Source organism: Streptomyces geranii (genome assembly GCF_002954775.1).
Classification (GTDB): Bacteria; Actinomycetota; Actinomycetes; order Streptomycetales; family Streptomycetaceae; genus Streptomyces; species Streptomyces geranii.
In genome coordinates this window covers 1-56,871 of the sequence record NZ_PJME01000046.1, presented here as the reverse complement: position 1 = coordinate 56,871, position 56,871 = coordinate 1, and the positions used below count along the sequence as shown (strand labels likewise).

Here is a 56,871-nt window from a genome sequence, read left to right as displayed (position 1 = left end):
GGTCTGCTCGCCGGTGTCGAGTTCGGTGATCCGGTCGTCACGCTCGGGGTAGTAGTTCATGGTGTCGACAACGGTCTTTCCGGCCAGGGCGGCGGCGGGAAGCTGTTCGTAGGCGCCGAACGGGATGGTCGCCACCACCAGGTCGCCGGCGTCGGCGGCCCCGGACATGGTGGCCGCGCGGGCCTGCGGGCCGAGTTCGGCGAGGAGGGCGGCGAGGGTCTCGGGGCCGCGGGAGTTGCTCAGTACGACGTCCAGGCCGGCGGCTACGGCGAGACGGGCGAGCGCGCTGCCGATGTTGCCGGCGCCGATGAGGCCGAGGGTCTTGGGCACGGGTCGATCTCCTTGTGGGGCAGGTGAGTTGGTGTGACTGGGCGGTCAGCGGCCGGAAGTGAGCACCGCGGTGCGTCGGGACCACGCGCCTGTGACGGCGGCGTCCAGCAGGAAGGCGGCGACATCGGCCCGGGAGATCCTGGGCAGGCCGGGTAGGCGGTCGAGCGCGGTGAGGTCGACAGCGTGGGCGTCGCCCGTGGCGGGCTTGTTGGTCAGCAGCACCGGGTAGGCCAGCGTCCAGTCCAGGCCGGAGGCCGTGAGAATCCGCTCCCCGGCGGCCTTGTCGGCGAACGTGGCCTTGCCGCCCGACTTGTAGAGGAGCCGGGCGAACGCGGAGGCCTTGGCCAGGGAATCGCCGACCCCGAATGCCGACATGATCAGTACGCGTTTGGTTCCGCTGTCCTCGGCGGCCCGGACCAGCACGCGTGTGGTGTCGGCGATGAGGTCGTCCGGGTTCTTGGCCTTGCCGAGTCCGAGCGTGCTGACCACGGCGTCGGTGCCGCGCATCGCCTCGGTGAGCGCGCGGGCGTCGCGGACGTTTCCCTTGACCACGGTCAGCCGGTCGACCGGGGTGATCTTGGACGGAGTACGGACGAAGGCGACCACTTCGTGTCCGGCCGCGACGGCCCGATCCACGAACAGGGCGCCGGTGGTGCCGGTGGCGCCGAGGAGAAGAAATTTCATGGGACAACGTCTCCCTTCAGGAGCCCCAACGGCTCATGCTTACGAAAGTACAGTACTTACGAGAAATAAGTACACGGCCCGTTTAGCATGAGCGCATGAGCCGAGGGACCGACCGTGTAGCCGGGATGAGCGTGTTCGATCCGCAGTGCTCGTCGCGTGAGGTGCTGGAGCACGCGACCGGCCGGTGGGGCGCTCTGACCCTCGCCGCCCTGGTCGACGGCCCTCTGCGGTTCGCCGAGGTCAGGCGCAACGTGGCCGGGGTCTCCGACAGAATGCTGTGGCAGACCCTCCAGCGTCTGGAGGACGACGGCCTCGTCGCGCGCACACCGCACCCCACGGTCGCCAGACGGGTCGACTACGAACTCACCGGTCTCGGCCGCCCGATCGCCGAGCGCGTCTGCGACCTGATCGACGCGATCTACGAGCAACTGCCCGGCATCGTCGCCCACCAGCGCGCGAACGGCACTGTCCCGGCGCCACCCGCCCAAGACGCGGCCGGCTGAGGGAGTTTCCGAAGTCCGCCGACGCGAATCGACGCCAGGAGCCGGGCTGCGGTCCCGTACCGCATGCCCATGTCGACGTTCCCCGGCTCCTTGTGGCGGGACGCGTGATTGCAGAGATGCCACACTGAGGAAATGGATCCCAAGCGACAGACCGACGGTCGCAGCGCCGCCAGTGAGCTGGGCTGTTTCCTACGGGCCCGTCGGACCCAGGTGATGCCGGAAGACGTCGGCCTGGCTGTTGGTCCGGGGCCGCGTCGGACGCCAGGTCTTCGTCGCGAGGAGATCGCCACCCTCGCCGGGGTGAGTATCGACTACTACACCCGGCTCGAACGGGGCAAGGAGACGCGGCCCAGCCCGTCCGTCGTCGAGGCGCTCGCCTCCGCCCTGCGGCTGGGCGACACGGAGCGCGCGTACTTCCGCGACCTGGCCGCCTGCACGGCCCGCGGCGGCCATCGGACCGGGCAACCTGACCGAGCCCCGCAGCACCCGGCTGTGGACCGGGGCGTCGAACTCCTCCTCCAGACACTGCGGCCCAACCCCGCTCACGTCGTCAACCGCACCTACGAACTGCTCGCCGCCACCCCGGGTGGCCTGCGCCTGCTGCCCGGTATGGCCGACATCGAGCCGGAGGAGCGCAACGTCGTCCGTTGGCTCGCCCTGCATCCGGGGGCCCGCGTCCTGTACCCGGACGACTGGGAGAACCAGATTCGCGGCTGCGTGGCCAGGTTGCGTGCCCTGGCCGGTACCGACCCCGACATCCCGGGACTCGGCAGCCTCATCGCCGAACTGCGTGACAAGAGCCCGGACTTCGCCAGGCTGTGGGAGCACTACGACGTCCAGGGCCACACCACCGGCACAAAGACCTTTCACCACCCGGAGTTCGGTGTCTTCACGCTCGGATTCCAGGCCCTCGACCTGGACGGGAGCGGCGGTCGCCGCCTGATCTTCTACTACGCCGAGCCGGGCACCCCCGCGTACGACGTGATGGTGCTCCTCGACATGGACCGACCCCGGACCGGGACCGGGGCGGCCACCGACACCTCCATGACCCGCCGACACGGCTCGATCACCGACGCGTAGCCGCTGCTTCACCCCATCAGGGGCCCGCTATGGGCTGTCCTGCCTGTACGGGCCGGGTTGGACCCGGCCGGGTACGGACAAGACCCGCCCGTAACTGCCGTGTGCTGCGTGCCTGGCGGCGGTGGGCACCGTCGGCTTCGACGCCGGCGGTCGGCCACTTGGCGGTGGAAGCCCGGCTCTTGCTGAACTGCCAGGAGAAGACAGCAGAGTTCGCGTGCCGACGAGAGCACTACGACATCAAAGGCCCCACCCGCCCACGCAAGAGTTTCCAGCACTCCGCGTCGGCCAGGTCTCCTCGGCCATCAGCCCCTGGGGGCCGGCAAGTCGTCGGTCAGGAGCCTGTACGTCGTCGGTCCTCGGCAGCCACTTCCGGCTCCGGATGCGCGACGGACTCAGGTGTTGTCAGGTCGAGCAGAAGCATGGCGTCGTGGTCGGGGGTTCCCGGCTCCGCGGTGTAGACACCGAGACGCTGACCGGGGGTGTCGTCGAGGTGCATGCTCTGGCCGCTGAGGGTGAGGATCCCGACCTGGGGGTGATGGAAGGTCTTCTCGTTCTTCTTGCGGCCGACGACGTCGTAGCGCTCCCACAACTTGGCGAAGTCAGGGCTCTTGAGGAGGAGTTCGCCCACCAGGTCGGTGAGGTCGGGGGTGTCCGGACCGATACCGGCCAGCGCGCGCAGCCGGGCGACGCAGCCGCGGACCTGGTAGTCCCAGTCGGGGAAGAGGGTGGGGGCGGTGGGGTGGAGGAAGAGGTAGCGGGCGAGGTTGCGTTGGGTGGCGGGCCAGTCGGCGATGCCCGCGTAGAGGGCGAGGCCGCCGGGGTTCCAGGCGAGCAGGTCCATGCTGTGGCCGATGACATAGGCCGGGCTCGGCCGCAGCGTCTCCAGAATCAGCTTCAGGTGCGGGCTCACCGTTCGGCCGGGCGGTGGCGACGGCTGGGAGGTGTACCTGGCGGCGCGTGTGGCGAGCTCCCGCAGGTGCTGGTGCTCCGCGTCGTCGAGGTGCAGGGCACGGGCGAGGGCGTCGAGGACGGCGGGGCTGGGCCGGGTCTCCTTGCCGCGCTCCAGCCGTACGTAGTAGTCGATGCTGATGCCGGACAGCGTGGCCAGCTCCTCGCGCCGCAGACCGGGGGTGCGGCGCAGCCCGGTCCCCACGCGGAGCCCGACCTGCGCGGGGCTGGTCTGGGTGCGCCGCGCGCGCAGGAACCGGCCCAGCTCCCCGCCGGCGTCCCTGTCCGTGCTCTGCTCGGATGCCATTACTCCAGTTTCACACCCTGCTGACCTGCGTGGCGGGCGTGTGGGGGGCCCTGTCATTACCCCGAACGCCACTCCCCGGCACAGCTCGACCTGCCAGCCGGGCCGGAATGGCGTGATGCTCGATGAACCCGCAACAGGTAAGGACCCCCATGCAGACAGTCACCCTCAACAACGGCGTCGAGATGCCCATCCTCGGCTTCGGTGTCTTCCAGATCCCGGGGGAGCAGACCGAGCGGGCCGTCGCCGACGCCCTGGCCGCCGGTTACCGCCTGCTCGACACGGCCGCCGCGTACGGCAACGAGGAGGCCGTCGGCCAGGCCGTCAGGAGCAGCGGCATCCCGCGCGAGGAACTGTTCGTCACCACCAAGCTGTGGGTCCAGGACGGGCCCGCGCAGGAGAACACGAAACGCGCCTTCGAGACGTCCCTGGCCAAGCTCGGCCTGGAGTATCTCGACCTCTACCTGATGCACCAGCCCTTCGGCGACGTGTACGCCCAGTGGCGTGCCATGGAGGACCTGCACCGCCAGGGCCTCACCAGGGCGATCGGCGTCGCGAACTTCTACCCCGACCGCCTCCTCGACTTGATCATCAACAACGAGGTCACGCCGGCGGTCAACCAGATCGAGACCCACCCCTTCTTCCAGCGCACCGCCGACCAGGAGCTGATGCGCGAGCACGGGGTCCAGATCCAGTCGTGGGGCGGGTTCGCCGAGGGCAAGAACGACATCTTCACCCACCCCGTCCTGAGCGGGATCGGCAAGACGCACGGCAAGTCCGTGGCCCAGGTGGTCCTGCGCTGGCTGACCCAGCGCGACGTCGTCGCGATCCCCAAGTCGGTCCGTCCCGAACGCATGGCCGAGAACATCGACGTCTTCGACTTCGCCCTCACCGACGACCAGATGGCCGCCATCGCCACCCTGGACACAGGCACCTCCCTGTTCTTCGACCACCACGACCCCGCGATGGTCAACTGGCTCAGCGCACGCCGCCTGGAGTCCTGACTCGGCAGCTGGAGACGGCACGGCCACAGCACCGGAACGAAATCGCGCGCGGGTACTCCGCTACGGAGCAGGGCACCCGCGTCGCGTGGGAGGGAACAACCTCCGCGACGTTCCCACGACGGCACTCACCACCTCATGGAGCAGGGCTTCACCATGTCCCAGAAGCAGATGATCACCGACGTACTCATGGTCGGCGCGACCGGCAGTATCGGGCGGCTCGCGGTGAAGGCCGCGCAACGGCACGGTCTGCGCCCACGGGCATTGGTACGTGACGCACAGCGAGGCGAAGAACTGCTCCCCGGCGTCGAACTGGTGCAGGGCGACCTTGAGGATCCAGCCACCCTGCTGAGCGCGGTCGGCGGAGCCGACGCCATCCTCCTCACGCACGGATCCGGCAGCGACACCCGTCGGGACGCCCGTGCGCACGTCGACTACGGCGGCGTACTGAACATCCTGCAAGCCCTCGACGGCGCCAAGCCGCGGGTGGCCCTGATGACCTCCATCTACGCCACGCGCAGCGACATCCCCGGCGCCACGCCGTGGAAACGGCGCTCCGAGCGACTCCTGCGGGCCAGCGGCCTGCCTTACACCATCGTCCGGCCCGGTTGGTTCGACCTGGCCGGTGCGACACAGCGGCGCCTCGTCCTGGAGCAAGGCGGTACGGGCGACGGCGGCGTCGCGCGCGACCAGATCGCCGAGACACTCGTGCGAAGCCTGCTGACGGACACCGCGTTGGGCAAGACGTTCGAACTCATCGCGACCGAGGGGGAGGAGCCGTCCGACTGGGCGGACCTCTTCGGCGCCCTCAAGGCCGACGAATCCGGTTCCGTGGACGGCGTGTTGGACCCGTTCAACCTCCCCGTTGAATCCGAACCACCGGCATTGCGCGCGGATCTCGATGCCGTCCGTTCCCTACGCGGAGCCGGCGGATGACAGCGGGCGGATTCAGTACGAGGACGGGCGAACCCACCACGACACGGCGTCGCACCCTCCTTCGCGGTGTACTTCTGGGAGGAGCCACCATCATGACCGGCGTTCAGATCACAGGCTGTTCCACGTCCCCGTCGAGCGACGACACGCCGGAGGAAGCCGGTGAGCGACCTGCGGCGGCGCCCTCCTCCGGCAAGCGCGTCCTGCTGGCCTACTTCTCGCGGCCGGGGGAGAACTACTTCAACGGCGGGCGTACCAACCTCAAGGTCGGCAACACGGAGGTACTCGCCCGGATGATCAGCGAGCACATCGAGTGCGACGTACACCGCATCGAAGCCGTCGACCCCTACCCCGACGGCTACGACGCCACAGTCGCGCGCAATGTCCGTGAACAGGACGCCGATGCGCGACCGGCCATCGCCAACCCCCTCTCCGAGATCGACCGTTACGACGTCGTGCTCCTGGGCAGCCCCATCTGGAACGTGCGAGCGCCCATGATCATGTCGACCTTCACCGAGAGGTTCGACTTCCAGGGCAAGACGGTCCATCCGGTCACGACGCATGCGATGAGCGGACTGGGGACCACCGAACGCGACTACGCCGCGTCCTGCCCCGGCGCGACCATCGGGGAAGGCTTCGCGGTCCGGGGAGAGGAAGTCCGAAAGGCCGATGCCGACGTCCAGACGTGGCTGCGGCGCATCGGCGCTCTTCGGGGCTGACTCGTTCGCAATCGGCTCCAGCCCGACGGTGTTCTTGGGTTGGCTGAACTGCTCCGGGTCTGATGGAGGGGCCGGGGTGTCCCGAGTTGGGTTGAGTCGAGTTGCTTGATTTCAAGCTGCTGGCGGGGTGCGGAGTTCGTACTCCACCGGGGTGAGCATGCCCAGCGCGGAGTGTCCGCGCTGGGGGCAGCGGGCCCGGGCGCTCACGGGGATTCCGGCGGGCGTCGACAACGAGCAGGCGGCTCAGGAGAGTTGGTGCTCAGTGCCGTCGGCGACGGCGTGGAGCTTGTCGGGGTTGGCCACGTTGTGGATGGTCGAGATGCGGCCTTCCGGGTCGAAGTCGAACGTCAGCGTGGCGATCACGCGGTCCGGGCCGCGGAAGACCACGCCCGGGCCGCCGTTGATGCAGGAGAGTTCTGCCCGCATCTGCCCGGGCTCGATGCCCTGGTAGGTCACGGTGCCGAGCGCGGCGAACCAACGGGCCACGGTCTCCAGGCCGACGACCGGCTTCAGAGCCTGACGGACCTTGCCGCCGCCATCGGTCCACAACGTCACGTCGGGGGAGAGCAGTTCCATGAGGGTGTTGATGTCGCCGCCCGCCGTCGCCGCGAAGAAACGCTCGGCGACGTCGCGTTGGCGGGCGCGGTCCGCGGTGAAACGGGGCCGACGGGCCTGGACGTGCTCACGGGCGCGGTGCGCGGCCTGGCGGACCGCCGGCTCCGAGCGTTCCACCGCCTCCGCGATCTCCGCGTAACTGAAGGCGAAGACCTCCTTCAGCACGAAGACCGCGCGCTCCAGGGGGCTCAGCGTCTCCAGGACGACCAGCAGAGCCATGGAGACCGAGTCCGCCGTGGCGACGCCGTCGGCGGTGTCCGGTCCGGTGAGGATCGGCTCGGGGAGCCAGGGCCCGACGTAGGTCTCGCGCTGGTGGCGGGTCGAACGCAGCCGCTCCATCGCCAGGTTGGAGACGATCCGGGTCAGGTAGGCCTTGGGGTCGGCGACCTGGGAACGGTCGGCCGCCGACCACTTGAGCCAGGCGTCCTGGACCACGTCCTCGGCGTCGGCGGCGGAGCCGAGGATGCGGTAGGCGACGGAGAAGAGCAGGGTGCGGAACTGCTGGAAGGCGAGCTGGTCGAGGCCAGTCTCCTGCGGCTGGGTCACTTGGCGCTCCGAATCCGGGTGTAGCGGCCTCCGCGCGGCCAGAACGCGCCCGAGGCGGGCATCGTCTTCATACGGGCGAAGGTCGGCCACGGCGCGGCGGTGACCGTCTCCTTGTACTTGGCGGCCCGCTTGCCGGTCAGCACGATCCGGCGCGGGCTGTCGTCGGGGTGGGTGAACTGCACGACGGCGTCGTTCCGGCCCAGGCTGACGGGTGTGTGGTAGTAGCCGAAGCGGAAGGGCCTGGGCTCCTTGCCGGCCAGCACCCGCAGGATCGAGAGAGCCGCGTGCACCCCGGAGGGCATACCGCCCTGGCAGGTCCCGTGCATCACGCCATAGCCCTGACGGATCGCCGCCGCGTCGCCCACGGCGTAGACCTCCGGGTGGGAGACCGAGCGCAGCGCGCTGTCGGTGACCACCCGGTCGCGCTCGTCGACGGTCAGGCCCGCGGCGGCAGCCAGCCGTGAGACGCGGGTGCCGCTGGTCCACAGCACCGCGCCCGCCGGGATGCTGGAGCCGTCGGCGAGCTCGACGCTGTCCGGGAGCACCTTGACCACCTCGACGCCGCTGCGCACCCGCACGCCGAGCCGGGCGAGCGCCTCGTCCAGGTAGGCCTTGGCCTTCGGGTGCATGCTCGTGCCCGGCTCGCCCCGGCCCAGCAGCAGCACATCGAGCTGCGGGTACCGTTCGGCGATCTCCGCGGCGGCCTCGACGCCGGTGAGTCCGCTGCCGCCGACGACGACGGTCCCACCGTCGAGCCGGGTCAGCCGGTCGGCGAGGAGTGCGGCGTCCTGCGGGCTGTTGAGGGTGTAGGCGTGGTCGTCCACTCCGGGGACGGCAACGGTGTTCGCGATGCTGCCCAGGCCGTAGACCAGGGTGTCGTAGCGCAGGACCCGGTCGTCGTCGATCCGGACGGTCTTCGTCTCGGCGTCCACGGCGGTGACCCAGCCACGGACGAAGTCGGCCCCGATGCCGTCCAGCAGCTCCGGGATGTTCATCTCGGCCGTCTCCTGGCCGGTGGCGGTCATGTGCAGTCGGAGCCGCTCGGTGAAGGTGTCGTACGGGTTGACCAGCGTCACTCGCAGGTCACCACGCTTCCTGGAGCGGGCCGCGAGCTGGATCACGGCGGAGAGCCCGGCGTAACCGGCGCCCAGGACCAGGACTTCGTGCTGCCGCGCTGCTGTCGCGTTCATCGCTCTGCTGCCTCTTTCGTGTCGGCCGTTCCCGCCCTGCGGACGACCAGCAGACGCAAGCTGCCTTCCCGTTCGTGACATGGGGATGATGTGACCCGCGTCACAGCGCGACCGTGCCTCCACCACCCGACCAGCTCAGCGTCAAGCCCCGACGGATTTCCGGAGTCGATCCCCTAAGAACTCCCAATGAAATGATCTTCCAGATGGTTGGATCACTCCGGGACCGTTGATCCGCAGGGTGCAGAGCGGCTCGGCCAAAGCCATGGGACGTCGACAACGAGCTGTGGGCGGTGCTCCAGCCGCTGCTGCCCATGGTCGAGCGTCTGACCCGGCATCCCGGGCGCAAGCGGCATCCGGAGTGGCTGGTGTTCTGGGGCATCCCGCTCGCCGCCACCCTTACCGGCGGCAACCGCAACGACGTCACCCAGCTGATCCCTCTCCTCCAGGCGGTGCCGCCCGTGCGGGGCGAACGAGGCCGGCCACGGCGCCGTTTTCTTTCATCGTGTATTAGTGGGTAACGTTTCTCATTCATAGGTCAGAATGACCCGGAGGCGGGCGGCCGGGCTTAGCCTGTTGTCGATGGTTGAAGCAGCTGTGAAAGGTCGATTCCCGAACGCTCATGGTCGATTTCGCTTCTTTGGCGATCCCCGTGATCCCCTTCAGCCCCGTCCGTAGACCCGGGACAGGCATTGTCGTGGCCTCGCTGAGCGAGGTGCGTGAGAAGGCTTGCCTGGATCTCGCCACAGCTCCCCACCGGCTTGCCTTCCATCTGGTCATGCTGGTCAGAGAGGGGACCGGAGATCTTGCCATCGACTCCACGTGCTACCCGTGCCGGGCCGGCTCCCTGGTGTGGATCCGGCCGAACCAGGTGATCCAGTTCGCACTCGCGGCGGACATGGAAGCCCGCGTCGTCATGTTCACCGAGACGTTTCCGTTGCACCTGCGTGCGCACATGGGAATGCTCGACGACGTCCTGCGCCCCTCCTGCTGGCAGCTCCGCGATGACGAGCCGACCACTTTCGAGCGGGTGCTGGACCTGCTGTACGAGGAGTCGGAGCGGCCCGACCAAGGTCTCGGTGAGGACATCCTCAAGCATCTGCTGGCGGTCGTCCTGCTGCGCATCGACCAGGTCTGCCGTACTCACCACAGAAGCCAGGCGCGGAACGGCAGCCCCTCCGGCGAGAACGGCGAACTCTTCGTGCGTTTCAGGGACGAGTTGGAGAAGTCCTACCGAACGAGCCGACTCGTGGAGGACTACGCCGCCGCACTCAACTGCACGCCCCGCACCCTTTCCCGGGCCTGTCGCATCGTCGCCGGTGTCTCCACCAAGGAGGTGATCGACGCCCGGGTGACCCTTGAGGCCAAGCGGCTGCTGGTGCACACGGATCTGGCCGTCGGTGCCATCGCCCGCCAACTCGGCTTCACCGAAGTCACGAACTTCGGCAAGTTCTTCGTGCGGCGAGTGAATATGACACCCGGAACCTTTCGGCGCGGTGCCGATCCGCAGAATTAGGGGCAACGCCGGAATTCGTGGCCGGGGCCTTGCCTGGCAGTGCTGTTTTTGGGCGAACCAAAGCCGTATGTCGCGTTCTCCGATGGTTGCCCCCTACGGATATACGCGGGAGCGGGAGCGGGAGCCGGAGTCCGAGCCGCCGGTCAGGCCGATCGCCGGACGTGGATCCGCAGTGAGTCTGAGTCCTCGACGGAGTCCGCCGGTGTCTCCTTGCCGTCGAGGGCGTCGACGACATGGCGGACCAGGCCCCGTGCCATCGCGTCGATGTCGCGGACGACCGTGGTGAGCGGTGGCTGAGCCATCGCCGAACCGGGGATGTCGTCGACCCCGATCACGGCCAGATCATCGGGAGCGCTGAGGCCGAGGGACCGCAGGGCGGCCAGCACCGACTGCGCGACGTCGTCGTTGAACGCGCAGATTCCCGTCACCCCCGGCTCGGCGGCGAGCCAGGCCTTGACCGCCTCGACGGCGGCATCCGGCTCCAGCGGGACGGTCCGTACATCCGGCGCGGGAAGTCCGAGTTCGGCACACACCTGACGGACGCCCTCCAGACGCGGCCGGGCCAGAACGTCGAGTCTCGGGAGGTCGGGGTACGCGTAGCCGAGCCGGAGATGTGCGTCGGCGAGGTAGCGGGCCTGCGCGGCGCCGATGGGTTCCTCGGACACCAGGGGCGGCCGGAGCCCGCGCTCCCTCGAACCGTGCACCGCCAGGACGACCTCGGTGCCGGCGGTCCTCATCGCCTCGGCCTCGGACTCGGGAAAGTCGTACAGAGCCAGCACCGCCGCGGGCGTCACGGTCTTCCAGATCTCGCGCAGGGGGCGGGCCGGCTGGGCCGAGGAGTGCACGAGGAAGGTCAGTTCGTGTTCGGCGAAGGCGTTGGTGAGCTGCTGGATGAGCCGGCCGAGGACGTGCTGGATGGGCCAGTCCGGCAGCAGGCCGAGCACGATGTCCGAGCGCCCGGTCCGCAGGACGCGCGCCGCGGCCGAGGGGGCGTAGCCGAGCCGGGTGGCCGCGTCCCGGACGCGACGGCGGGTCGCCTCGGGGATCGTCTGGTGCGGGTGGTCATTGAGGACGTAGCTCACCGTCGCACGCGAGACTCCCGCCTCCCGGGCCACGTCCCCGCTGGTCACCCTTCTGTCGTTGGGCCTCCCGGCCATGCGTCCCACCCTCTGAAAGAGACCTCTTGCCCAAAGGCCATCGCTGCGGTTACTTTACCCGCACAGTTTACCTACTCGTTTAAGTGATTCGAGTAAGCGATTCGAGTAAGCGAAGACAACCGATCCGATGAGGCCTGCCTGTGATCCGCCACCACGACTTCCAGCACAACGGCCTGACGCTGCGCTCCACGCTGCACATCCCGGACGGACCGCCGGAAAGCCGCTGGCCGACCGTGGTCTTCGTCCACGGCTTCACCTCCAACCGGATCGAACTGCCGAACTTCGTCGCCATGTCGCGGCTGCTGGAGGCCAACGGGATCGCCTCGGTCCGATTCGACCTCTCGGGTCACGGGGAGAGCGACGGGGACTTCTTCGACGTGACCATCACGGGGGAGATCGCCGAGACCCGGGCGGTGCTGCGCACGGTCCGGACCTTCGACTTCGCCGACCCCGAGCGGATCGGCCTGGTCGGGATGAGCATGGGGGGTGTGGTCGCAGGCATCGCGGCAGGTGAGGAGACGGGGATCGGCGCGCTGTGCCTGTGGTCCCCGGCCGCCGTCGCCCCCTTCGAGATCGGCAGCGGCTACCTCAAGGGCCGAGCACTCGCTCCGGAGATCGCGGAGAAGGGCTACGTCGACGCCGACGGACACCGGATGAGCGCCGCACTCGTCAAGGACATCGCCGCCCTCGACGTCTACGGGCGCTCCAGCGCGTACGCCGGTCCGGTGCACATCCTGCACGGCGACAACGACGACATCGCGCCCCTCGAATACGCGCTCCGCTATCTGGACCACTACGACGGCAACGCACAGGTGGAGATCGTCGAGGGCGCGGACCACGGCTGGGGAACCGTGCCGCACCGCACCACCCTGCACCGGTCCACGCTGCGATTCCTCCAAAGGCACCTCCAGCGATGAACACGTCGAGCATCGAGGCCCTTCGCACGACCGATGCCATGACGACGGTCGTCGGTCTGCACACCGAGGACGACTCCGGCCTGATCGCCACCCCGTACTCCGAACCCCGTCTGTCGTGGTCCCTGGCCGGTGACGAGCCCGGCGTCCTGCAGCGCGCCTACGAGATCCAGGTGTCGGCCGGGCCTGCCTTCGGCGAACCGGTGTCCAGCGGAGTGGTCGAGTCCGACCTGGTGACCGACCACCCCTGGCCGGCCGCAGCGCTGAGCAGTCGCGAGGTCCGGTACTGGCGAGTGCGGGTCCGCACCGGCCTCGGCTGGACGGCGTGGAGCGAACCCGCCCGGGTGGAGGCCTCGCTGCTCGACGACGCGCAGTGGACAGCCCGCCCCGTCCACCTGCCCACCGACCGGGGCCGTACCTCCCCCGGCCCCGTGCCGCTGCTCCGCCGGGAGTTCGCGCTCCCGGCGGAGCCGGTGTCCGCACGCCTGTACGTCACCTCCCTCGGCGTCCACCGCACCACGATCAACGGCCTTCCGGTCTCCGACGACCTGCTGGAACCGGGCTGGACCAGCTACCCCAACCGCCTGCTCCACGCCGCCTACGACGTCACCGGCCTGCTCACCCCCGGCCGCAACGCCCTGGCCTCGGCGGTCGGCGACGGCTGGTACCGAGGTCACCTCACCTGGCACAAGAACCGAAACGTCTACGGCGACACCTCGGCCCTGCTCGCCCAGCTCGAAGTCACCCTGTCCGACGGCACGACCCTCACCATCGCCACCGACGAACACTGGAAGGGCGGATACGGAGCCCTGCTCGCGGCGGACCTGTACGACGGCTGCGAACGCGACCTCCGCCATGAGCCTCCCGACTGGCAGCACCCGGGTTTCGACGACCGCGACTGGGAGCAGGCCGCCGTACTGCCGCTGCCCACCGGCCTGACCGGGCGGGCCCACCCGGCCGTCCGCGTCGTACAGGTGATCCGGCCCGAGCTACGGACCCTGCCCGACGGCACGATCGCCGTCGACGCGGGCGAGAACATCACCGGCTGGCTCGCCATCCGCGCGAGCGGCCCACGCGGAGGCACCGTGACCGTCCGCCACGCCGAGGTCCTCGACGGCGACGGCCGCCTGCTGACAAGCATCCTGCGCGGTGCGCGCGCCACCGACCGGTACACCCTGGCCGGTGACACCACGGAGCTGGAGCCGGAGTTCACCTTCCACGGCTTCCGGTACGCCGAGATCGCCGCCACCCCCGGCGTCACCGTCGAGGCGGTCGACGTGCGCGTCGTGGCGAGCGACCTGCGCCGCATCGGCGACTTCCGCTGCTCCGACGAACGCGTCAACACGCTGTACGCCAACGTCGTACGCTCCCAGCGCGGCAACTTCCTGGCCGTGCCCACGGACTGTCCGCAACGCGACGAACGGCTCGGCTGGACCGGCGACCTCATGGCCTTCGCGCCGACCGCGTGCGCCACGTTCGACAGCGGTTCCTTCCTCGACAGCTGGCTCACCGATCTCCGTATCGAACAGCGCGCCGACGGCGCGGTGCCGCTGGTGATTCCCGACGTACCGCTCGGCGATCCGCCGCCGGCCGAGCTGCCGTTCGCCGGTTCCGGCGCGGGCTGGGGTGACGCCGCCACTGTCGTACCGGCCGCGCTCTTCGACGCCTACGGTCGGCGCAGCATGCTGGGCCGTCACTACGCGGCGATGCGCGCCTGGGTCGAGTTCACCGTCGATCACCTGGACGACGACGGGACCTGGAGCGGCAACGCGCAGCTCGGGGACTGGCTCGATCCGGCGGCGCCACCGGAGGACCCGTCGCGGGCCACCACGGACTCGGGCTATGTCGCCACCGCTTTCGTCGCGCACAGCGCCCGTCTGCTCGCCGACGCGGCCCGTGAGCTGGGCTTCGCCGAGGACGCCGAACACTACGCCGACCTGCACCGGCGTACCGCCGAAGCCGCCTGGCGGAAGTGGGGCGACCACGCCCGCACCACCCAGACCGGATGCGCGCTCGCCCTGGAGTTCGACCTCGCGCCCGCCGCCGAGCGCGGCGCGGTGGGCGAGGCCCTCGCCGCGCTGGTGCGCGCCCGCGACGGACGCATCGCGACGGGCTTCCTCGGGACACCGTTCGTCCTGCCCGCGCTCGGCAACTCCGGGCACACGGAGGAGGCGTACCGCCTGCTGCTCAACACCGAGTGCCCGGGCTGGCTCTACCAGGTCGCCCTTGGGGCCACCACCATGTGGGAGCGCTGGGACGCCATCCGGCCCGACGGCACCATCGACGTCGAGAACGCGGGCATGATGCTGTCCTTCAACCACTACGCCTACGGGGCTGTCGCTGCCTGGCTCTACCGATCCGTCGCCGGACTGCGGCCCACCGCACCCGGTTACCGCACCTTCGACATCGCCCCGCAGCCCGGCTCCACGCTCACCTCGGCCGAGGCCTCGATCACCACGCCGTACGGCACCGCCTCGGTCGCCTGGTCGATCAGTGGCCGCACCCTCACCGTGAGGGCTGTCGTGCCACCCGGCACGACCGGACGGTTCAGCGCACCCGAGGGCTGGCGCACCACGGAGGCCGTCGCCCCGCTCGGCTCCGGCAGCCACCTTCTGACCCTGAGTCCGACCACCGGTCCCTGAACGCCGCCTGCTCGGGGAACCGCCCCACCCCCGGTGGCGTATGCCGGGCTACAGACCGCGGCCCGCTGTGTCCTGACGCACAGTGGGCCGCTCCGGTTGCCGACCCGCTACCGCAGGGCCTCGGCGAAGAAGTCGAGTGACCGGTCGACCTCGGCGAGAGCCGGCGTCCGGTTGAGATGGCCGTGCGGCATGCCGACAGCCAGATACGGCTTGACCGTTCCTCCCGAGGCGGCCAGCTGACGGGCCAGTAGCTCGCCCGACGGGCGGAGATCGTCGTACTCGGAGAGCAGCAGGTGAACGGGCGGCAGGCCGTGCAGGGCAGCCGCGCCGGGGAGTGCGTCGCGCGGTAGATCGGTGAGGCGGCCGACGTAGTTCTCGACCATGAACTCGATGCCGGCCGGCGAGAAGCGCATCGTCGGCGGGAACCCGGCCATTTCGGCGGCCGTGGCGCCGTCCAGGGCCGGGACGGGGAAGTGCGCGAACGGGTAGGCCAGCAGGAGGAGATCGGCGGGCCGCAGCGCCGTGTCCCGGTCGCGGAGGGCCGAGGCCAGCGCCAGGGCCGCGCCGGCGCTCGCTCCGCCGAGGGCGACCAGTCCGGCGTCGGCGGCCACATCGGTCCTGAACCAGCGCCACGCGGCATGGACGTCGTCCAGCGGGACCGGGTAGTGGACGTCCTCCGTGGCCAGCCGGTAGCCGACGGAGACCACCACCGCCGAGGCCCGCGCCGCCAGTTCGGCCGCGACGACGTGCGCCTCGGGCATGTCGAGGTCGCCGCCGAGGAAGCCACCGCCGTGCACCCACAGGACGGCCGAAGCGCCGGGGCCCGGCGGAGTGTACGTCCGGACCGGCACCGGTCCGTGCGGTCCTGGGATCGTCGTGTTCGCAATTGCGACGTCGGGCTGGTTCCATTTCGCCGGATCCCGCGCGAACTCGCCGAACCGGGTCAGGGCGTCCGGGTCCGCGAGATCGTCGAACGTCAGGCCGGCGATGAGATGCAGTCGCTCGGCGAGGTAGGGGTCGAGGGGCATGGGACAGCCTCCGTGAAGCAAGGGTGACGCGGGCCGGCGTACGGGCCGCCGTGGCGGGGTGGGCGGGCCCTCACGCCGACTCGCGGACCTCCAGCCGGATCCGCGGCTCGACCGGGCTCGCGGAGGCCTCCGGGCCGTCCAGCGCGCGCATCACCGTGTCCGCGTACAACTCGGCGACAGCCGGGAGGTCCTCGACGACGGTGGTCAGCGGCGGGCAGGCCAGCGCCGCGGCGGGGCTGTCGTCGACACCGATCACCGCCATGTCCCGGGGGGCTTCGAGGCCGAGCTTTCGCAGACCGGCGAGCACGGTCATGGCGAACTCGTCGTTGAAGGCGCAGATGCCGGTCACGGGGGGATCGGCGGCGAGCCAGGTCCGGATGGTGCTCGCCGCCGCGTCCGGTGTCAGCGGGATGGTCCGGACGTCGGGTTCCGGCAGGCCCAGTTCGGCGCAGACGCTCCGGACGCCGTCTAGGCGCGGCCTGGCGAAGACGGCGACGCGCTCGTCGTCGGGGTAGACGTAGCCGAGTCGCCGGTGGGAGGCGGCCAGGTGGCGGGCCTGCGCGGCGCCTATCGCGTTCGCGCTGGTGATGCTCGCCTCCGCGCCGAGTCCGCTGGAGTCGTACAGGGCGACGATCACCTCGATGCCCGCCGACCGCATGGCCGCCGCGTCGGAGTCGGTGAACGGCTCGAAGGCCAGTACGGCGGCAGGGGTGAGCGCCTTCCAGATGTCGCTCAGCGAGCGGGCGCCCCGGACGCTGGAGTGGACGACGAAGGTGAGATTGCGCTTCGCGAACGCAAGCGTCAGTTCCTGGATGAGGTTCCCGACGGCGTGCCCGAGGGGCCAGTCGGGCAGCAGACCCAGTACGACGTCCGAGCGCCCGTAGCGAAGCGTCCGCGCCGCGGGGGAGGGGGCGTAGCCGAGCTTCGCCGCGGCGGCCAGCACGCGCTGGCGAGTCGCGTCGGTGATCTTCTGGTGTGCCGTGTTGTTGAGGACGAAGCTCACCGTCGCCCGCGACACGCCCGCGTCACGGGCCACGTCGGCGCTGGTCACCCTCCTGCTTCGCGGTGCCATCCACAACCACCTTCCGGGAACCTCTTGCGCAACGCAGGAGACACAGTTAATTTACGGGCACTCACTATAACGTGTTAACGACACGTTATAGCTACTCTGAACAGCCACGATGCGAGGTGGTGCGATGAGGCGCCTGCCGACTCATCGAGTCGCCGACATTGAAGCAGACGGCCTGCGTCGCGCACGAGACGGAGAGACCCTCCGGCACGACGGCCGACCGGTCCCGGGCCTGTGCCCGACCACCACATCAGCAGCGACCTCCCCGTGAGCCGTCCCTCCTGAGCCGTCCCGATCTCCTTCCTCGCCCACTTCCCCTGGCACCCCGAAGACGCACCCCGAAGACGCACCTCAAAGACGGAGACCCTCGATGAAGAGAAGAACCGCACTCCAGGCCTCGATCGGCGTCGTGGCGACGCTCGCGCTCGCCGCCTGCGGCGGCGGAGACACCGGCGCAGCGACTGCCGGCCCGGCGAACCTGACCATCGCCCTGAACTCCGCGCCCAACAGCCTGGACCCGGCCCAGGTCGCGGTCGGGCCCTTCCTGAACTACATGGACCCCGCCTACGCCTCGCTGCTCACCCGCAAGGCCGACGGCACCCTGGTGGGCGACCTCGCCGACAAGTGGGGCTATGTCGGCAGCGGGAACACCAAGTTCCAGATCGTCCTGCGCAAGGGCGTGAAGTTCGCCGACGGCACCCCGATCACCGCCACCGACGTCGTGAACTCGATCAAGTACTTCCAGAAGGGCAGCGGCCCCGGCGGCTCCTACTACCGCCCCCTGACCTTCGCCACGCCGGACACCTCGACCGTGGTGATCACCAGCCCGACGCCGAATCCCGACATGGGGACCCTGTTCACGCCCGCCTTCATGGGCGGAGCCGTCATCAGCCCGGCGGGCCTGAAGGACCCGAAGAAGCTGGCCTCCGAGACCTTCGGCGCCGGACCGTACGTCTACAGCGCCCAGCAGTCGGTCTCGGGCGACCACTACGTCTACGTACCGAACAAGAACTTCTACGACCAGTCCGCCATCCACTTCAAGAAGATCACCGTCAAGGTGATGCCGAACGTGAACTCGCAGGCGCAGGCCCTGAAGTCCGGCCAGATCGACCTGATGTACGGCACCCCGGACGTGGCGCCGACCATCACCGGGACCAAGTCGCTCGCCACGCTCAAGAGCCCCACCACCTGGGCGGGCCTGTTCCTCCTCGACCGCGCCGGCACCGTCGTGAAGGGCCTCGGCGATGTGCGCGTCCGGCAGGCGCTGAACTTCGCCATCGACCGGGCCGCGATCACGAAGGCGGTCTACGGCGACTTCGGGGCGCCGGTGTCCCAGCCGGCGATGCCCGGTTACGACGGCTACAGCCCCGACGCCGAGAAGGTGTACCCCTACGACCCGGCCAAGGCCAAGCAGCTGCTTGCGGCGGCGGGATACGCGAAGGGACTGACCATCCCGGTGAACTACGGGTCGTTCGACCCCTCGACGGCCAAGATGGTCCAGGCCGTGCAGGACCAGCTCTCCAAGGTGGGCGTCACCCTGACGCTGCGGGCCGCCGCCAACTTCGGCGGCTGGATCAACGACCTGCTGACCAAGAAGTACGCGGCCACCGTGCTCTCGCCCGGCCAGGGCGGCGGCGAGAACTTCTACGCGCAGCAGCCGGGGTTCACCAAGACGGGCATCATGAACGTCTTCGGCGTGGACGACCCGGACGTCGACGCCGCCTACGACAGGCTCGCCAAGTCGGACCCCGCGTCCAGCGGCGCGGCGGCGAAGGCCCTCACCGACGTGATCGTGCGCAACGCCCTCGCGCTGCCGGTGTCCGGCATCGACACGATCGCCATGTACAACACCAAGCTGCACGGGGTTCGGTTCGGAGTGGGCACCGCCCAGCTGACCCCGAACACCACGTGGACCACCCGCTGACGAGGACCGATGTCTTCCATCATTCTCCGCAGGCTGGCGCTGTCCGTCCCGCTCCTGGTGGTCGTCTCGGCGATCACCTCGCTCCTGGAGTCGTTCGTGCCGGGTGACCCGGCACGAACGCTCCTGGGGATCAACGCGACACCGGAGCAGTACGAAGCGCTGCGAGCCGCACTCCATCTCGACAAGCCGTTCGTCGAGCAGTACTGGCTGTATCTGACCGGCATCCTGCACGGCGACTTCGGCAACTCGCTGTTCAGCGGCGAATCCGTCCTGGCGGTGATCGGGCAGCGGCTGCCGGTCACGCTGACGCTGGTGATCGGGGCCACCCTGCTGTCGACCCTGGTCGGCGTACTGCTCGGCGTGTACAGCGCCACGCGGGGCCGGTTCAGCCGCCGGCTGATCGACGTGGTGTCCCTGCTGGGCAGCGCCCTGCCCAACTTCTGGCTCGCGCTGATGCTCATGTCCCTGTTCGCCGTCAGGTTCCAGCTCTTCCCCGCCACCGGATACACGCCCTTCGCCCAGTCACCGGGGCAGTGGGCGGCCGGGCTCGTACTGCCCGTGGTCTCGCTGTCCATCGGGGGAGTGGCCCTGATCTCCAAGGTCACCCGCGACGCGATGCTGTCCACGCTGGCCCGCGACCACATCAGGACCCTGCGGGCCTCCGGTGTCCGGCCCGCGTCGATCATCTGGAAGCACGCCCTGCGCGGCTGCGGAATGCCGGTGGCGACCGCGGTGGGCCTCTCGGCGATCGCGTTCATCCCCGGCTCGATCCTCGTCGAGAACGTCTTCACCCTGCCCGGTCTGGGCACGACGGTCGTGGACGCGACCAACCAGCACGATCTGCCGGTCGTTCAGGGGGCGGCGATCACCTTCACGGTGCTGGTGATCGCGGTGAACCTGCTCGTCGACGTCGTCTACAGCCTCCTGAACCCGAAGGTGCGTGCGGCATGACCGCTACAGATCCGCTCGTGAGCGTGCGCCCACGGAAGCGGGCCAACCCCCTCGCGGGCATCTGGCGCCGCCCGCTCACCGCGGTGGCGCTCGCCGTGGTCCTGACGGTCACCGTCGCCGTGATCCTCGCCCCGCTGCTGGCACCGCACCCACCCTTGGCGCAGGACCTGCTCCACGCGCGCTCCGGTCCGTCGGGAAGCCACCCGCTGGGCACCGACGACCTCGGCCGCGACGTGCTGAGCCGGCTCCTCTACGGCGGCCGGCCGGCCCTCCTGGGGACGGCTGTGGCCGTGGGCGTCTACATCGTCCTGGGCATGACGCTCGGCATCCTCGCCGGCTATCTGCGCGGCTGGACCGACCGGGTCATCGTGGCCGTGATGGACGTCATGCTCTCCGTCCCCATCGTCATCCTCATGCTCGCGGTCCTGGCGATCTTCAGTCAGAGCAACGTGGCCGCCATGCTCACCCTCGGCGTCCTCTCGTCCGCGGGCCTGGCGCGGATCATCCGCAGCGCGTGCATCGGCCTGCGGGAGGAACTCTTCGTGGACGCCGCCAAGGTCTCCGGGCTCGGCCCGGTACGGATCATGGCGCGGCACATCTTCCCCGGCCTGGTGGGGCAGTTGCTGGTCCAGGTGTGCCTCTTCTCCGGTATCGCCCTCATGGTGCAGACCGGCCTCGGCTTCCTCGGCCTGGCCACCCCGCCGCCCGCCCCCAGCTGGGGCGGCATGGTCGGAGAGGCCTCACAGGTCATCCAGCAGAGCCCCGGCCTGCTGGTCGTCACCGGCGGCCTGATCGGCCTCATGTCCCTCTCCTTCGGCCTGCTCGGCGACGGGCTGCGCGACCTCGACCAGGACCGGCGGCGAGGGATCAGCGCCGGGGCGCGGAAACCGGGTCGCGTGCCGATCGCCAAGGAGACCGCCGAAACCCCGGACACGGCGCCGGACACGGGCGTGCTCGCCGTACGCGACTACTCCATCGCCTTCGCCACCGCCCAGGGCCCGCGTACGGTCGTCGACTCCGTCGGCTTCACGGTGCACCCCGGTGAGATCTTCGGGCTCGTGGGCGAGTCGGGCAGCGGCAAGACGGTGACCGGCCTGTCGCTGCTCGGACTCCTCGCCCCCGGCGGGACGGTGACGGGCGGCTCGGCCTGGCTGGCCGGGACCCGGATCACCGGACTGCCCGAGCGCGAACTCCAGCGCATCCGCGGCAAGGAGATCGCCCTGGTCTCCCAGGAACCCATGGTGGCCCTCGACCCGTACTTCACCATCGGCTCCCAACTCGGCGAGGTCGTCCGCCGCACCGGCGGGGTGACAGGCGGTAAGGACGCCGTACGGCAACGCGTACGGGAGCTGCTGACCAGCGTCCACCTGCGCGACCCGGACGACGTTGCCCGTAGGTACCCGCACGAGCTGTCCGGCGGCATGGTGCAGCGCGTCGTCATCGCCATGGCACTGGCCGGCTCCCCGAAGGTGCTGATCGCCGACGAACCCACCACGGCACTCGACGTCACCGTGCAGGCCGGAATCCTCGACCTGCTCAGGTCACTTCGCGACGAACGCGGCATGGCGATCGTCCTGATCACCCACGACCTGGGCGTGGTGGCCGACGTCTGCGACCGGGCGATCGTGATGGAGAAGGGCCGGATCGTGGAGGAAGGCCCGGTCGAGGACATCTTCTACCGGCCCCGGCACCCGTACACGAAGAAACTCATCGCCAGCACACCCAGCATCGCCACGACCGAGGGCAGGATCGCGTGACCGGCACCCCCGTACTCCAGGTCGACGGCCTCGCGGTCCGCTATCCGTCCCGCGGCCTGCGCAAGCCCCCCATCACGGTCATCGAGGACGTGTCGTTCGAGGTCGGCCAGGCCGAGACGGTCGCCCTCGTGGGCGAGTCCGGCTCGGGCAAGACGACCATCGGCAGAGCCGTCCTGGGACTGACCCCGGTGAGCGGCGGGCGCGTACTGCTCGACGGGCGGGATATCACCCACCTCACGGGCCGCGCCCGCCGGGCCCTGTCCACCGACATCCAGGCGATCTTCCAGAACCCGTACGGCTCCCTCAACCCGGCCCTCCCCGTGGGCCGAACCCTGGCCGAGCCCCTGCTCGCCGACTCGACCCGCGCGCGCAGCGAGGTCCGCGACCACATCGCCGACCTGCTCCGCCGCGTCGGCCTGCCCGAGGACGCGGCCGACCGGTACCCGGCCCAGTTCAGCGGAGGCCAGCGCCAGCGCATCGCCATCGCCCGGGCCGTCGCCAGACAACCCCGGCTGATCATCTGCGACGAACCGACCAGCGCCCTCGACGTCACCACCCAGGCCGCCGCCCTCGACCTGCTCTCCGAACTCCAGCAGTCCCTCGGCTGCGCGTACCTGTTCATCACGCACGACCTCGCCGTCGTCAAGGAGTTCGCCGCGCGCACCCTGGTGCTGCAGCACGGGCGGATCGTGGAAGAGGGAAGCAGCACCGACGTCTGCGACCGGCCCAAGCACGAGTACACCCAGCGACTGGTGGCGTCCGCCCCTGTACCCGACCCAGTCCTCCAACGCAGCCGCCGACAAAGGCGACTCGAACTGGAAGCGACGTCATGAGGCACCGGACGCGCAGTACACGTTGACGAACGGTCCACCTGGTGAGGGCCGACCGGGCAAGGTGTGCGTGGACATCCCGGCTGAGGTCACGTTCGGCCTTCGCTAGCGACGGTCGGCGGGGCAGACGCCGTCCTGGGCGGCGGTCCAGGAGACGAAGAGGCGCAGGGTTTCTTCGGAGGGCGAGCCGGGTTCGGCGGTGTGGACGAGCAGAGTGAGACCGGGTTCGTCGCCCGTGCTTGAGCCGTGCCAGGCGAGGGGTAGGTCGCCCACGATCAGGTGGTGGAACCGGTTTTACGCCGGTGCCGTGGCAGCGGACGTTGTGGGAGCCCCAGCGGATCCGGAAGGCGTCGCTGAGGGTGGACAGCTCGCCCACCAGGTCGTGGAGGTACTTGCCGCGCGGGTTGCGACCGACCTCGGGACGATGAACTTCGGCAGGCCACCGCAGACGTCTGCGGTGGCCTGCAACCGCACGGACACCCCTGTCGTGCTGTCCGTGCGGTTGTACGACGAGGTGGTGGAACGACTCGACCGCATCCGGCCTGTGCCGGATGCGGTCGAGTCACTCGCGTCCTGGATCGCCGACGCCCGGATCTAACCCCGTCAGCCGGTCATGGCGTCGCGTACGAGGGCTGTGTCGACGAACTGTTCGAAGCGGACGATGAGTCCGCCGCGTACGACGAAGTGGTGCGCGACACGGACGGCGATCGGCTTCCCGGTCGCTTTGTTGGTCGCGGTGTAGCGGGCCAGGACGACGACGTTCTCACCGTCGACGACGTAGGTGTCGTCGTGGGCGGTCCAGCCGTCCCAGTCCTGGCCGAGCTTCTCCATGACGTTGGCGGTGACGCCGTCGGGGGTGCGGTAGGTGCCGGCCAGCGGGAAGCCGGCCATCTCCGTCCACTCCACGTCGGGGGCGAGGGTGGCCCGCAGGGCCTCCAGGTCACCTGCCGCTGAGGCCAGGTACTGGCGGCGTACGACGTCGGCGGGCGCGGTGGAAGTGGCGTAGTCGAACTCGGCCATGGTCAGCCCCACTTCATCTCGCCCTTGGCGACCTTCGCGCCGATCTGGGCGGCGATCAGCATGCCGTTGTCCGGGTAGCGCTTGACCAGTGCCTCGGTGAGCGCGGCGCCGTCGGCCGCCTTGCCCAGCTCCGCCTCGAAGGTGAGGAGGTATTCGCGGGTGGCGGAGATGGCGGTCGCGTCGGCGGCCGTGTCGGGCAGCCGGTGGCCGGGGACGACCAGCTCCGGCTGCAGGGCGGCCATTTCGTCGAGGAGGTCGATCCAGGCGGCGCGGTCGCCGGGGGTGGGGGTGTCGGCGACCCAGACGTGCTCCTGCTGGAAGAGGAGGACGCCGCCGAGGAGGGCCCGGCTCTCGGCCTGCCACAGGTAGTGGCGGTCGGGCAGTGCGGCCGGGCCGCCCTTCAGCTCGAAGCGGTGGCCCTCCAGGGTGAGGTCGCCGGTGAGGGGCGTGAGGTCGACCAGGCGGGTGGGGAGGTTGGCGCCGAGCGCGGCCCACGCCTTGAGCTTGCCCTCGTAGGAGTGCGCGATGTGGTCGATGACGAGCGGGGTGGCGACGAAGGTCGCGTCGGGGAACGCGTCGGCGAGGACTTCGGCGCCGAAGTAGAAGTCGGGGTCGGCGTGGCTGACGAAGACGGTGGTGAGCGTCTTGCCGGAGTCGAGGATCTCGGCGGCGAGGCGGTGGCCGTCGGCGCGGGTGAAGGCGGCGTCGACCAGCAGGGCTTCGGTCTCGCCGGTGACCAGGGTGGCGGTCTTGTTCTTGCTGCCGGCCGGGAAGTCCAGGTCGAGGATCTTGAAGGAGAGGGTGCTCATCGAAGACTCCTTGGGGGTGAGCTGAGCGCGGGGGAGGGGCGGGGACGGGGAGGTTCAGGGGGTGCGGAGGGCCGTGAGCCGCCGGTCGACCTCGTCGGCGGTGGCGTGGCCCCGGGCCAGGACGATGACTTGGTCGCCGTCGACTGCGAGAAGGGTGGGGAATCCGGTGACGCCCAGTGAGGCCGTCCGGCGGAAGTCGGCTTCGGCCGCCACCCGGGCCTCGGGTCCTTCGAACGCGGCGACCACGGCGTCGGCGTCCAGCCCGGCCCGCTCGGCGACCTTCCGGTAGGTGGTGCGGTCGGAGAGGCTGAGGCCGTCGACGTAGAAGGCGTGCTGCAGGGCGACGGCCAGTTCCGCCGCGCGGGACGGCGCGGCCTCGCGCAGGGCGGCGACACCGCGCGCGGCGGCCTTCGAGTCCATGACGAACGAGCCGTCGGCTATCAGCCGGTCGTACGCCTCGCCGAACTCGGCGCCGGTCAGCTCGGCGATCTGGGCGTTCGCGCCCTGGACGTACCCGAACTCACCGATCGGCACCCGGCGCGACCCGGTGAACAATCCGCCGGAGACCACCTCGACCGGAACGTCAGGGTGGCGGGAGACGATCTCGGCCAGGGCTCCGGAGAATCCGTGCGACCAGCCGCAGTAGGCGTCGAAGACGTAGACGAGCTTCATCGAAAACCTCGGCAGAGGGGTGGCGCTCGCCGACTGCGAGCGGTTCATCTGACAGAACAGTAACTGACGTGTCAGATATTTCTGGTCGCTTGTGAGCTGGGACACACCGGCGCGGTCGGCGTCATTACATCAGCGTTGCCGTCGGCCCGCAGGTCAGGGCAGGCGGGGCAGCAGATCCCGGGCCGTGTGGCTGAGGATGCGGAGATCCTCCGCGAACCGCTTCCGGTCGGCTGCGGGCAAGGGGTCCACGAGATACCGCTTGATGTTCTCCAGATGGACCCGGGACGCCCGTACGACCGTCTCCTCGCCCTGTGCGGTCAGGCGGACCAGCCGTCCGCGCCGGTCGTCCGGGTCCTCCGCGCGCTCGACCAGCCCGGCCGCCGCCATGCGGTCCACCAGCCGGGTTGCCCCGCCCGTCGTCAGGACCTGCTCCTGGGCGACGGCCCGCATGGAGAGTCCCGGCTCGCCCGCCCGCCCGAGGATCAGCAGCACCTCGAACATCAGATGACTGATGCCGCACTCCACCTCCAGCGCCCGGCCCAGGATGTACTCCAGCCGGTTCGCCGCCCCCTGCAGCCGGCCGAACGCCAGGATGAGTTCGTGGTCCGCGGCCTGCTTCGCCGTCGTGATCTCCGTCTGCTCGCCCACGGTCGCGCCGCCCCTCAAGTCGTCCGGATGCCACCGTACCGATCTTGCCCGAAGGGGTGACGCGACCGTTTGCGGGGTTGTTACGCGCCGGGGTGCAGGCCGAGCCAGCCGGGGGTCGGGTCGCCCTTGACCTCGCCGAAGTACAGGGCGAAGGTCTGCTTCCAGCGCTCGACCGCGGCTCGGTCGGCCATGAAGCGGGGGAAGCCGTCCACGTTGGCGTTCGGGTACTCCCAGATCGGCTTCAGGCCGGCCGGCGGAGTGACGTCGGTGCGGACGGACCAGCCGTTGAAGGAGCCGTTCTGCATCTCCTTCGACAACTGCCAGTTGAGGAAGAGTTTGGCGGCCGTGGAGTTCTTCGCCTCCTTGAGGACGGCCGTCCGCTGGCCCCAGGCCATGAACGGGTGTCCGGCGCCGATCGCGAACGTCACCGGTGTCGTGCTGACCGCGGACCCCGCGGTACCGACGCCGATCGTCTTCTGCCCGCCGAAGACCGCGTCGCCCGGGGAGTTGCTGCCCCGCGCGAACTGCACGTCCTGGGCGGCGAACTTGGCCACCCACTCCCAGCCGTACTTCCGGGCGTACAGGGTGTAGAGGAAGAGGACCGCGTCGTCGTCGTGCGGGTAGGCCGAGGCGATCTTGCCCTTCCACTTCGGGTCGACCAGGTCGCGCGGGGTGAGCGGCGTCTTCGCGCCGACCGTCGCGGTGTCGTACATGAAGCTGAAGGCGATGGCGCCGGTGGCCACCCACGCGCCCTGCGGATCCTTGAACCTGTCGTAGACCTTGGAGAACCCGGCGGGCTTGTAGTGCAGCAGGCGGCCCTGGTCCTTCCAGCGGTCGAAGTCGTGCAGGGTCTGGAACTGGACGACGTCCGGGACGAGGGTGTCGGTGGCGAACTGGTTGTCGACGCGGACGTCGTGGTACTTGCTGTAGTCGACGATCAGCGTCAGGTCGATGTCCGGGAAGCGGGCCTTGAAGGCCGCCTTCGTCCCGTCCTGCTGGGTGGGGGTGTCGCCGCCGGCGTAGACGACGAGCTTGCCGCCCTCCGCGAGCGCGGCCCGGTACAACTCGTCGAGCGTACGGGTCTCCTCGCGCCCGCCCGAGTGGCGGGAACCCGCCGGCACGGCCGCGGCCGGAACCGCCGAGGCGGCGGACGCGCCGATGCCGAGGGCGGCACCGGTGGCCAGAACATGGCGTCTGCTGAGAATGGGCACGGTGAGGCGACCTCTCTGGGGGGAGTGATGAAGCCCGGTGCCTGGCTCGGCCATGGTCCGTCGGGCGCCCTCATCATTGCCCGGCAGGCGAGGAATAGGCAACGTTTCTCAAGGCCTCGATCCGATGTTCAATCGAACGGTTGAATGCCTCCTACGTCGTTCGGTGCCCCTGCTCATTCCGCAGGTCGCGTCGTGGACCGGCGCGGCACGAGCGTGGGGGAGAGGGTGACCTTGGTCGACGGGCGGCCCCGGTCGGCTATCCGTTCCAGCAGCAGTCGTACGGCGTTCCTGCCCATCTCGCGGCCGGCCTGGTCGACGCTGGTGAGGGAGACGGGGCCGAACGCGGCGAACGTCGTGTTGTCGTAGCCGGCCACCGAGAGGTCGTCGGGAACGGACAGTCCGGCTTCGGCGACCGCTTCGAGCACGCCCATGGCGACGACGTCCGCTCCGGCGAAGACCGCCGTGGGGCGATCGGCGGCGGGGAGGGCCAGCAACTGCCGCGTTCCCTCGTAACCGCCCTGCTGGGTATAGCTGGTGGCGACCACGTTGATCCACTCCTCCAGCCCGTGGGCCCGCATGGCCAGCCGATAGCCGTTGGCGCGGTGGGCGTTGGGCATCTCCATGAGGCGTGTGGGGTCCGTCTCGTGGTGGTCGATGTGGGCGATCCGGCGATGCCCGAGACCGGCGAGGTGGGCGACGACCTGGGCGGCTCCCGCCATGTCGTCGTCGGTCACCGTGTCGTACGCGGGGGAGGTCCCGTGTCTGCCGACGACGACGGTCGGCACCGCGGTGCCGACATGGTCCAGGTGGGCGCGCGGTGACACGGGGGCGACCAGGACGAGGCCGTCCATCCCGCGGTCGAGCATCGCCTCGGTGACGCGGGCCTCCTCCTTCTCCCCGTTGCAGCCGGGCCCCAGGAGAACCTGGTACTCGGTGTCCTTCAGCGAGGCGGTGATGCCGTCGAGGATCTCGGGGAAGAACGGGTTGCGGATGTCGGGCAGCATCACGCCGATGGTGTACGTCTGCCCGCGCAGCCCCCGGGCCCCCGCGTGCGGCCGGAAACCCAGCTCGTCGATCGCGCGGCGCACCTTTTCCTGCATTTCCGGGCTTGCCCCGTAGGCGTTGCGCAGCACCTTGGACACGGAGGTGACGGACACCTGAGCGTGCCGCGCGACGTCGACGATGGTGATCCTGCGGCGTGTTGCTGGCGGCTCCATCCGGTCCTTGCCTTTCGGGGAGTCGTTGGGCAGCCGAGTGTAGGGCGGATTCCGCAGCTCAGGGGGCGGTCCGGAGCGGGCGAGGTGTCTTTCCCGTAACGCGCCCGCAGTGTGTGCGCAACGTCTTGACGTCATGCGGGAGGGCTCCCTATGGTCTGGCCACGCCCTTTAGGAAACGTTACTCAAGACATCTCGGGCTTCCTGTCCGGTGCCGGACTCGGCGCCGTTCCGGGGCGGAACGGGATGCGGAGCCACGGCGGCTCCCCTGTCGGGAGGCGGAATCCGAGGTCCGCTCCGACAGACGTATTGAATCGTTTCAAGAGAGGAGGTTCGCAGGTGACCGTCACCCCGCACAAGCAACTTCCGGACGTCGACCGGCCTCCCGGCGCGGAACCGGCTCCGCGAGGTCGGCGCGAGCGGACCACCCCGCCGTGGTGGTTCGCCCTTCCCGCGATGCTGCTGTTCGCCTTTGTCGTCCTGGTGCCGAGCGTGCGGGGTGTGTACTACGCCTTCACGGACTGGGACGGTCTGTCGCCCGACTTCTCCTTCGTCGGTCTGGACAACTTCTCCGAGATGTTCCGCGACGAGGACGCGAGGCAGGCCGTCTGGCACACCCTGCTGATCGCCGTCTCCATCACGGTCGTACAGAACGCGGTGGGGCTGCTGCTGGCCCTGGGCGTCAACTCGGCCATCAAGTCCCGCAACGTGCTGCGGGTCTTCCTGTTCGCCCCGGCCGTGATCACCCCGATCGTCACCGCCTACCTCTGGCGGAATCTCCTGGGCCCGGACGGAGCGGTCAACAGCCTGCTCGGCGCGGTGGGGCTGAAGGGCCTGCAGCAGGACTGGCTGGGCGATCCGGATCTGGCCCTGTGGTCGGTGGTCGGGGTGATCGTGTGGCAGTTCGCCGGCTACTCCATGGTGATCTTCCTCGCCGGACTGCAGTCGGTCCCCAAGGAGGTCCACGAGGCGGCGTCCATGGACGGCGCAGGCCCCGTACGGCGCTTCTGGTCGGTGACCCGGCCGCTGCTCGCCCCCGCCCTCACCATCAACCTGATGCTGTCGATCATCGGCGGGATCAAACTCTTCGACCAGGTGTTCGCGCTGACCGGCGGCGGGCCCGGACACGCCACCGACACCATCTCGACGCTGATCTACAAGGACGCCTTCACCCTCGGCGAGTTCGGCTACAGCATCGCGCTCGCGGTCGTCCTCACGATCATCGTGGCCGTCGTCTCGACCGGACAGTACCTGGCGCTGTCCCGCAACGAGAGAGCATCGTCATGAACCGCTACCGCCCCCGCACCCTCGCGCTGGAACTGGCGATGATCGCCGCCGCCCTGTTCATGGCCTTCCCGGTGTACGTCCTGGTCAACCTGGCGGTGCGGCCACCGTCGGACACCTCCTCGCCGCTCAGCCCGACGAGTTCGCCCACGCTGGACAACTTCACGCAGGCCTGGCAGAAGGGCGGCCTCGGCGGGGCACTGGGCAACAGCGTGCTGGTGACGGTGTGCAGTGTCGTCGTCGTACTCACCGTGTCGTCGCTCGCGGCGTACCCGCTGGCCCGCGTCGCGACCAACTGGTCCCGGAGGGCGTATCTGACCTTCCTCCTCGGCCTGGTCCTGCCCTTCCAGCTCGCCTCCCTTCCTCTGTACCAGACCCTGCGCGACCTGGACCTGCTCGGCACCCCCTGGGCGCTGGTCCTGTTCTACTCGGGCCTGCAGGTGCCGTTCACCGTCTTCCTCTATGTCGGTTTCCTGCGTGCCCTGCCGCGTGACTTCGAGGACGCCGCGATGATCGACGGCTGCACCCCGCTGCAGGGTTTCCGGTACGTGGTCCTGCCCATGCTCAAGCCGGTCACGGTGACCGTCCTGGTCCTCAACGCGGTCGCCATCTGGAACGACTTCTTCACCCCACTGCTGTACCTCAGCGGCAGCGACCGGCAGACCCTGCCGGTCGCGATCTCGGGCTTCGTCGGCCAGTACGTCACCGACTGGAACCTCATCTTCGCCGCACTGGTGATCAGCATCCTGCCCGTCCTGCTCGTCTACTTCCTGCTGCAGCGCAGCATCATCAACGGCTTCGCGGGAGGGCTGCGCGGATGAAGGCCGACAACACCCGACCGACCCTCACACACCGTGGCACTTTCCCCGAGGGGGGCATCATGAAGACACGTACACTCCCGGTCCTGATCGCGGCGGCGACCTCCGTGGCCGTGCTCGCCGCGTGCAGCGGCGGCACCAACGCGGGCTCCGACAGCCCGGGCGGCGGCGGTGGTGGTTCGCAGACACTGACGCTCGCGTCGCAGGACCAGGGCTCCATCGAGGACGTCGTCAAGGCGTTCGAGAAGGCCAACCCGGGCGTCAAGGTCAAGTACACCGTCAGCGGCGCCGACCAGTACCAGCCGCAGATCCGCACCCAGCTCGCCTCGGGCACGGCACCCGACGTGATGTCGGTCTGGCCCGGCAACGGCAACCCGGCGGCCACCTACGTGCTCGCGAAGCCCGGCTATCTGCGCGACCTCTCGGACCAGCCCTGGGTGAACAAGCTGCCCGCCTCGGTCAAGAGCCTGACCGAGTACGACGGCAAGTCCTACACGGCGCTGTTCGGACTCAACGGCATCGGCGCCGTCTACAACCAGGAGGCCCTGACGAAGGCCGGCCTCACCCCGCCGGACACCTGGACGCAGCTGCTGGACTTCTGCAAGGCCGCGAAGGCCAAGGGAACCCCGGCCTTCGCGCTCGGCAACCAGGACAACTGGGTCACCCAGCTGGTGCTCTACTCGCTGGTCGCCACGACCGTCTACGGCGACGACCCCGACTTCGACAAGCAGATGCAGGCCGGCCAGGCCACCTTCGCGAAGTCGCCGTGGACCACGGCCCTGGACAAGTACCTGACGATGGAGAAGACCGGCTGCTTCCAGAAGAACCCTCTGGGCACCAGCTACGAGGCGAGCCAGACACTCGCCGCCACCGGCAAGACCCTCGGCATCGTGCAGGGCAACTGGGTGATCGCCCTGCTCAAGGAGAAGAACCCGAAGGGCACGTTCACGCTCAAGGCACTGCCCGCCACCGACGACCCGGCCAAGACCCTCATCCCGGCCGCGGCGGGCGCCGGCTACGCCGTCAACGCCAAGGCGAAGAACCCGGAACTGGCCCTGAAGTTCGTGAACTTCGTGATGTCGCCCGAGGGCATGAACACCTTCGTGAAGAAGCAGGGAAGCCTGCCCACCCTGTCCGACACGGGCCTGGCGGCCGACCCGTCGCTCGCCGAACTGACCAAGTTCATCGGGTCGGACCGCACGGTGCCGTTCATGGACCAGCTCTGGCCCAACCCGAAGGTCCAGGCGACCATGCTCAGCGGTCTCCAGGAGATCTTCAGCGGGCAGTCCACGCCCGGGAAGCTCCTCGACGAGATGGACGCCGAGTACAAGTCGGGGAACTGACCGACGCGCCCCGGATCGCCGCCGGCCGCCATCAGCGGACGGCGGCAATTTCCGGCCCGTGTTTGAAACGTTCAAAGCAAGGCCGTACGAATCGGAGGAATGGCATGTCCGACATCCCGAGCGGGGCGCTCAGCCGGAGACAGGTGGTCGGCACCGTGGCCGCATCGGCGGCGGGCCTGGCCGTGCCCGTGCTCCCTGCGCAGGCCGCCCACGCCGGCGAGGCGAGCGGCGGATGGACGGCGAGGGTCACCGGACTGGCCGTCGACGGCCGGGAGGACAGCCCGCTCGGCGTCGACGACCCCGCCCCGCGACTGAGTTGGCGGGTGACGGGAGCGGACCCGGGCTGGATCCAGGCCGCCTACCGGATTCGCGCCGCGCGCACCGAGGACGATGTCGAGCGGGGCCGCCGACTGCTCTGGGACAGCGGCAAGGTTCATTCCTCGGCCCAGACCGACATCGCATGGCACGGTCCCGCACCGGCCTCGCGCGACCGGGTGGTCTGGCAGGTGCGGGCGTGGAGCAGCGACGGCGACGCGACCCCCTGGAGCTGCCCGGCCTCCTGGGAGATGGGTCTCCTCAAGCCCTCCGAATGGGGCGAGGCCCGCTGGATCGAGCACCCGGGCCGCACCGTCGACCAGCCGTTGCCCGTGTTCGCCAGAGCTTTTCGGGTGGACGGGCGCGGCGGAAAGGTCGCCAGGGCGAGGCTGTACCTGTCGGGCGTGGGACTCCATGTGGCCCGGCTCAACGGCGAGCCCGTCACCGGCGAGGTGCTCGCCCCGGGCAACTCCAACTACCAGCTCTCCACCGAGTACCGGGCCTACGACGTCACCCACCTCGTCCGCCCCGGCGACAACACCCTGGGAGTCGAACTGGGCCACGGCACGGCCCTCGTGACCCGGTCCGTCACGAATCCCGCGACCGGCCGCACGGCTCCGTACAGCTGGTGGCAGAGCCAGTTCAAGGGCACCGGCGCCCTCGCCGCGCCCGCCGCCCAGGGTGCCACCGTCGTCAAGGTGAGCAGCGTGGCGAACTACCACGTCGGCGGCACCGTCAACATCGACACAGGCGACGGCGGCGGGCGGCTGGAGTCCCGCGCCATCACCTCGATCGGCACCTCGGGCGCCGACGGCACCGGCATCACCTTCGAACCCGGGCTCTCCCACAGGCACGAGAGCGGCGCCGCCGTCACCGGCTCCGGCAACTCCCTCGCGAGCACCGATCCGAGCGCGGGCGCCGCCGTGACCCCACGGCTCATCGCCCGCCTGGAACTGACCAAGGCCGACGGTACGGTCGAGACGGTCGTCAGCGACCGCTCGTGGCGCACGGCGCTCGGCCCGACCACCACCGCCAACTGGTACTCGGGCTCCGACTACGACGCCCGGCGCGAACAGTCCGCCTGGACCGCCCCCGGCGCGGACCTCGGCGCGTCGGCGAAACGGCGCGACGGTACGGCCATGGGCTGGGCCGGAGCGGGGATCGCGCCGCCGCCCAACCTGACCACCGAGCTGGTCTGGCGCGTGGCCGAGCCGCTCAAGGTCGTCGACAGGCTCCGCCCGGTCGGCATCACACAGCCCCGACCCGGCGTGTGGGTCTTCGACTTCGGCCAGAACTTCGCCGGCTGGCCACAGCTCGAACTCGACGGCCCGCTCCCGGCCGGCACCACCGTCAGACTGACTCCCGCCGAGTCGCTGAACGCCGACGGCACCGTCAACCAGGCGTCGATCATGGGCGGTGGCGCGGCACGCGGCACCGACGTGTTCGCCTCGTACACGACCTACGGCGACCGGAAGGGCGAGCGCTGGCACCCGCAGTTCCACTACTTCGGCATGCAGTGGGTCCAGGTCACCGGCCTGCCCGAGGGCTACGCCGTGAGCCGGGACACGGTGACGGGTCTCCAGATCCACGCCGACGTGCCGGACGCAGGCTCCGTGCGCACCTCCGACGAGCGGATCAACCGCGTTCACCGCATGGCCCGTTACTCGACCATGAGCAACGTCATGTCGACCTTCACGGACTGCCCAGGCCGCGAGAAGCTCGCCTACCCCGCCGACTACGTCCAGCCCTTCGGCTCCATCCACCGCACCTTCGGCTACGCGGCCTACCTGCGGACCATGCAACGCCACCTGGCCGAGGGCCAGTCCAGGGCCGGCGCGGACATCGGCAACGTGGCGCTCAAGGCCCCGGTGTACGACTGGGGGTACACCGGCCGGTTCGGCGACGAGATCAACTGGGGAAACGGCATCGTCCTCGTGCCCTGGCTGCTGTACGAGACGTACGGCGACACCCAGACGATGAGCCGCTACTACCCGCAGATGCAGGCCTTCCTCACCTACATACGAACGCGGAAGGCCGGCACCGGCGCGGACGCCTACCTCGTCAACGCGGCCCTCGCCGACTGGATCGCCAGCGAGAACACCTCGGGCCGCATCACCGGAACCTGGGGCTACCACCAGATCGCCGACCGCATGGCGAGGATGGCGGCCCTGCTCGGCCGCGACGCCGACGCGGCGGAGTACCGGAGCCTCGCGGCCAACATCAAGGACGCGTTCAACGACGCCTTCTACAACACGGCGCTCGCCCGCTACACCGCCGAGGGCGACCGGGGCACGGCCGGGGCGACCCAGGCCGCGCAGGCGCTCGCGCTGGACGAGGGCCTGGTCCCGGACGGCGAACGGGGGGAGGTCGTCGACGCGCTCGTCGAACTCGTCCACGCCCACCGGCCGTTCGGGGGCGGCCCGCACTTCAGCGGCGGCACCATCGGCCTCGCCCCGATCGTCCGGGCCCTGCACGAGGGCGGCCGTGACGACGTCCTGTGGGAGGTCCTCCAGGAGGACACCCGCCCGAGCTACGGCTACTTCATGGCACCCACCACCGCCAATCCCGGCGGCCTGACGACCATCCCCGAACAGTGGGACATGGGCAACTCCAAGAACCACATGATCCTGCTGCAGATCGAGGAGTGGTTCCACAGCGGCCTGGTCGGCATCCGCCAGGCACGCGGCAAGGCCGGCTACCGCGAGCTGGTGATCGACCCCCGCCCGGTCGGCGACCTCACCCGTGCCGAGGGCAGTTACCGCACACCGTACGGCGTGGTCCGTGCGCGGTGGACCCGGGCCGACGGCAGGTTCCGGCTGCGCGTGGAGCTTCCCGCCAACACCACGGCGGAGATCCGGCTGCCCACCGGCGGCGGTGCCACCCATGTCGTGGGCTCCGGGCAGCACACGTTCACCACGCACGATCCCCTGACCGCCCGACGAACCGAAGGGACCGAGGCGTGAGCCACGAGGTGCACAACGCGGACGATGCCGACCGCGACGTCAGCGGGGAAACCCCACCCCCCGGACATGGAACACCATTTCGCCGCCGGACCGTGCTGGCGGCAACAGCCGTCGCCTTGTCGACAGGAGCAAGTGCCATGGCAGACGGAACGAGCGCGGCGGCGGCAGGATCTCCCCGCCCGCACGGAGCCCCCGTGGGCGGGCTGACCGTGGAGCACCGCACCGATCCCCTCGGCGTGGACGCGGCCCGCCCGCGCTTCGGGTGGCGGACCAGGTCCGCCACCCGGGGCTGGAGCCAGGGGGCGTACCAGATCCTCGTCGCGAGTTCCCCGGACCGACTGACGGGCGCCCGCGCGGACGTCTGGAACAGCGGGCGTGTCCGCTCCGCCGACTCGGTGGCGGTGCGCTGTGCGGGCAAGTCCCTTGCCCCGTCGACCCGTTACTACTGGACTGTCACCGTGTGGGACGCCGAGGGGCACATCGCGGGTACCGCTCCCGCCGCGCACTTCGAGACCGGCCTCCTGAGCACCGACGGTGTGACCGGGTGGGACGGGGCCCAGTGGATCGGGATGAAGGGAAAGACGCCCGACTCGGCCGGTGCACCGATGCTTCGCAAGCAGGCGACTCTGAGGAAGCGGGTCAGCGAGGCCCGGCTGTACGTCTCGGCCCTCGGCGTGTACGAGGCCTTCGTCAGCGGCCGTCGGGTGACCGTGCCCCAGGACGGCGGGACCACGACCGAACTGCTGCCCCCGGGCTCGACGAACTACGACGCGCGCGTCAACTACATGACGTACGACGTCACCGACCTGGTCACGCGGAAGCCGGACGTCACCCTCGCGGTCGTCCTGGGCAACGGCTGGTACAACGGCCGTATCTCCGAGGGCAGTACGTACTATTCGGCGGACGGCAACGCCCTGGCGGTCAAGGCCAAGCTGCTGATCCGGTACGCCGACGGCACGTCGAAGACGGTCGTCACCAGCCCGGACGGCGGCTGGAAGGCAACGGACACCGGTCCCTACCGCGCCGACGACATCTACGACGGCCAGACCTACGACGCCCGCCGGGAACTGCCGGGCTGGACGGCACCCGGATTCGACGACTCCGGCTGGTCGGACGTGGAGCGCGTCGCCTTCGACGAACGGTTCCCGGAGGCCCGGCTTCTCGCCTACCCGGGCGAGACCGCGCGCTTCATGCACCGCTGGGACCGGCAACCGCAGTCGATCACGGTCGCCACGGGAGTGACCGGACAGGACGGCAGCCCCCACGGCAGGGGACGCATCGTCGTGGACCCCGCCCGGACGGTGACCGACCCGGCGAAGGCGGCCACCGCCCCGGTCACGATCGGCGTGGGCGAGACCGCCGTCTTCGACCTGGGCCAGAACATGGTCGGCGTGGCCCGCTACAGCCTGCGCGGCCCGGCCGGAGCCAGGGTCGAGTTCCGGTTCGGCGAGATGCTCAACGACGACAGCGCCGGCGCGGACGGCCCCGAGGGCTCCCTCTACCGGGCCAACCTCCGCAGCGCCAAGGCCACCAGCGCCTACCTCCTCAAGGGCGACCCGCAGGGGGAGACCCACCAGGACTCCCTCACTTTCTACGGCTTCCGGTACGTCTCCGTCACCGCGTCGGAGACCGTCACCATCACCCGGCTCACGGGCAGGGTCGCCACGTCCGCGATCCGCGAGACCGGGACCGTCACCACCGACGATCCCGACATCAACCAGCTGGCGAGCAACATCCGTTGGGGCCAGCGAGGCAACTACTTCTGGGTGCCCACCGACTGCCCCCAGCGCGACGAACGCCTCGGCTGGACCGGCGACACCCAGGTCTTCGCCACGACCGGCCTCTACAACGCGGACGCCGGTGTCTTCCTCAGCCACTTCCAGGACACCGTCGTCGGCTCCCAGACCATCTACGGGACGGACAAGGCGCAGTTCACCGGCGTCGCCCCGACGGGACGGTACAACTTCCCCGGCGGCGGCAGCGGTTGGGCCGACGCCGGGGTCATCGTGCCGTGGACCGTGTGGCAGATGACCGGGGACGCGACCGTCGTCGAGGACAACTGGCCAGCGATGAACCGCTACTTGGACTGGATTCAGGACCAGACCGGCGACACCTGTGCCGGCCAGGGCTCCCTCACCGGTGACTGGCTGGGACCGCAGAAGACCAGCGCCCAGCTGATGAGCGACGTCTACTACGGCTACAGCACCCGCCTGATGGCACAGATGGCCCGCGCGACTGGCAAGGCGGCGGAGGCAGCGGCGTACGAGCGGCTCTTCGCACGCATCAGGCAGGCGTTCATCACCAAGTACCTGAGCACGGAGAACAACACGGTCACCGTCAGGTCCAGCCTCGGCGACGCCTCCCCGATCGAACCGGGATCCGACCCGAACCAGAAGACGGAGGACAACAGCCAGACAGCGCTGCTCTGGGTCCTCAAACTCGGCTTCTACGAGACGCAGGCACAGCGCCGGGCACTCGTCGGTCATCTCGCCGACAACATCGGCAACGACGACGCCTACAAGGCCGCGCACCCGGACAGCATCCGGGTCCGGTACGCCGAGAACACCCTGTCCGTCGGCTTCCTCGGCGTCAACGTCCTCGCCCCCCTGCTCACCGACGAGGGCCGCGCGGACCTGGCGTACAAGCTGCTGCACCAGGACGCGCTGCCGTCCTGGCTGTTCTCGGTGAGGAACGGCGCGACGACGGTCTGGGAGCGCTGGAACTCGTACTCGGAGGAGGACGGGTTCGGGCCGGTCGGCATGAACTCGTTCAACCACTACGCCTACGGCGCGATCATGGAGTGGATGTACGCCTACATGGGCGGCATCGCCCGCGACCCGGAGAGCCCCGGCTTCAAGCACTTCCTGCTCCAGCCCCACCTCGATCCCACGGGCGGGATCACCCGGGTCTCGGCGGCGTACGAGTCGCCGTTCGGGGAGATCAGGAGCGAGTGGCGGGTCGAGGACGCGGGCAGGTTCCTCGTCTACGACGTGGTGGTACCGGCGAACAGCGAGGCGACCCTGCGCATTCCGGCCGTGTCGGCCGATTCGGTCCGCGAAGGACGTGCCCCGTTGGCGCGTGCCGAGGGCGTGAGCGCCGTCGGTCACGCCGACGGCGTGTACACCTGTCGGTTGACTTCCGGCCGGTACCGCGTGACCGCCCGGCTGAAGTGAGCGCTCGGCAAACGCAGGACCGATCACGAAGCGCGTCCGGCGTACGGCGAAGCCGTGAACCCGGCAGTTCGCCGCTGCGCCGGGCGATCTCACGGACGTCGGCGGCGCCGCCGTACTCGGCGAAGACGGTGCCGGCCGCCTCCATGATCGCGGCGCGATCGCGCTCGGAGTCGGCGCGGCGGCCACGCTGGGCGGGCTGTCCGGGGGCGGGGGCGGACTGTTCGGCGAGGGCCATCCGTTCCGATACGCCACCTACGACACGTTCATCAGCCGTATCCTCCCCGTCCTGGAACAGGTCGACCGGGAGATCTCCTTCGACGGACTGCGCTGGGTCCTCGACCACGCCGAGGACATCACGCCCCGCAACATCGACCGGTACGGACGGCACCCGGCTGGCGAACTACAACCCCTGGGTCTCCCTGAGCTGGATGGTCACCGGCAGGACGGTCGGCGGCGGCACGCGGATCCTGGGCGAGGGGAGGCGTCTCGACCGCGTGGAGGCTCTGCGCCGCTACACCGTGGGCGGGGCGTGGTTCTCGCACGTGGTTCTCGCACGAGTAGGACACGAAGGGCTCGCTGGAACCCGGCCGGTTCGCCTACCTCGCCGTGCTGTCCGAGGACTACTTCAGCGTCCCCGAGGACGAGATCTCCGCGCTGGAGTCCGTCCTGACTCTGACGGGCGGACGCGTCGTGCACGCCTCCGGACCTTACGCGAGCACCTGGATCCGCCACGGACGCCGGTGACGCCCACCCGGTCTCCCGTCGCCGACGAACGCCTCCTCCCGTCATGAGCCGCGCCCGGCGCTACCGGGGCGGTGGACAACGGCGGTTCCGAGGCGGCCTGCGGCTGCGCCTGAGCCGTGACGGATCCGGGGTGGATCCGGGGTGGGCTACGTCAGCTCGACTCCACCCCCACCGTCAGCGCCCCGGCGTATCCGGCCGAGGGCGAGCTGCCCAGGGCGGTCAGGGTGAGCAGACCGGACGCGGCGCCGCCGCCGTCGTAGATGGAGTCCTGGGTGAGCGTGGTGCGGGTGACCGTGTTGCTGCGGTAGGGGGCGATCGCCGCGACCGCCCGTGTGACGGACTCGGCGAAGTAGAGCTGGCCGGTGAAGAGTTCCCGGCCGCCGGTGAACGAGCCGTCGGGGGTGAGGCGGACGTTGACGTGGACCTTGAGGTGGATGTGGATGCACCGGCCCCGGTACCAGCCCGGGTAGACGGTGGTGATCCGTGCGACGCCGTTGGTGTCGGTGAGGACGCCGCCGCGCAGGAAGGTGCCGTTGTCGGGTTCGTTGTGGCCGTTCTCGCCGACGAATCCGGAGTACTCGCCGAGCACGTCGGCGTGCCAGACCTCCACCAGGGCGTTGTTCAGCGGGGCGCAGGTGTCGTCGTCGACGACGGTGAGGGTCAGCTGGAACGGGATGCCGGTCTTGTTCTCCCGGATGTCGGCGCAGACGTACTGCCCGTCGAGGTAGTAGGGGCCTTCGGTCATCTCCCTTGTGAGGGTGCAGACGGCCGCGGCGGCCACCGGGACGGTGTTCCCGGTGGCCGTGTCGGCTGTGGGGGCTTCAGATGTGACGGTGGCGCCCACGGCCAGGGCGGCGGCTGTGGCGCCGGAGGCGATCAGGACGCCGCGGCGGCCGATCGAGGTTGCCTGGGAGGGCTCTGAAGTGTCTGTCATGTACGCGACAATATAACGGAATCTGTGGGTCCGCTGTGGGTTCCGGGAAGTGAGTCGTTGTCAAGTCCCTTCTGGGGCAAGTGAGTTGGGGGTTGACTTCAGGCCGAGGTGACGCGGGAGTTGACCCGCCGCATCCAGTCCCGGTCGGTGTGCCACATGGGGTGGTGCGGGGCCGCGTTGGAGGTCAGGACGACGCCCCGGAAGCCGGCGGCGAGGCAGCGGTCGACCACGAACTCCGCGATGTCCTTGCCGACCGCGTCCTCCTCGAAGCGGGTGAAGAGGGGGGTGTAGCCGACGACGCCCTCGCCGAGGACGGCGGGGATGCCGCGGCGCTTGGCGAACTCGGCGACGGCGTCGACCCACCCGGCCAGCGTGTCCCGCATGCTCTGCCGGTGCGCCGGATAGTTCTCGTAGAGCCACAGGTCCCAGCGGTCGGGGTCCACCCAGTCGAGGGCGTAGAACAGCTCGCGCGGAATGCCCGTGGCGGCCAGCCGCCAGGGTTCGTCCGGCTGGTAGTCGGCGAAGTCGGGCGCGTCGGGGAGCAGCATGGCGGCCAGCACGGGGGTGGGCCAGGCTGCCGTCTCGGGCGCCGCCTCGGTGCCGTGGCCGAGTCCCGCCGCCTCGTAGAGGGCGCCGAGGACGCCGTACACGTAGAAGTGGAAGTGCGCGATCTGCGCACCCTCGGGCAGGTCGTCGATCTCGCTCGGCCAGGGCTCGCCCAGCGAGTAGGTGGCGGGGATGTCGGGGTGGCGGGCCTGCAGCAGCTTCACCGCGCGATCGAGAGGGCCGTGCAGGTAGGCGTAGTGGGTGACGCCGTCGCGTGGCACCAGGGAGCAGTTGTCGACCTCGTTGTGCACCTCGACGTAGGCGACCTGGCCGGTCAGTCCGCGTTCGGCGAGGAAGTCCAGCAGTGCGGCGAGCGACTCGGCCACCGCCTCGGCGCGCTCGGGCCCCGGGACCTCGGCCAGGGCGCGGTGCCAGGCGTCGGTGTCGGCGAAGCTGGGGGACTGCTGGTACTCCCAGGAGGAGACGATCACCTTGCAGTCGTGGCGGGCGGCGGCCTCGAACAGTTCCACGAGTCGTCGGCGGCCGTCCAGGAGGTAGCCGCCGTGGACGTCGTACCAGCGGGTGCGCTGGCCGAACTCCGCGCCCAGGCCGCGGACCTCGATGGAGTCGGGGTCGGGGACGCGTCCCGAGAACAGCAGGAAGGGCATGGCGCAGATGCGCACGGTGTTGAAGCCTCGGTCCACCGCCTCGGCGAAGGCGCGGTCGATGTCGGCAAACGGCTCACCGGGTCCCGCCTGGGTGTACCAGCTGAAGTCCCAGAGGGTGATGGCCATCGCCTGCTGCTGTGTCGTCGGCTGCTGTGTCGTCATAGGGGCACGGTAGCTCAATTCATTAATTATGAATAATGCTTGACAGGTGTGGCGGGACTGCTCAGGCTCAGGTGCCATGACCGAATCCAGCCACCCGTCCCGACGCACCGTCGTCACGGCACTCGGCGCGGCGGCCTTCGTCGCCCTGCCTGCCTGGCCGGCGACCGCGCGGGCCGCAGACGGCACCGCCGCTGCCGCCGCGAACGGCCCGGTGCTCGACACCCACCCCGCCACCGAGCCCTCCGGCACCCATGTGCGCGCCGTAGGCGGCACCAACGTCGTCTTCCAGTACGGCGCGGTGCTCCCCGCCTTCGACGGCTGGCGCACCCAAGAGCGCACCCGCGACTACCTGTCCCTGGACAAGCGGTGGCGCTTCCGTTTCGATCCCGCCGACCAGGGGCTCGACAAGGGGTGGCAGTCCCCGCACCATGACGACCGGTCATGGGGCCACATCGACGTGCCGTCGGCCTGGGACCTGCTGGACACCCCCGGCTTCGGCTCGGAGAGCACCCCCTTCGGCAAGGGCACGGCGTTCGCCGACGGCTACGCCTGGTACCGCACCACCATCGACGTGCCCGCGTCCTGGCGGGCCAGGCACGTCCGCATCGCCTTCCTGGCCGTCGGCTACAGCGCCGAGGTCTGGCTCGACGGCACACACCTCGGCAAGCACGAGGGCGCCAACTCGCCCTTCGCCCTTCCGGTGGCGGGCGCGCTCCGGCCCGGAAGGCGCCAGACGCTCGCCGTACGGGTCTTCCGCCGCGCGAGCTACACCGACTACCTGGCCGCCACCCCGACGCCGGTCACCGACGACCACGAACTCCCGTACAAGCCCGTCGACTACTGGCCCTACGCCGGGCTGACCCGCTCGGCCTGGATCGAGGCCGTCCCTCAGGTCACCATCGCCAAACTGCTCGCCGTCGGCGCGAACGGGCGACTCGAGGCACGCGCGGTCGTCGAGAACCACAGTGCCTCCGACTTCGAGGGCCGGCTCACGCTGGACCCCGGCCGGGAGAGTGGCGGTAAGCCCGTGGTGGTCACGGCCCGGATCGCGGCCCGCTCGGCAGGCGTCGTACGCGTCTCGGTCCCGATCCCGCACGCCCCGCGCTGGAGCCCGGCCTCGCCGCGCACGCTCACCGCCCGCGCCACCCTGACCGCCGGGAGGCAGGCGGGCCCGCGGGTGGACACGCTGTCCACCGTGTACGGCGTACGTGAACTGGCCATCAGCAACGCGCAGTTGCGGCTCAACGGCAAGCCGCTGTTCCTCAAGGGCCTCAACTGGCACGAGGAGACGGCCGCGCACGGCAGGGCGATGAAACCCGCCGAGTACGACCGGGAACTCGGCCACCTCACGAAACTCGGCGCCAACTTCGTCCGCAACTGCGTCTACAACCGCCACCCGTACGTCTACGACTGGGCGGACGAGCACGGCGTACTGGTGATGGACGACATCGACACGATGTGGCTCAACACCGCCCAGGAGAAGCTCCAGACCGAGCGCTACGGCCTCGCCCGCGCCCTGGCCCTGACGATGGCGTGGAACCAGCACAACCACCCCTCGGTGATCCTCTGGGGGCTGCAGAACGAGTCGGAGATCGACGCCGCCGGCGCTCCGGTCTACCGGGCCTGGCTCGCCGATCTCAAGGCGGCCGTGAAGTCGGTCGACCTCACCGCCCGTCCGGTGACGTGGGCGTCCAACACCAGCAACGACCCCGCCTTCGACCTCGCCGACGTGATCGGGTTCAACGAGTACTTCGGCTACTTCTACGGCAAGGACGCCGACCTCGGCCCCACGCTCGACGCGGTGCACGCGAAGTACCCCGACAAGCCGATCCTGATCACCGAGAACGGCACCTGGTCCGTGGCCGGCACCCACGGCCCCGACACCACGCAGGGTACGGAGGAGTGGCAGGCGGCGAGCTTCAGCGCCCACTGGGCGCAGGTGACCGCGCGCAGCGCGTTCGTCGCCGGGTTCACCTACTGGGTGCTCAAGGACTACAAGGAGCGCGCCGGGTACAACCAGGACTACAACGGGATCTCCGTGATGGGTCTGGTGACGTTCGCGGAGGAGCGGCCCAAGGTGGTCTACGACGTCTTCCGGAAGGCGGCCCTGCCGGGCGGCAGGTGAGCGGCAACGGCTGAAGCGCTGAAAGGCTGAAGGGGGGAGGGGCATTTTGCCCCTCCCCCCTTCAGCCTTTGAACTCTCAGCCCTTGACGCTGCCCTCGGTCAGACCGCTGCGCCAGAAGCGCTGCAGGGCGACCATCGCGATCATCAGAGGCACGACGGAGACGAAGGCACCGCCGACGGTCAGCTGGTAGAGCTGTGGCTGGCGGTCGGCGAAGGACTGCCACGACGTCAGGCCGAGGGTGATGGGGTACAGCTTGGAGTCGGACAGCATGACCAGCGGCAGGAAGTAGTTGTTCCAGATGCCGACGAACTGGAACAGGAAGATCGTCACCAGCGCGGGGGTCATGATGCGCAGAGCGACGGCCCTGAAGATGCGGACCTCGCTCGCGCCGTCGATGCGGGCCGCCTCCAGCAGTTCGTCCGGGATGGACGCCGCGGCGTAGATCCGGCACAGGTACACGCCGAAGGGGCTGACGAAGCTCGGCAGCAGTACGGCCCAGTAGGTGTTGGCGAGGCCGGCCTGGCTGAACAGCAGGTACATGGGCAGGGCCAGTGCCGTGGCGGGGATCAGGACGCCACCCAGCACGATGTTGAAGATCGTGTCGCGGCCGGCGAAGGAGAACTTGGCCAGCGCGTAGCCGGACATCGCGGCCAGCAGCGTCGCCACGGCCGCGCCGACGCCCGCGTACAGCAGGCTGTTGGCGGCCCAGCGCAGGTAGATCGCGTCGTCGTAGGTGACCACCTGGCGGATGTTGCTCAGGAACTGGGGATTGGAGAACCACAGCCCGAAACTGCCGAACAGGTCACCGGTGGACTTGGTCGACGCCACGGCCAGCCAGTACACCGGGAGCAGGAAGTACCCGGCGGCTGCCACCAGCAGGCCGGTGACGACGATACGACTGCGGGTGGTGACCCCGGTGATGCCGCCGCGCGGCGTTGAGCTGCTGGCGGAGGGCGGTGTCTCTTCCCTCGGCCGGATCTCGCGGGCCGGTGTCTGGAGACTCACGTGTTCCCGCCTTTCCTGTTGATCAGCCGCAGGAATCCGAAGGACAGCACGAACGCGGCGAGGGCGAGCAGCACCGCCTCGGCGGCGGCGAGGTGGTAGTTGTCGTTGGTGAACGCCTCGTTGTAGGCGCTGAGGTTGGGCGTGTAGGAGCTGTCGATACTCGACGAGACGGGCTTGAGCACCAGCGGTTCCGCGAAGAGTTGCAGCGTGCCGATGATGGTGAAGACCGTGGTGAGGATCAGCGCCGGGCGCAGCATCGGCAGTTTGACGTGCCGGACCGTCTGCCACGCGCTGGCGCCGTCGATGCGGGCGGCCTCGTACAACTCGGCGGGGATGGTGCGCAACTGGGCGACGAGAACAAGGACGTTGTAGCCGGCGAACTCCCAGGTGACGATGTTCGCGATGGACCACAGGACCGTGCTTCCGCCCAGCAGGTCGACCGACACCCCCAGGTGGCGCATGCCGTCCACGAGAGGGCTGACGCCCGGTACGTACAGGAAGCCCCACAGGATGGACGCGATGACGCCCGGAACGCCGTAGGGCAGGAAGAAGGAGGCGCGGAAGAACCGCACGCCCCTGGCCGACGCGCTGTCAAGGAGCAGTGCGAGACCGGCGGCCAGCACGACCATCACCGGCACCTGGACGGCCGCGAACAGCAGTACGCGGCCGACGCTGCGGACGAAGGCGTGGTCGGACAGGGCGTCGGAGTAGTTGCGCAGCCCCGCGAAGACGGTGTGGCTGCCGCCGAGGCCGAGAGAGCCGGTGTGCTCGACGTCCATGACGCTCTGGTAGACGGCGTAGCCGATGGGGAGGGCGAAGGTCAGCAGGAACAGCAGGAGGAAGGGCGCGACAAAGGCGAACGGCGCCAGGTTTCTGCGGCGGCGGGGTGCTCGGGTAGCCATCAGGGTTCTTTCTGGAGCCCGGAGGGGAGATCGGCAACGGCTGTGTCGCGCCCTCCGGAGACGGTCACTGGCCGGTGGAAACCTTCAGACCCTTCTTCTGCAGGTCCTCGACGGTCTGCTTCTGGGCCTGCTTGACCGCGGAGACGAACGTGCCCTTGCCGGCCAGGGCGGCCTGGAAGCCGTCGTTGAGGTGCTGGTAGGTGGCGTCGATCGTGGGAATCCACTTCCACGAGTTGTCGATGCTCTTGTCCGCCTGGGCGAAGACCTCGTTGTACTTCTGGCCGCCGAAGAACGGCGACGGCTTGTCCAGCGAGGAGCCCTTGTACCCGTCGGCCGAAGCCGGCCAGCCGTAGCCGCCCTGCAGCAGCAGGTCGACGCTCGCGGGGTCGGTGTTGAGCCACTCGGCGAACTTCAGGGCCTCGGGGATGTGCTTGGCACCCTTGAGGACGGCGGTGGAGGAACCGCCCCAGTTCGCGGACACGTTGGCGCCCTTCGTCCACTGCGGCATGGGCGCGACCGCCCATTTGCCGGTGGTCTGGGGGGCGTTGCCGCTGATGATGGCGTCACCCCACTGGGCGCTGACCCACGACGTGATGCCACCGGTCTGCAGGTCCTTGTACCAGCCGTTGGCGAAGTCGGGTTCGGTCTTGATGACCTTCTTGGTGCGCAGGTCGTCCCAGAAGGCGGCGACCTTGAGGGTCTCCGGGGAGTCGATGTCCACCGTCCAGGTGTCGCCGTTCACGCCGAACCACTTGGCGCCGGCCTGCCAGGCGAGGGCGGTGAACCAGGCGGAGTTGCCGGCCGGGAAGGTGCTGATGTAGGCCTTCGGGTCGGCGTCGTTGATCTTCTGCGCGGCCTGGGCGAACTCCGCCCAGGTGGCGGGCGGCGTGATGCCCCACTTCTTGAACAGGTCGGCGCGGTAGAACAGGCCCATCGGGCCGGACGCCTGGGGGATCGCGTAGACCTTCGAGTCGAAGACCCCCTGCTGCCACTGCCAGTCCACGAACTTCGAGCGGTCCTTGTCCGCGCCGTACTCGGACAGGTTCACCAGGCCGTTCTCCAGCAGGAACGAGGGGATCTCCTGGTACTCCACCTGGGCCAGGTCGGGCGCGTTGCCGCTCTTGAGGGCGGCGCGCATCTTGGCGTAGCCGCCGCTGCTGCCCGCCGGGATCTTCTCCAGCTTGACGCGGATGTCCGGGTGCGTGGCGTTCCACTTGTCGACAGCCTTGTCGACGCCGGGAACCCACGACCAGAAGCGCAGGTCGACCTTCTGGCCGGGCTTGGCCGGTTGCTGGACCGCGGGATCCTTCGAATCGGTCGAACCCCCGCAGGCGGAGATCAGCAGGGACGCGGCGGCAAGGGTGGCTACGAGTGCGCCCCGGCTTCTGCGGCGGGGTGTGGTGCGGCTCATGGGAGGAGGTCCTTCCTAGCTTCGTACTGGAGGTGCCTGGTGCATGCGGGTCAGTGTCGGAGCGGCGCCGCCATGCCGTCAAGATATATTCATAATTAATTGAAACAGCTATGGTGAGTGCAGACAGCAGGCAGGGCAGCAGCCAGCAGGCACCAAGAGGGGAGACGCACGCGATGACGGAGTGCCGCAGGATGACGGGGCGGGTGGCGCTGATCACCGGCGCCGCGCACGGAATCGGCGCCGCCACGGCCCGCAGGCTCGCGGACGAGGGCGCGACCGTCGTGGTCACCGACGTCGACGACGCTGCGGGCAAGGCGGTCGCCGACGCCATCGCGGACAGCGGGGGACACGCGGAGTACGTGCGGTGCGACGTGACCTCGGCCGCCGACTGGGAGAACCTGGCCCGGCACGTCGCCGAGCGCCACGGCCGCCTCGACGTGCTGCACAGCAACGCCTTCGCCCAGGTCAACAAGCCCGCCCACGAGTTGAGCGAGGCCGAGTGGGACGGTCAGATGGCCGTACTGCTCAAGCCGGCCTGGCGGGCCATGAAGACCTTCGCGGGCATGCTGCGCGAGGCCGGCGGCTCCGTCGTCCTCACCTCCTCGGTGCACGCGGTCATCGGCCTGCCGGGCCATGCCGCGTACGCCGCCGCGAAGGGCGCGCTGTGCTCGCTGGGACGACAACTCGCCGTCGAGTACGGTCCTGACATCCGGGTCAACACGGTGTTGCCCGGCCCCATCCTCACCGCCGCGTGGGACGGCATCCCGGAGTCCGACCGGGCCCGCAGCGTGGCGGCCACGGCGGCGAAGCGGTTCGGTCGCCCGGAGGAGGTGGCTGCCGCCGTCGCTTTCCTGGCATCGGCGGACGCCGCCTACGTGACCGGGGCGAGCCTGGTCGTGGACGGCGGATGGAGCGTCATGAAGGAGTCCTCGTGAACGGCGCGCACAGCGCCGCGGGGACCGAGCGGAAACGGAGCACGTGGTGACCCAACCCCCCAGAGGGCTGCACGGTCAGGCAGTGGAGGAGCTGGGCAGACGCATCATCCGCGGCGACTACCCTCCGGGCTCCGTGGTGGACCCGGTCGGATTCGAGACGGAACTCGGCGTCAGCAAGACCGTCGTGCGCGAGGCGCTGCGCGTGCTGGCCTCCAAGGGGCTGCTCGAGTCGAGGCAGAAACGCGGTACGACCATCCGGCCGCGCGCCGACTGGAACCTGCTCGACAGCGACCTGCTGCGCTGGCAGGGCAGCAGCGCTCCGACCGAGGGCTTCCTGGAGGATCTCGCCGAGGTCCGCGCCATCGTCGAGCCCGCCGGAGCCCGGTTCGCCGCGACCCGCCGTACGCCCGCCGACCTGGACGCCATGCGGCAGGCGCTCGAAGCGATGGCAGCCGCCGGGACCGATGCCGACGCCATGGTCGAGGCCGATCTCGCCTTCCACCGCGCCCTGTTGGACGCCGCGCACAACGAACTGCTCAGCCGCATGGAGGTCGTCATCGAGGCCGGCCTGCGCGTACGCGACCGCATCGTGCACGGCGCCCAGCACTTCTCCGACTCCATCCCCGTGCACCAGGACCTGCTGGACGCGGTGGAAGCGGGCGACCCGGACGCCGCCGTCGCCGCCGTCGAGTCGCTCCTGGCCCAGGCGTCCGACGACCTGGCGGCCGTACGGGCGGACCGCGACGAAACCGCGAACGACCCGCTTCCGAAGGAAGTTCCTTGAAGATAACCGGACTTGAGACGTTCCTGGTGGCCCCGCGCTGGCTGTTCCTGCGCGTCGCCACCGACGAGGGGATCACCGGCTGGGGCGAACCCGTCGTCGAGGGCCGCGCCGAGACCGTACGCGCCGCGGTCCACGAACTCGCCGACTACCTGGTGGGCCGGGACCCGCTGCGCATCGAGGACCACTGGCAGGTACTCACCAAGGGCGGCTTCTACCGGGGCGGCCCCATCCTCTCCAGCGCGGTCGCCGGCATCGACCAGGCCCTCTGGGACATCGCGGGCAAGACCTACGGCGTCCCCGTCCACCGCCTCCTCGGCGGCCCGGTACGCGACCGCGTCCGCATGTACGCCTGGATCGGCGGCGACCGCCCCAGTGACGTCGCGGAGTTGGCCGAGGAACAGATGAAGGCGGGCTTCACCGCAGTCAAGATGAACGCCTCGGCCGAACTCGCCCCGATCGACACCCCCGCCCGCACCGCCGAGGTCGTCGAACGCGTCGCGGCCGTCCGCGAAGTGCTCGGCGACGAACGGGACATCGCCGTCGACTTCCACGGCCGCGCCTCCACCGCCATGGCACGCCGCCTGCTGTCCCGACTGGAGCCGCTGCACCCGCTGTTCGTCGAGGAACCCGTAGCGCCGGAGCACTCGGCCAACCTGCGCGGCCTGGTGGAGTCCACCAGCATCCCCCTCGCCACTGGCGAACGCCTCTACTCCCGCTGGGACTTCCGCGAGGTACTGGCCAGCGGCATCGCCGTCGCCCAGCCCGACCTGTCGCACGCCGGCGGCATCTCCGAGGTCCGCCGCATCTCGGCCATGGCCGAGACGTACGACGTCACCATGGCCCCGCACTGCCCCCTCGGCCCGATCGCCCTCGCCGCGAGCCTCCAGATCGCCTTCTCCGTACCGAACTTCCTCATCCAGGAACAGAGCATGGGCATCCACTACAACCAGCGGGCCGACCTGCTGGAGTACGTGATGGACCCCGAACCCTTCCGCTTCCGGGACGGCTACGCCGTCGCGAGCACCGCTCCCGGGCTCGGCGTCGACATCGACGAGAAGGCGGTACGCCGCGCCGCCGAGGTCGGACACCGCTGGCGCAACCCTGTCTGGCGGGGCGCCGACGGGGCGTTCACCGAATGGTGACCGCCGCCCGTGAACCGAACACCCAAGGAAGGCCCGCTCCTGTGAACCTGGTGGAATCGCTCCGCGCCCACCGCCTGCTGGCGATCGTCCGGGGCAAGGACCCCGACGCGGCCCTGAACACCGTACGCACCCTCGCCGAGGAGGGCATCGCGGCCGTCGAGGTCTCGCTGACCACCACGGACGCCCTGACCGTCATCCGGCGGGCCCGCGCCGAACTCGGCCCCGACGCACTCCTCGGCGCCGGCACCGTCCGCTCGGCCGCAGACGCCGAACGCGCCGTGGAGGCCGGTGTGTCGTACCTGGTCACTCCCGCCGTGGTCGAGGGCCTCACGGCGTTCGGCGTCCCGGTGCTGATGGGTGCCCTGACCCCGACCGAGATCGAGACCGCCCTCGCCCAGGGCGCTGACGCCATCAAGCTCTTCCCCGGTTCGCTGGGCGGCCCCGGCTATCTACGGGCGCTGCGCGACCCGTTCCCCGAGGTGCCCTTCGTGCCGGTCGGCGGGGTCGACGCGCGGGCGGCCCGCGACTATCTGGACCGGGGCGCCCTCGCCGTCGGCGTCGGCTCACCCCTGATCGGGGACGCGGCGGACGGCGGCGACCTGGAGCAACTGCGCGTTCGCGCGGCCGAGTTCCGCAAGGTGGCGGCGGAGGAGTCGCAGTGACGGCACCGCCCGCGCCGGACGTGGTGACCTTCGGGGAGACGATGGCGGCGCTACGGGCCCGGGGCGCACTGCGGCTCGGCGGCGACCTCGGACTGTCCGTCGCCGGGGCCGAGTCCAACGTCGCGATCGGACTGGCCCGGCTGGGGCACCGGGTGCGCTGGGCTGGCCGCGTCGGTGCGGACGAACTCGGCGCACTGGTCCTGCGCACGCTGCGCGCCGAGGGAGTCGACACGGAATACGCCGTCACCGACGACACCGGCCGACCCACGGGACTGCTCCTGACCGAACCGCGCCTGGGCACCCTCACCCGCGTCAACTACTACCGCACCGGTTCGGCGGGTTCGGCCCTCACCCCGGCCGACGTCCTGCCCGCACTGACTCCCGGGACCCGCATCCTGCACCTGACCGGCATCACCCCGGCACTCGGCGGGTCGGCCGCCGAATCAGTCCTGGCCGCCGCCACGGCAGCCCGCGCGGCAGGCATCACCGTATGCCTCGACGTCAACCACCGCTCCCGGCTGTGGACTTCGGACCAGGCGCGCGAGGCCCTCCGCCCGCTGCTGGCGCACATCGACCTGCTCATCGCCTCCGAGGACGAGCTGCCGCTGGTGCAGGAAGCAGCGCCCGGTGGGGGCGAGTCCGAGACCGTGCGGAGCTTGCTGGCGGCAGGCGTTGCGGAGGTCGTCGTCAAGCGGGGCGCTCGGGGCGCGACCGTCTTCACCGCCGACGGACCAACCGACCGCGCCGCGCGAGAAGTTGACGCGGTAGATCTGGTCGGGGCGGGCGACGCCTTCGTGGCCGGATACCTGTCCGGACTCCTCGACGGCGCGGACGTCCCCGCCCGACTGCACCGGGCCGTCACGACGGCGGCTTTCGCCGTCGCGACCCGGGGCGACTGGGAGGGCCTGCCGACCCGGGACGAACTCGGCCTGCTCGACCGGCCCGAGGGCACGACCATCCGCTGACTCAGGAGACGGAACATGACACCAACGGCAGCGGCGACGCGCGTCGTCGTGGACGGAGGGTACGAACTCGCCGAGGGAGGCCGCTGGTTCGACGGCCGCTATGTGTACGTCGACATCCTCAGCGGCCGGCTCTTCGAACTGCGCGAAGACACCGGCGGGGTACTGCGCGAACTGGCCCGACTGGACGTGCCGTTGGGCGCCGTCGCACCGGTGGCCGATCAGCCGGGCGCATGGATCGCCGCCGCGGGCACCGGCATTGTGCTGATCGCCGCCGACGGCACACTGGAGTGGCTGGACCGCCCCGAGGACCGTACGCCGGTTCCCAGCCGGATGAACGACGGCGTCGCCGATCCCGCCGGCCGCTTCTGGGCGGGCAGCATGGCGTACGACGGCACTGCTGGCGCGGGCTCGCTTTACCGAACGGACGCCGATGGCACGGTCGTACGCGTCCTCGACGGCCTGACCATCGCCAACGGCCCGGCGTTCACCCCCGACGGCACGACGATGTATTTCGCCGACACGGCCGCCGGCACCATTTTCCGCTGCCGGGTAGACCTCGTCTCGGGCGACCTCTCCAGCGATCTGGAGACCTTCGCCCGACTACGCGACGAGGACGGCAGCCCCGACGGAATGACCGTCGACGACGAGGGCTGCCTGTGGGTCGCGATGTGGGGCACGGGCGCGGTGCGCCGGTACCACCCCGACGGCCGCCTACTGCAAACCCTGACTGTGCCGGCCCCGCACCCCACGTCGGTGTGCCTGCACCCTGACTACGGCCGCCTCTTCGTCACCACGGCCAGGTACGGGGTGAGGTCCCCGACCGCGGCTTCCGGCGCGGTGCTCACTGTCTCCGTACCGGTCAGGGGGGTGCGAGCCTGCTCCTGGCGGGGAGGGCGCTGAAGCAGACGTTTGATCACGCACACACGGACGTGCTCGGGACATCCGCGCTGCTCGCCGACTCACCATCGACGAACAGGTGTAAGGGTGTTGCCGAACGGGGCCCGCTCCTCCCAGCCATGACCCGTGTCGGTGATGGCGCCGGCGGAGTCGCGGATTTCCTCAGGTACCGGTTCGGGTCTGCCGGTCCCCGACGGCGTGGTGCAGCCGGCCTCGGGCCGCGACCAGCTCGACGGCGCGCAGAGCCGCGACGCTCTCCAGCGGGTCGTCGCCGACGACCACGACGTCGGCATCGAGCCCGGGTGCCAGGCGGCCGGTGCGTTCGCGCAGGCCGATCGCGCTCGCGGTGTCCGCCGTGGCGAGAGCCAGGATCCGGTCCCGGGAGAACCCGAGGTGTTCGAACAGTTCCAGACTCCCGGCGAAATCGTCGAACGGGGCATCGGGGATGCCAGCGTCGGTGCCTGTGATCAGCCGGACACCCTGCTCGTCGAGCCAACGGACGCGACCGAGGAGGCGGCCGGCGATCCTCTCGCCGTACTTGGTGGCGTAGTTGCGCCAGTCCGCGCTGATGGCCGCGCATACGTGGACGCCCTGCTGGGCCATCGTGCGGGCGGTTTCGACCGGCTCGTCGAAACCGCGGCCGTTCGCCCAGGTGCAGTGCTCAATGGTGTCCACCCCGGCGGCCACCGACGCCTCGATGCCCGCGGTGCCGTGGGCATGCGCGGCCACTGCCTTGCCCGCGCGCCGGGCCTCGTCGATCGCCGCGCCGAGTTCCGCCTCGGTGAACTGGGACTCCCACATGGCGGATCCACCCGGCGTGAGATGGCCACCGGTGACCATGACCTTGATGAGGTCCGCGCCCTGCCGGACGTTGTGCCTGACCAGGTCCCGGATGGCCTGCTCGCCTCCCACCTGGCCGCCGAAGAACCAGCAGTGCCCGCCCGGAAGGGTGAGCGGAGCGGTGGCGGTGAGCATGCGCGGGCCCGCGACGTCCCCGGCCGCGATGGAGTCACGCAGCCGTACGGCGAGCCCACCGCGGTCCCCGAGATCGCGGACCGTCGTGACCCCCGTGCGCAGCAGTTGATGAGCCCGGTCGGTCATCGCGGAGAGGAGTTCGGAGTCGTCCGACCTCTTCAGCGTTTCCACCGGGTCCGGTCCCGCGTCGAACGCGAGGTGGACGTGGGCGTCGATGAGTCCGGGGGGACGGACAGCCTTTTGTACGGGGGAGCTGACACCGCTTGTTGCTCAGAGCGGGGAACGCCCGGTTTCCCCGGAGGGCATTGTTGCTGAGTTCTGGCAACGCCCGGGGGCTTGTGGCCGGAGCTCTGGAAGTGACCGTGGCCCCGGGGACACGGCTGGATGCCTACAAGCCGTTGATCGACCAGATGCTGCGGGTTGACCTGGACGCCCCGCGCAAGCAGCGGCACACCGTCAAGCGGATCTTCGACCGGCTGGTCGACGAGCACGCGGCGGAGGGGGTCACCTATCCGAGGGTCCGGGCCTATGTCGCCGAGAGGCGTCCGCAGACCAAAGCCGAGGCGGGCCGCGGACCGGTGAACGCGTTCATTCCGCAGACCCACCGGCCCGGGGCGGAGGCGGAGGTCGACTTCGGGGACATGAAGGTACGCCTGGCCGGCGAGCTGGTCACCTGCTACCTGTTCGCGATGCGCCTGTGCTGGTCGGGCAAGGCGGTGCACCGCGTCTTCGCCTCCTGCGGTCAGGAGGCGTTCCTGGAGGGCCACGTCCAGGCTCTATGCGTGCTGGGCGGCGTCCCGACGGGCAAGGTCCGCTACGACTGTGAGGATGATCAGGTGCCGCTTCGAGCGGTGGCCTGACGCGCTACGACTGGCCTCGTGCCCTGAGTGTTGATCTGTCGACCACCGCCCGGAGTGGCACCAGTCCAGGCCGACGCCGCGGAGGAGATCCTGCTCGGCGTGGACCCCCACAAGGACGTCCACGCCGCAGCCGTATTCACCGTCCTCGGCGTCATCCTGGACGGCCGCACCTTTCCAGCTGCCACCGAGAGCTATCGCCAACTCGCCGCCTGAGTCCGCTCGTTCGGCATGTTGCGACGAGCCGGAAGGGAGTGCACTGGCTCCTACGGCGCCGCGCTGCCCCGCCGCCTCAGTGCCGAAAGCATCGTCTCCTTGAGCGGCGGTCGTGTGGGCGGTCGAACACGGTCGCCGCGATGTGCAGGTGCCGACTGGTGGGACGGCTACCGGCGGCCTGCGGCGAAACGACCGACCGTCGGCCGTGAGCGGGCTCCAACAGGCCGATCCTGTACAGCGGCCGACGATCCGGGCCGCCGATGTCGGAACCCCGTACCCCATGAGCCGCGAGCGCATCGCGCAGTACACCGGATCGTTCTCTGGTCCCCCCTCGGTCCGGATGGCGGCCGGCCGCCGCGCTCGACCGGCCGTCACAGGAATGCTCAGAAAGTGAGGACCACCCGGCCTCGGAGGCCGCCCGCGGCCAGCAGCCGATGCGCCTCGGCGGCCTGCTCCACCGGAAGAGTCCTCGCCACCCTGAGAGTGATCTCCCCTGCCTCGACCTGGCGACGGAGACGGTCGAGCTTGGCCTGCTCCCGGGCGTAGGTGAACACGACGATCGGCTCGAAGACGACCTCCCGTTCGCCGGGGCCGTCGAATCCGCGCAGACTGACCACCCGGCCGCCGTCGCGGACAGCCCGGGCGGTGAGCGCACCGAACCCGGCTCCGTCGATGAGACCGTCGACCCCTTCCGGGACCTCCCCGCGCACCCGGTCCGGATACTCGGCACCGCGACGGAGCACGAGGTCGGCGCCCAGTTCCTTGATCAAGGCCTCGTCCTGCCCGGCGGCGTCGGCCACCACCCTCAGCCCGTCCGCCTTGGCGAGCTGAACGGCGTAGCCGCCCACCGCGCCGGCCGCTCCGGTGATCGCGACGGTCTGGCCGGGTTCCAGGCCGAGGGTGTCCAGGGCCAGACGGGCGGTCAGACCGTTCATCGGGAGGGACGCGGCCTGTGCGTCGGTCGTGCCTTCGGGAGCGCGGACGACGGATTCAGTCGGGACCACGACCTGCTCGGCATAGGCGCCGCCGGCTCCGCTCGCGAGCACGATCGCCGTCACCCGGTCGCCGACGTCCAGATCGGTGTCCGTGTCCGGGCCGATCTCGTCGACCACGCCCGCGGCCTCCATACCGGGAACGAAGGGCATCGGGGTGTCGGGGCGCCCGGCGAAGCCGCCGCGCTGGAGAGCGTCCACCGCGTTGACAGTGGCGGCGTGCACCCGGATGCGAATCTGGCCCGGGCCTGTCTCGGGGACCGGCAGCTCCAGGACCTGGAGTACCTCCGGCCCACCGAATTCCGTGAAACCTACAGCTCTCATGGGTGTTTTCCCTTGTTGCTCGGCAAACCGTCGTTTGAGGTCTCCGACGCTCCCGCCTCGGGCGCACCGGGAAAAGGGGAAGGTTGTTGGCCGGGATCCGCGCAGTGGGGGGATGAATCCTTCCCCCTGTGACACCGTCATCCGGTGCACGGACGCCGATGTCGATGTCGATGTCGCAGGGGTCCCAGCGTCCACACGTCGGTACGGCCCTTCGTCACCCGACCGTGCCCGACGCCGTCGGTTTCCTGTCGGCGACCCAGGAGGCGAGGAGGCGGAGTCCGTCGTGGGTGGGGGTGCCGGGTGGGGCGGTCCAGACGATCATGTGCTGGTCGGGATCTACGGCGCAGGTGAGGGTGTCCCAGTCGAGGGTGAGGTCGCCGACGGCGGTGTGGCACAGCTTCTTGGTGCCTCGGAGGCGTGCGGCGACGTCGTGTTCGGTCCACCGCTGGCGGAATTGTGTGTCCCGGGCGGAGAGTTCGTGGACCAGCGCGGTGAGTTTCTGGTCGCCGGGGTAGCGGGCGCTTTCCATGCGTAGCTGGGCGATGGCCAGGCGGGTGACTTCTTCCCAGTCGGCGTACAGTTCGCGCATCCAGGGCTCGGTGAAGAGCAGGCGGACGAAGACGCGTTCGGGTTCGGGGTAGGTGCCGAAGTCGGTCCAGAGGGCGGCGGCGAGTTGGTTCCAGCCGAGGATGTCGGTGCGTCGGCCGATGACGAAGGCGGGGGAGGTGGTGAGGTCGTCGAGCAGGTGCTGGAGTTGTGGATCCAGGCGCTGGCGTTGGTCGGGTGTGGAGGGTCGTGCGCTCTGTTTCGCGGCGAGCTCGAAGAGGTAGGTGCGCTGGTCGTCGTTGAGGCGCAGAACCTGGGCGATTTCGTCGAGGAGGGGCGCTGAGGCCTGGAGACGGCCTTGTTCGATGCGCGTGTAGTACTCGGTGCTGATGGCTGCGAGGAGGGCTACTTCCTCTCGGCGCAGGCCGGAAACCCGTCGTCGTTGTCCCCCTCGGAGGCCGACATCGGAGGGACTGAGCTCGGCCCGGCGGGCCTTGAGGAACTCACCCAGCTCGTTGAGCTGCGGGTTGCGCTGCATGGTCTACGGCCTCGCACGGGGTATCTGCTTCTTTTTGGGGTTGGGGCGACCTGGCGGCCCGGTGGGCTGTGAGCGGGTACCGGGCCGCTGCGCGGCTCTGTGACCCGGAATGTCAGCCGAGCGCCTTTACGAGTTCCCTGGCCAACGGGACCGCCGAGCCCGGGTTCTGGCCGGTGAAGAGCGTGCGGTCGACTTCGATGTGCGGGGTGAAGGGCTCGGTCTCCTGGTAGTGGGCGCCGAGTTCGTTGACGAGGCGGTCCTGGAGGAGCCATTTTGCGCGGTCGGCGAGGCCGTTCTGCTTCTCTTCGGCGTTGGAGAGGCCGGTCAGGCGGTAGCCGGTGTAGGGGGAGGTTCCGTCGGGGCCGATGGTGGCGAGGAGTGCGGCGGGTCCGTGGCAGACGAGGGAGACGGGTTTGCCGGAGGCGAGCCATT

At 69.9% G+C, this 56,871-nt stretch carries 50 protein-coding genes and 4 pseudogenes (1 of these 54 only partly in view); 30 read left to right on the top strand and 24 right to left on the bottom strand.

Translation table 11 applies throughout. The annotated features are described in order from the left end of the window. Nucleotides 1–330, bottom strand: the beginning of a protein-coding gene (locus tag CW359_RS35305) for an NADPH-dependent F420 reductase (protein WP_105974300.1). The gene continues 417 nt to the left of window position 1, outside the view; 330 of the gene's 747 nt are visible here — the first part of the coding sequence; it begins with the start codon at nt 328–330; its stop codon lies beyond the left edge, outside the window. A 45-nt stretch (nt 331–375) separates the two neighbouring features. Then, nucleotides 376–1,014, bottom strand: a complete 639-nt coding sequence (locus CW359_RS35300) for an NAD(P)-dependent oxidoreductase (RefSeq protein ID WP_105974299.1) — start codon at nt 1,012–1,014, stop codon at nt 376–378. 95 nt (nt 1,015–1,109) lie between these two features. Here CW359_RS35300 and CW359_RS35295 point away from each other — a divergent pair, with 95 nt between their 5' ends. Continuing rightward, complete coding sequence (locus CW359_RS35295) at nt 1,110–1,517, top strand: winged helix-turn-helix transcriptional regulator (protein ID WP_105974298.1); 408 nt, start codon at nt 1,110–1,112, stop codon at nt 1,515–1,517. A 132-nt stretch (nt 1,518–1,649) separates the two neighbouring features. Then, nucleotides 1,650–2,597: a helix-turn-helix transcriptional regulator gene (locus tag CW359_RS35290; RefSeq protein WP_105974297.1), complete on the top strand. Its 948-nt coding sequence runs from the start codon at nt 1,650–1,652 to the stop codon at nt 2,595–2,597. A gap of 331 nt (nt 2,598–2,928) precedes the next feature. Here the strand turns inward: CW359_RS35290 and CW359_RS35285 are convergent, their stop codons facing one another. Further along, complete coding sequence (locus CW359_RS35285; protein ID WP_105974296.1) at nt 2,929–3,852, bottom strand: helix-turn-helix transcriptional regulator; 924 nt, start codon at nt 3,850–3,852, stop codon at nt 2,929–2,931. Nucleotides 3,853–4,001: 149 nt separating this feature from the next. On the opposite strand from CW359_RS35285, the gene CW359_RS35280 reads away from it, so the two are divergent. The 3 genes from CW359_RS35280 (at nt 4,002) to CW359_RS35270 (ending at nt 6,502) form a co-directional block, all read left to right on the top strand. Further along, nucleotides 4,002–4,853: an aldo/keto reductase gene (locus CW359_RS35280; protein ID WP_105974295.1), complete on the top strand. Its 852-nt coding sequence runs from the start codon at nt 4,002–4,004 to the stop codon at nt 4,851–4,853. A 153-nt stretch (nt 4,854–5,006) separates the two neighbouring features. Further along, nucleotides 5,007–5,786, top strand: a complete 780-nt coding sequence (locus CW359_RS35275; protein WP_198655508.1) for an SDR family oxidoreductase — start codon at nt 5,007–5,009, stop codon at nt 5,784–5,786. 92 nt (nt 5,787–5,878) lie between these two features. Beyond that, nucleotides 5,879–6,502 carry a flavodoxin gene (locus CW359_RS35270; RefSeq protein WP_105974294.1) on the top strand — a complete coding sequence of 208 codons (624 nt, stop codon included), beginning with the start codon at nt 5,879–5,881 and terminating at the stop codon, nt 6,500–6,502. A gap of 243 nt (nt 6,503–6,745) precedes the next feature. Here CW359_RS35270 and CW359_RS35265 read toward each other — a convergent pair whose 3' ends face one another. Together CW359_RS35265 and CW359_RS35260 are read right to left on the bottom strand one after the other, a co-directional pair. Beyond that, the gene (locus tag CW359_RS35265) at nt 6,746–7,663 is read right to left on the bottom strand and encodes an RNA polymerase sigma-70 factor (protein ID WP_105974293.1); all 918 of its coding nucleotides are present in this window, start codon (nt 7,661–7,663) and stop codon (nt 6,746–6,748) included. Continuing rightward, a complete protein-coding gene (locus tag CW359_RS35260; RefSeq protein WP_105974292.1) occupies nt 7,660–8,853 on the bottom strand; it encodes an NAD(P)/FAD-dependent oxidoreductase in 1,194 nt (397 codons plus the stop codon). The genes CW359_RS35265 and CW359_RS35260 overlap by 4 nt, the downstream gene beginning before the upstream one ends. A 374-nt stretch (nt 8,854–9,227) precedes the next feature. Here CW359_RS35260 and CW359_RS35255 point away from each other — a divergent pair. Continuing rightward, nucleotides 9,228–9,344 (top strand): annotated as a pseudogene (locus tag CW359_RS35255) (IS5/IS1182 family transposase); the annotation flags it as partial. A gap of 128 nt (nt 9,345–9,472) precedes the next feature. Next, nucleotides 9,473–10,366, top strand: coding sequence for a helix-turn-helix domain-containing protein (locus CW359_RS35250; protein WP_105974291.1), 894 nt, complete (start codon nt 9,473–9,475; stop codon nt 10,364–10,366). Nucleotides 10,367–10,509: 143 nt separating this feature from the next. Here CW359_RS35250 and CW359_RS35245 read toward each other — a convergent pair whose 3' ends face one another. Beyond that, a complete protein-coding gene (locus CW359_RS35245) occupies nt 10,510–11,523 on the bottom strand; it encodes a LacI family DNA-binding transcriptional regulator (protein ID WP_105974290.1) in 1,014 nt (337 codons plus the stop codon). 140 nt (nt 11,524–11,663) lie between these two features. On the opposite strand from CW359_RS35245, the gene CW359_RS35240 reads away from it, so the two are divergent. Both CW359_RS35240 and CW359_RS35235 read left to right on the top strand, forming a co-directional pair. Beyond that, nucleotides 11,664–12,440 (top strand): alpha/beta hydrolase family protein, encoded by a 777-nt coding sequence (locus tag CW359_RS35240; protein ID WP_105974289.1) that lies wholly within the window; start codon nt 11,664–11,666, stop codon nt 12,438–12,440. Continuing rightward, nucleotides 12,437–15,079: an alpha-L-rhamnosidase gene (locus tag CW359_RS35235; RefSeq protein ID WP_105974288.1), complete on the top strand. Its 2,643-nt coding sequence runs from the start codon at nt 12,437–12,439 to the stop codon at nt 15,077–15,079. The genes CW359_RS35240 and CW359_RS35235 overlap by 4 nt, the downstream gene beginning before the upstream one ends. Nucleotides 15,080–15,186: 107 nt before the next feature. Here the strand turns inward: CW359_RS35235 and CW359_RS35230 are convergent, their stop codons facing one another. Next, on the bottom strand, nt 15,187–16,107 hold the full coding sequence (locus CW359_RS35230; RefSeq protein ID WP_105974287.1) for an alpha/beta hydrolase fold domain-containing protein: 921 nt from the start codon (nt 16,105–16,107) through the stop codon (nt 15,187–15,189). 70 nt (nt 16,108–16,177) lie between these two features. After that, entirely contained in the window at nt 16,178–17,179 is a 1,002-nt protein-coding gene (locus CW359_RS35225) for a LacI family DNA-binding transcriptional regulator (protein WP_105974286.1), read from the bottom strand. A 367-nt stretch (nt 17,180–17,546) separates the two neighbouring features. Here CW359_RS35225 and CW359_RS35220 point away from each other — a divergent pair, with 367 nt between their 5' ends. Genes CW359_RS35220 through CW359_RS35205 form a run of 4 tightly spaced genes read left to right on the top strand, consistent with a single transcriptional unit; the run spans nt 17,547 to nt 22,641 of the window. Then, nucleotides 17,547–19,100, top strand: coding sequence for an ABC transporter substrate-binding protein (locus CW359_RS35220; protein WP_105974285.1), 1,554 nt, complete (start codon nt 17,547–17,549; stop codon nt 19,098–19,100). A 9-nt stretch (nt 19,101–19,109) separates the two neighbouring features. Then, the gene (locus CW359_RS35215; RefSeq protein WP_105974284.1) at nt 19,110–20,051 is read left to right on the top strand and encodes an ABC transporter permease; all 942 of its coding nucleotides are present in this window, start codon (nt 19,110–19,112) and stop codon (nt 20,049–20,051) included. Then, the gene (locus tag CW359_RS46865) at nt 20,048–21,808 is read left to right on the top strand and encodes a dipeptide/oligopeptide/nickel ABC transporter permease/ATP-binding protein (RefSeq protein ID WP_105974283.1); all 1,761 of its coding nucleotides are present in this window, start codon (nt 20,048–20,050) and stop codon (nt 21,806–21,808) included. The genes CW359_RS35215 and CW359_RS46865 overlap by 4 nt, the downstream gene beginning before the upstream one ends. Then, entirely contained in the window at nt 21,805–22,641 is an 837-nt protein-coding gene (locus CW359_RS35205) for an ABC transporter ATP-binding protein (RefSeq protein ID WP_105974282.1), read from the top strand. Before CW359_RS46865 ends, CW359_RS35205 begins: the two co-directional genes overlap by 4 nt. A 102-nt stretch (nt 22,642–22,743) precedes the next feature. On the opposite strand, the pseudogene CW359_RS45530 reads toward CW359_RS35205, so the two are convergent. Continuing rightward, nucleotides 22,744–23,062 (bottom strand): annotated as a pseudogene (locus CW359_RS45530) (MmyB family transcriptional regulator); the annotation flags it as partial. Here CW359_RS45530 and CW359_RS46855 point away from each other — a divergent pair. Further along, nucleotides 22,946–23,236 (top strand): hypothetical protein, encoded by a 291-nt coding sequence (locus tag CW359_RS46855; protein WP_408647553.1) that lies wholly within the window; start codon nt 22,946–22,948, stop codon nt 23,234–23,236. The pseudogene CW359_RS45530 and the gene CW359_RS46855 overlap by 117 nt on opposite strands. A gap of 5 nt (nt 23,237–23,241) precedes the next feature. Here CW359_RS46855 and CW359_RS35200 read toward each other — a convergent pair whose 3' ends face one another. The 6 genes from CW359_RS35200 to CW359_RS35175 all read right to left on the bottom strand — a co-directional run bounded on the left by CW359_RS35200 (nt 23,242) and on the right by CW359_RS35175 (nt 28,215). Continuing rightward, complete coding sequence (locus tag CW359_RS35200) at nt 23,242–23,658, bottom strand: nuclear transport factor 2 family protein (RefSeq protein WP_198655507.1); 417 nt, start codon at nt 23,656–23,658, stop codon at nt 23,242–23,244. Between the two features lie 2 nt (nt 23,659–23,660). After that, nucleotides 23,661–24,467 (bottom strand): MBL fold metallo-hydrolase, encoded by an 807-nt coding sequence (locus CW359_RS35195; RefSeq protein ID WP_105974280.1) that lies wholly within the window; start codon nt 24,465–24,467, stop codon nt 23,661–23,663. Between the two features lie 54 nt (nt 24,468–24,521). Beyond that, nucleotides 24,522–25,139 (bottom strand): DsbA family protein, encoded by a 618-nt coding sequence (locus tag CW359_RS35190; protein ID WP_105974279.1) that lies wholly within the window; start codon nt 25,137–25,139, stop codon nt 24,522–24,524. Between the two features lie 153 nt (nt 25,140–25,292). Next, nucleotides 25,293–25,787 carry a MarR family winged helix-turn-helix transcriptional regulator gene (locus tag CW359_RS35185; protein WP_105974278.1) on the bottom strand — a complete coding sequence of 165 codons (495 nt, stop codon included), beginning with the start codon at nt 25,785–25,787 and terminating at the stop codon, nt 25,293–25,295. A gap of 80 nt (nt 25,788–25,867) precedes the next feature. Next, complete coding sequence (locus tag CW359_RS35180) at nt 25,868–26,998, bottom strand: ABC transporter substrate-binding protein (protein WP_232838745.1); 1,131 nt, start codon at nt 26,996–26,998, stop codon at nt 25,868–25,870. Between the two features lie 173 nt (nt 26,999–27,171). Continuing rightward, the gene (locus CW359_RS35175) at nt 27,172–28,215 is read right to left on the bottom strand and encodes a LacI family DNA-binding transcriptional regulator (RefSeq protein WP_105974276.1); all 1,044 of its coding nucleotides are present in this window, start codon (nt 28,213–28,215) and stop codon (nt 27,172–27,174) included. 336 nt (nt 28,216–28,551) lie between these two features. Here CW359_RS35175 and CW359_RS35170 point away from each other — a divergent pair, with 336 nt between their 5' ends. From CW359_RS35170 to CW359_RS46850, 7 genes and pseudogenes are all read left to right on the top strand, one after another. Beyond that, nucleotides 28,552–29,499, top strand: a complete 948-nt coding sequence (locus tag CW359_RS35170) for a carbohydrate ABC transporter permease (protein ID WP_105974275.1) — start codon at nt 28,552–28,554, stop codon at nt 29,497–29,499. Further along, nucleotides 29,496–30,317 (top strand): carbohydrate ABC transporter permease, encoded by an 822-nt coding sequence (locus CW359_RS35165; RefSeq protein ID WP_105974274.1) that lies wholly within the window; start codon nt 29,496–29,498, stop codon nt 30,315–30,317. The genes CW359_RS35170 and CW359_RS35165 overlap by 4 nt, the downstream gene beginning before the upstream one ends. 59 nt (nt 30,318–30,376) lie before the next feature. Beyond that, nucleotides 30,377–31,657 carry an ABC transporter substrate-binding protein gene (locus CW359_RS35160; RefSeq protein ID WP_105974316.1) on the top strand — a complete coding sequence of 427 codons (1,281 nt, stop codon included), beginning with the start codon at nt 30,377–30,379 and terminating at the stop codon, nt 31,655–31,657. A gap of 104 nt (nt 31,658–31,761) precedes the next feature. Beyond that, nucleotides 31,762–34,935, top strand: coding sequence for a family 78 glycoside hydrolase catalytic domain (locus CW359_RS35155; RefSeq protein WP_105974273.1), 3,174 nt, complete (start codon nt 31,762–31,764; stop codon nt 34,933–34,935). A gap of 137 nt (nt 34,936–35,072) precedes the next feature. Next, nucleotides 35,073–38,108 (top strand): alpha-L-rhamnosidase, encoded by a 3,036-nt coding sequence (locus CW359_RS35150; protein ID WP_105974272.1) that lies wholly within the window; start codon nt 35,073–35,075, stop codon nt 38,106–38,108. Nucleotides 38,109–38,251: 143 nt separating this feature from the next. Next, a pseudogene (locus tag CW359_RS47700) lies at nt 38,252–38,635 on the top strand (amidohydrolase family protein); the annotation flags it as partial. Nucleotides 38,636–38,714: 79 nt separating this feature from the next. After that, nucleotides 38,715–38,852: a hypothetical protein gene (locus CW359_RS46850; RefSeq protein ID WP_232838744.1), complete on the top strand. Its 138-nt coding sequence runs from the start codon at nt 38,715–38,717 to the stop codon at nt 38,850–38,852. Nucleotides 38,853–39,003: 151 nt separating this feature from the next. Here the strand turns inward: CW359_RS46850 and CW359_RS35140 are convergent, their stop codons facing one another. Further along, entirely contained in the window at nt 39,004–39,786 is a 783-nt protein-coding gene (locus CW359_RS35140) for an intradiol ring-cleavage dioxygenase (RefSeq protein ID WP_105974271.1), read from the bottom strand. Nucleotides 39,787–39,884: 98 nt separating this feature from the next. Continuing rightward, nucleotides 39,885–41,162 carry a cellulase-like family protein gene (locus tag CW359_RS35135; protein ID WP_105974270.1) on the bottom strand — a complete coding sequence of 426 codons (1,278 nt, stop codon included), beginning with the start codon at nt 41,160–41,162 and terminating at the stop codon, nt 39,885–39,887. 76 nt (nt 41,163–41,238) lie between these two features. Between CW359_RS35135 and CW359_RS35130 the strand changes: the two genes are divergently transcribed. Further along, complete coding sequence (locus tag CW359_RS35130; protein WP_105974269.1) at nt 41,239–43,287, top strand: glycoside hydrolase family 2 protein; 2,049 nt, start codon at nt 41,239–41,241, stop codon at nt 43,285–43,287. A gap of 76 nt (nt 43,288–43,363) precedes the next feature. On the opposite strand, the gene CW359_RS35125 is transcribed toward CW359_RS35130, so the two are convergent. The 3 genes from CW359_RS35125 to CW359_RS35115 form a co-directional block, all read right to left on the bottom strand. Beyond that, on the bottom strand, nt 43,364–44,293 hold the full coding sequence (locus tag CW359_RS35125; protein WP_105974268.1) for a carbohydrate ABC transporter permease: 930 nt from the start codon (nt 44,291–44,293) through the stop codon (nt 43,364–43,366). Then, nucleotides 44,290–45,195, bottom strand: coding sequence for a carbohydrate ABC transporter permease (locus CW359_RS35120; protein ID WP_105974267.1), 906 nt, complete (start codon nt 45,193–45,195; stop codon nt 44,290–44,292). Before CW359_RS35120 ends, CW359_RS35125 begins: the two co-directional genes overlap by 4 nt. A gap of 64 nt (nt 45,196–45,259) precedes the next feature. After that, nucleotides 45,260–46,606 (bottom strand): ABC transporter substrate-binding protein, encoded by a 1,347-nt coding sequence (locus tag CW359_RS35115; RefSeq protein ID WP_105974266.1) that lies wholly within the window; start codon nt 46,604–46,606, stop codon nt 45,260–45,262. Nucleotides 46,607–46,797: 191 nt separating this feature from the next. Between CW359_RS35115 and CW359_RS35110 the strand changes: the two genes are divergently transcribed. From CW359_RS35110 to CW359_RS35085, 6 genes are read left to right on the top strand one after another with little or no spacing between them, the layout of a single operon-like run. Next, nucleotides 46,798–47,541, top strand: a complete 744-nt coding sequence (locus CW359_RS35110) for an SDR family NAD(P)-dependent oxidoreductase (protein WP_232838750.1) — start codon at nt 46,798–46,800, stop codon at nt 47,539–47,541. Between the two features lie 46 nt (nt 47,542–47,587). After that, nucleotides 47,588–48,325, top strand: a complete 738-nt coding sequence (locus CW359_RS35105; protein WP_105974264.1) for a FadR/GntR family transcriptional regulator — start codon at nt 47,588–47,590, stop codon at nt 48,323–48,325. Beyond that, a complete protein-coding gene (dgoD, locus tag CW359_RS35100; protein WP_105974263.1) occupies nt 48,322–49,467 on the top strand; it encodes a galactonate dehydratase in 1,146 nt (381 codons plus the stop codon). The genes CW359_RS35105 and dgoD overlap by 4 nt, the downstream gene beginning before the upstream one ends. Nucleotides 49,468–49,508: 41 nt before the next feature. Further along, nucleotides 49,509–50,129 carry a bifunctional 4-hydroxy-2-oxoglutarate aldolase/2-dehydro-3-deoxy-phosphogluconate aldolase gene (locus CW359_RS35095; protein ID WP_105974262.1) on the top strand — a complete coding sequence of 207 codons (621 nt, stop codon included), beginning with the start codon at nt 49,509–49,511 and terminating at the stop codon, nt 50,127–50,129. A gap of 41 nt (nt 50,130–50,170) precedes the next feature. Then, nucleotides 50,171–51,094 carry a sugar kinase gene (locus CW359_RS35090; RefSeq protein WP_232838749.1) on the top strand — a complete coding sequence of 308 codons (924 nt, stop codon included), beginning with the start codon at nt 50,171–50,173 and terminating at the stop codon, nt 51,092–51,094. Nucleotides 51,095–51,109: 15 nt separating this feature from the next. Further along, the gene (locus CW359_RS35085) at nt 51,110–51,994 is read left to right on the top strand and encodes an SMP-30/gluconolactonase/LRE family protein (protein WP_105974261.1); all 885 of its coding nucleotides are present in this window, start codon (nt 51,110–51,112) and stop codon (nt 51,992–51,994) included. A 159-nt stretch (nt 51,995–52,153) separates the two neighbouring features. On the opposite strand, the gene CW359_RS35080 is transcribed toward CW359_RS35085, so the two are convergent. Continuing rightward, nucleotides 52,154–53,182, bottom strand: coding sequence for an amidohydrolase family protein (locus CW359_RS35080; RefSeq protein ID WP_105974260.1), 1,029 nt, complete (start codon nt 53,180–53,182; stop codon nt 52,154–52,156). Between the two features lie 140 nt (nt 53,183–53,322). Between CW359_RS35080 and CW359_RS35075 the strand changes: the two genes are divergently transcribed. Beyond that, a complete protein-coding gene (locus CW359_RS35075) occupies nt 53,323–53,826 on the top strand; it encodes a hypothetical protein (RefSeq protein WP_232838742.1) in 504 nt (167 codons plus the stop codon). 54 nt (nt 53,827–53,880) lie between these two features. Beyond that, on the top strand, nt 53,881–54,039 hold the full coding sequence (locus tag CW359_RS46845) for a hypothetical protein (protein ID WP_232838741.1): 159 nt from the start codon (nt 53,881–53,883) through the stop codon (nt 54,037–54,039). A gap of 383 nt (nt 54,040–54,422) precedes the next feature. Here the strand turns inward: CW359_RS46845 and CW359_RS35065 are convergent, their stop codons facing one another. From CW359_RS35065 to CW359_RS35055, 3 genes and pseudogenes are all read right to left on the bottom strand, one after another. Then, entirely contained in the window at nt 54,423–55,355 is a 933-nt protein-coding gene (locus tag CW359_RS35065; RefSeq protein WP_105974259.1) for an NADP-dependent oxidoreductase, read from the bottom strand. 214 nt (nt 55,356–55,569) lie between these two features. Next, a complete protein-coding gene (locus CW359_RS35060) occupies nt 55,570–56,439 on the bottom strand; it encodes a helix-turn-helix domain-containing protein (RefSeq protein ID WP_105974258.1) in 870 nt (289 codons plus the stop codon). A gap of 112 nt (nt 56,440–56,551) precedes the next feature. Next, a pseudogene (locus CW359_RS35055) lies at nt 56,552–56,871 on the bottom strand (type 1 glutamine amidotransferase domain-containing protein); the annotation flags it as partial.

What these genes read in the sequence shown, in the direction of transcription:
- CW359_RS35300 (WP_105974299.1), bottom strand. Translation starts at nt 1,014, where the DNA reads ATGAAATTTCTTCTCCTCGGCGCCACCGGCACCACCGGCGCCCTGTTC.
- CW359_RS35295 (WP_105974298.1), top strand. Translation starts at nt 1,110, where the DNA reads ATGAGCCGAGGGACCGACCGTGTAGCCGGGATGAGCGTGTTCGATCCG.
- CW359_RS35290 (WP_105974297.1), top strand. Translation starts at nt 1,650, where the DNA reads ATGGATCCCAAGCGACAGACCGACGGTCGCAGCGCCGCCAGTGAGCTG.
- CW359_RS35285 (WP_105974296.1), bottom strand. Translation starts at nt 3,852, where the DNA reads ATGGCATCCGAGCAGAGCACGGACAGGGACGCCGGCGGGGAGCTGGGC.
- CW359_RS35280 (WP_105974295.1), top strand. Translation starts at nt 4,002, where the DNA reads ATGCAGACAGTCACCCTCAACAACGGCGTCGAGATGCCCATCCTCGGC.
- CW359_RS35275 (WP_198655508.1), top strand. Translation starts at nt 5,007, where the DNA reads ATGTCCCAGAAGCAGATGATCACCGACGTACTCATGGTCGGCGCGACC.
- CW359_RS35270 (WP_105974294.1), top strand. Translation starts at nt 5,879, where the DNA reads ATGACCGGCGTTCAGATCACAGGCTGTTCCACGTCCCCGTCGAGCGAC.
- CW359_RS35260 (WP_105974292.1), bottom strand. Translation starts at nt 8,853, where the DNA reads ATGAACGCGACAGCAGCGCGGCAGCACGAAGTCCTGGTCCTGGGCGCC.
- CW359_RS35250 (WP_105974291.1), top strand. Translation starts at nt 9,473, where the DNA reads ATGGTCGATTTCGCTTCTTTGGCGATCCCCGTGATCCCCTTCAGCCCC.
- CW359_RS35245 (WP_105974290.1), bottom strand. Translation starts at nt 11,523, where the DNA reads ATGGCCGGGAGGCCCAACGACAGAAGGGTGACCAGCGGGGACGTGGCC.
- CW359_RS35235 (WP_105974288.1), top strand. Translation starts at nt 12,437, where the DNA reads ATGAACACGTCGAGCATCGAGGCCCTTCGCACGACCGATGCCATGACG.
- CW359_RS35230 (WP_105974287.1), bottom strand. Translation starts at nt 16,107, where the DNA reads ATGCCCCTCGACCCCTACCTCGCCGAGCGACTGCATCTCATCGCCGGC.
- CW359_RS35225 (WP_105974286.1), bottom strand. Translation starts at nt 17,179, where the DNA reads ATGGCACCGCGAAGCAGGAGGGTGACCAGCGCCGACGTGGCCCGTGAC.
- CW359_RS35220 (WP_105974285.1), top strand. Translation starts at nt 17,547, where the DNA reads ATGAAGAGAAGAACCGCACTCCAGGCCTCGATCGGCGTCGTGGCGACG.
- CW359_RS35215 (WP_105974284.1), top strand. Translation starts at nt 19,110, where the DNA reads ATGTCTTCCATCATTCTCCGCAGGCTGGCGCTGTCCGTCCCGCTCCTG.
- CW359_RS46865 (WP_105974283.1), top strand. Translation starts at nt 20,048, where the DNA reads ATGACCGCTACAGATCCGCTCGTGAGCGTGCGCCCACGGAAGCGGGCC.
- CW359_RS35200 (WP_198655507.1), bottom strand. Translation starts at nt 23,658, where the DNA reads ATGGCCGAGTTCGACTACGCCACTTCCACCGCGCCCGCCGACGTCGTA.
- CW359_RS35195 (WP_105974280.1), bottom strand. Translation starts at nt 24,467, where the DNA reads ATGAGCACCCTCTCCTTCAAGATCCTCGACCTGGACTTCCCGGCCGGC.
- CW359_RS35190 (WP_105974279.1), bottom strand. Translation starts at nt 25,139, where the DNA reads ATGAAGCTCGTCTACGTCTTCGACGCCTACTGCGGCTGGTCGCACGGA.
- CW359_RS35175 (WP_105974276.1), bottom strand. Translation starts at nt 28,215, where the DNA reads ATGGAGCCGCCAGCAACACGCCGCAGGATCACCATCGTCGACGTCGCG.
- CW359_RS35165 (WP_105974274.1), top strand. Translation starts at nt 29,496, where the DNA reads ATGAACCGCTACCGCCCCCGCACCCTCGCGCTGGAACTGGCGATGATC.
- CW359_RS35160 (WP_105974316.1), top strand. Translation starts at nt 30,377, where the DNA reads ATGAAGACACGTACACTCCCGGTCCTGATCGCGGCGGCGACCTCCGTG.
- CW359_RS35155 (WP_105974273.1), top strand. Translation starts at nt 31,762, where the DNA reads ATGTCCGACATCCCGAGCGGGGCGCTCAGCCGGAGACAGGTGGTCGGC.
- CW359_RS35150 (WP_105974272.1), top strand. Translation starts at nt 35,073, where the DNA reads ATGGCAGACGGAACGAGCGCGGCGGCGGCAGGATCTCCCCGCCCGCAC.
- CW359_RS35140 (WP_105974271.1), bottom strand. Translation starts at nt 39,786, where the DNA reads ATGACAGACACTTCAGAGCCCTCCCAGGCAACCTCGATCGGCCGCCGC.
- CW359_RS35135 (WP_105974270.1), bottom strand. Translation starts at nt 41,162, where the DNA reads ATGACGACACAGCAGCCGACGACACAGCAGCAGGCGATGGCCATCACC.
- CW359_RS35130 (WP_105974269.1), top strand. Translation starts at nt 41,239, where the DNA reads ATGACCGAATCCAGCCACCCGTCCCGACGCACCGTCGTCACGGCACTC.
- CW359_RS35120 (WP_105974267.1), bottom strand. Translation starts at nt 45,195, where the DNA reads ATGGCTACCCGAGCACCCCGCCGCCGCAGAAACCTGGCGCCGTTCGCC.
- CW359_RS35115 (WP_105974266.1), bottom strand. Translation starts at nt 46,606, where the DNA reads ATGAGCCGCACCACACCCCGCCGCAGAAGCCGGGGCGCACTCGTAGCC.
- CW359_RS35110 (WP_232838750.1), top strand. Translation starts at nt 46,798, where the DNA reads ATGACGGGGCGGGTGGCGCTGATCACCGGCGCCGCGCACGGAATCGGC.
- CW359_RS35090 (WP_232838749.1), top strand. Translation starts at nt 50,171, where the DNA reads ATGGCGGCGCTACGGGCCCGGGGCGCACTGCGGCTCGGCGGCGACCTC.
- CW359_RS35085 (WP_105974261.1), top strand. Translation starts at nt 51,110, where the DNA reads ATGACACCAACGGCAGCGGCGACGCGCGTCGTCGTGGACGGAGGGTAC.
- CW359_RS35065 (WP_105974259.1), bottom strand. Translation starts at nt 55,355, where the DNA reads ATGAGAGCTGTAGGTTTCACGGAATTCGGTGGGCCGGAGGTACTCCAG.
- CW359_RS35060 (WP_105974258.1), bottom strand. Translation starts at nt 56,439, where the DNA reads ATGCAGCGCAACCCGCAGCTCAACGAGCTGGGTGAGTTCCTCAAGGCC.